Source organism: Pseudomonadota bacterium, from assembly GCA_039024915.1.
Lineage (GTDB): Bacteria > Pseudomonadota > Alphaproteobacteria > Rhizobiales > MH13 > MH13.
The window spans coordinates 1-55,591 of the sequence record JBCCPK010000006.1 but is presented as its reverse complement, the minus strand read 5'-3'; the positions used below and the strand labels follow the sequence as shown (position 1 = coordinate 55,591).

At 58.2% G+C, this 55,591-nt stretch carries 65 protein-coding genes (1 of these 65 cut by a window edge); 23 read left to right on the top strand and 42 right to left on the bottom strand.

Annotation, left to right across the window (positions count from 1 at the left end):
• The 3 genes in view from trpC to AAF739_12700 are tightly spaced (at most 39 nt apart) and all read left to right on the top strand, a layout consistent with a single transcriptional unit that may run on beyond the window.
• Positions 1-560, top strand: the 3' portion of a protein-coding gene (gene trpC, locus AAF739_12710; GenBank protein ID MEM6383530.1) for an indole-3-glycerol phosphate synthase TrpC. Its footprint begins 241 nt before the window's first position; 560 of the gene's 801 nt are visible here — the last part of the coding sequence; its start codon lies beyond the left edge, outside the window; it ends in the stop codon at positions 558-560.
• Positions 557-1,051, top strand: coding sequence for a cyclic pyranopterin monophosphate synthase MoaC (moaC, locus tag AAF739_12705; GenBank protein ID MEM6383529.1), 495 nt, complete (start codon positions 557-559; stop codon positions 1,049-1,051). The genes trpC and moaC overlap by 4 nt, the downstream gene beginning before the upstream one ends.
• A gap of 39 nt (positions 1,052-1,090) precedes the next feature.
• Positions 1,091-2,356 carry a molybdopterin molybdotransferase MoeA gene (locus AAF739_12700; protein ID MEM6383528.1) on the top strand — a complete coding sequence of 422 codons (1,266 nt, stop codon included), beginning with the start codon at positions 1,091-1,093 and terminating at the stop codon, positions 2,354-2,356.
• Positions 2,357-2,360: 4 nt separating this feature from the next.
• On the opposite strand, the gene AAF739_12695 is transcribed toward AAF739_12700, so the two are convergent.
• A complete protein-coding gene (locus AAF739_12695; protein MEM6383527.1) occupies positions 2,361-3,638 on the bottom strand; it encodes an ROK family transcriptional regulator in 1,278 nt (425 codons plus the stop codon).
• A 165-nt stretch (positions 3,639-3,803) separates the two neighbouring features.
• Between AAF739_12695 and AAF739_12690 the strand changes: the two genes are divergently transcribed.
• The 17 genes from AAF739_12690 (at position 3,804) to AAF739_12610 (ending at position 22,643) form a co-directional block, all read left to right on the top strand.
• Positions 3,804-4,838, top strand: a complete 1,035-nt coding sequence (locus AAF739_12690; GenBank protein ID MEM6383526.1) for a sugar ABC transporter substrate-binding protein — start codon at positions 3,804-3,806, stop codon at positions 4,836-4,838.
• Positions 4,839-4,977: 139 nt separating this feature from the next.
• Positions 4,978-6,039, top strand: a complete 1,062-nt coding sequence (locus AAF739_12685) for an ABC transporter permease (protein MEM6383525.1) — start codon at positions 4,978-4,980, stop codon at positions 6,037-6,039.
• The gene (locus tag AAF739_12680; protein MEM6383524.1) at positions 6,039-6,815 is read left to right on the top strand and encodes an ATP-binding cassette domain-containing protein; all 777 of its coding nucleotides are present in this window, start codon (positions 6,039-6,041) and stop codon (positions 6,813-6,815) included. The genes AAF739_12685 and AAF739_12680 overlap by 1 nt, the downstream gene beginning before the upstream one ends.
• A gap of 18 nt (positions 6,816-6,833) precedes the next feature.
• Positions 6,834-7,490: a nucleoside/nucleotide kinase family protein gene (locus AAF739_12675; protein MEM6383523.1), complete on the top strand. Its 657-nt coding sequence runs from the start codon at positions 6,834-6,836 to the stop codon at positions 7,488-7,490.
• A 332-nt stretch (positions 7,491-7,822) separates the two neighbouring features.
• Positions 7,823-8,533 carry a TetR/AcrR family transcriptional regulator gene (locus AAF739_12670; protein ID MEM6383522.1) on the top strand — a complete coding sequence of 237 codons (711 nt, stop codon included), beginning with the start codon at positions 7,823-7,825 and terminating at the stop codon, positions 8,531-8,533.
• Positions 8,534-9,001: 468 nt separating this feature from the next.
• Entirely contained in the window at positions 9,002-9,925 is a 924-nt protein-coding gene (locus AAF739_12665; GenBank protein ID MEM6383521.1) for an iron-siderophore ABC transporter substrate-binding protein, read from the top strand.
• Positions 9,918-10,925 carry an iron ABC transporter permease gene (locus tag AAF739_12660; protein ID MEM6383520.1) on the top strand — a complete coding sequence of 336 codons (1,008 nt, stop codon included), beginning with the start codon at positions 9,918-9,920 and terminating at the stop codon, positions 10,923-10,925. Before AAF739_12665 ends, AAF739_12660 begins: the two co-directional genes overlap by 8 nt.
• A 2-nt stretch (positions 10,926-10,927) precedes the next feature.
• Entirely contained in the window at positions 10,928-11,974 is a 1,047-nt protein-coding gene (locus tag AAF739_12655) for an iron ABC transporter permease (GenBank protein MEM6383519.1), read from the top strand.
• A complete protein-coding gene (locus AAF739_12650; GenBank protein ID MEM6383518.1) occupies positions 11,967-12,794 on the top strand; it encodes an ABC transporter ATP-binding protein in 828 nt (275 codons plus the stop codon). The genes AAF739_12655 and AAF739_12650 overlap by 8 nt, the downstream gene beginning before the upstream one ends.
• Positions 12,794-14,638 carry a serine hydrolase domain-containing protein gene (locus tag AAF739_12645; protein ID MEM6383517.1) on the top strand — a complete coding sequence of 615 codons (1,845 nt, stop codon included), beginning with the start codon at positions 12,794-12,796 and terminating at the stop codon, positions 14,636-14,638. Before AAF739_12650 ends, AAF739_12645 begins: the two co-directional genes overlap by 1 nt.
• A gap of 47 nt (positions 14,639-14,685) precedes the next feature.
• Complete coding sequence (locus AAF739_12640; protein MEM6383516.1) at positions 14,686-15,711, top strand: serine hydrolase domain-containing protein; 1,026 nt, start codon at positions 14,686-14,688, stop codon at positions 15,709-15,711.
• 74 nt (positions 15,712-15,785) lie between these two features.
• A complete protein-coding gene (locus AAF739_12635; GenBank protein ID MEM6383515.1) occupies positions 15,786-17,900 on the top strand; it encodes a TonB-dependent receptor in 2,115 nt (704 codons plus the stop codon).
• A 146-nt stretch (positions 17,901-18,046) separates the two neighbouring features.
• A complete protein-coding gene (locus AAF739_12630; protein ID MEM6383514.1) occupies positions 18,047-18,727 on the top strand; it encodes a MotA/TolQ/ExbB proton channel family protein in 681 nt (226 codons plus the stop codon).
• The gene (locus tag AAF739_12625; GenBank protein ID MEM6383513.1) at positions 18,727-19,110 is read left to right on the top strand and encodes a biopolymer transporter ExbD; all 384 of its coding nucleotides are present in this window, start codon (positions 18,727-18,729) and stop codon (positions 19,108-19,110) included. The genes AAF739_12630 and AAF739_12625 overlap by 1 nt, the downstream gene beginning before the upstream one ends.
• Positions 19,111-19,112: 2 nt before the next feature.
• Entirely contained in the window at positions 19,113-19,496 is a 384-nt protein-coding gene (locus AAF739_12620; protein MEM6383512.1) for a biopolymer transporter ExbD, read from the top strand.
• Positions 19,493-20,353: a TonB family protein gene (locus AAF739_12615; protein MEM6383511.1), complete on the top strand. Its 861-nt coding sequence runs from the start codon at positions 19,493-19,495 to the stop codon at positions 20,351-20,353. The genes AAF739_12620 and AAF739_12615 overlap by 4 nt, the downstream gene beginning before the upstream one ends.
• Before the next feature lie 493 nt (positions 20,354-20,846).
• Positions 20,847-22,643: a hypothetical protein gene (locus AAF739_12610; protein MEM6383510.1), complete on the top strand. Its 1,797-nt coding sequence runs from the start codon at positions 20,847-20,849 to the stop codon at positions 22,641-22,643.
• 423 nt (positions 22,644-23,066) lie between these two features.
• Here AAF739_12610 and AAF739_12605 read toward each other — a convergent pair whose 3' ends face one another.
• The 5 genes from AAF739_12605 to AAF739_12585 form a co-directional block, all read right to left on the bottom strand.
• Positions 23,067-23,921: a sugar phosphate isomerase/epimerase gene (locus AAF739_12605; GenBank protein ID MEM6383509.1), complete on the bottom strand. Its 855-nt coding sequence runs from the start codon at positions 23,919-23,921 to the stop codon at positions 23,067-23,069.
• A gap of 23 nt (positions 23,922-23,944) precedes the next feature.
• Positions 23,945-24,721, bottom strand: a complete 777-nt coding sequence (locus AAF739_12600) for an ATP-binding cassette domain-containing protein (GenBank protein ID MEM6383508.1) — start codon at positions 24,719-24,721, stop codon at positions 23,945-23,947.
• A complete protein-coding gene (locus tag AAF739_12595) occupies positions 24,718-25,731 on the bottom strand; it encodes an ABC transporter permease (protein ID MEM6383507.1) in 1,014 nt (337 codons plus the stop codon). The genes AAF739_12600 and AAF739_12595 overlap by 4 nt, the downstream gene beginning before the upstream one ends.
• A 107-nt stretch (positions 25,732-25,838) precedes the next feature.
• The gene (locus tag AAF739_12590; GenBank protein MEM6383506.1) at positions 25,839-26,828 is read right to left on the bottom strand and encodes a substrate-binding domain-containing protein; all 990 of its coding nucleotides are present in this window, start codon (positions 26,826-26,828) and stop codon (positions 25,839-25,841) included.
• A gap of 77 nt (positions 26,829-26,905) precedes the next feature.
• The gene (locus AAF739_12585; GenBank protein MEM6383505.1) at positions 26,906-27,988 is read right to left on the bottom strand and encodes a LacI family DNA-binding transcriptional regulator; all 1,083 of its coding nucleotides are present in this window, start codon (positions 27,986-27,988) and stop codon (positions 26,906-26,908) included.
• A gap of 96 nt (positions 27,989-28,084) precedes the next feature.
• On the opposite strand from AAF739_12585, the gene AAF739_12580 reads away from it, so the two are divergent.
• Both AAF739_12580 and lexA read left to right on the top strand, forming a co-directional pair.
• Positions 28,085-29,116 carry a hydroxyacid dehydrogenase gene (locus AAF739_12580; protein ID MEM6383504.1) on the top strand — a complete coding sequence of 344 codons (1,032 nt, stop codon included), beginning with the start codon at positions 28,085-28,087 and terminating at the stop codon, positions 29,114-29,116.
• Positions 29,117-29,718: 602 nt separating this feature from the next.
• Positions 29,719-30,429, top strand: coding sequence for a transcriptional repressor LexA (gene lexA / locus AAF739_12575; protein ID MEM6383503.1), 711 nt, complete (start codon positions 29,719-29,721; stop codon positions 30,427-30,429).
• 211 nt (positions 30,430-30,640) lie between these two features.
• Here the strand turns inward: lexA and AAF739_12570 are convergent, their stop codons facing one another.
• A complete protein-coding gene (locus tag AAF739_12570) occupies positions 30,641-32,653 on the bottom strand; it encodes an acetyl/propionyl/methylcrotonyl-CoA carboxylase subunit alpha (protein MEM6383502.1) in 2,013 nt (670 codons plus the stop codon).
• An 80-nt stretch (positions 32,654-32,733) separates the two neighbouring features.
• Here AAF739_12570 and AAF739_12565 point away from each other — a divergent pair, with 80 nt between their 5' ends.
• Positions 32,734-33,528, top strand: a complete 795-nt coding sequence (locus AAF739_12565) for a heparan-alpha-glucosaminide N-acetyltransferase (GenBank protein ID MEM6383501.1) — start codon at positions 32,734-32,736, stop codon at positions 33,526-33,528.
• A 34-nt stretch (positions 33,529-33,562) separates the two neighbouring features.
• On the opposite strand, the gene AAF739_12560 is transcribed toward AAF739_12565, so the two are convergent.
• The 35 genes from AAF739_12560 to tuf form a co-directional block, all read right to left on the bottom strand.
• Positions 33,563-35,092: an acyl-CoA carboxylase subunit beta gene (locus AAF739_12560; protein MEM6383500.1), complete on the bottom strand. Its 1,530-nt coding sequence runs from the start codon at positions 35,090-35,092 to the stop codon at positions 33,563-33,565.
• A gap of 135 nt (positions 35,093-35,227) precedes the next feature.
• Positions 35,228-36,031: an ATP12 family protein gene (locus AAF739_12555; GenBank protein ID MEM6383499.1), complete on the bottom strand. Its 804-nt coding sequence runs from the start codon at positions 36,029-36,031 to the stop codon at positions 35,228-35,230.
• The gene (locus AAF739_12550; protein MEM6383498.1) at positions 36,024-36,263 is read right to left on the bottom strand and encodes a hypothetical protein; all 240 of its coding nucleotides are present in this window, start codon (positions 36,261-36,263) and stop codon (positions 36,024-36,026) included. The genes AAF739_12555 and AAF739_12550 overlap by 8 nt, the downstream gene beginning before the upstream one ends.
• A gap of 24 nt (positions 36,264-36,287) precedes the next feature.
• The gene (locus tag AAF739_12545) at positions 36,288-37,286 is read right to left on the bottom strand and encodes an RluA family pseudouridine synthase (protein ID MEM6383497.1); all 999 of its coding nucleotides are present in this window, start codon (positions 37,284-37,286) and stop codon (positions 36,288-36,290) included.
• Entirely contained in the window at positions 37,283-37,696 is a 414-nt protein-coding gene (locus AAF739_12540; protein MEM6383496.1) for a CrcB family protein, read from the bottom strand. Before AAF739_12540 ends, AAF739_12545 begins: the two co-directional genes overlap by 4 nt.
• Positions 37,696-39,009 (bottom strand): replication-associated recombination protein A, encoded by a 1,314-nt coding sequence (locus tag AAF739_12535; protein ID MEM6383495.1) that lies wholly within the window; start codon positions 39,007-39,009, stop codon positions 37,696-37,698. Before AAF739_12535 ends, AAF739_12540 begins: the two co-directional genes overlap by 1 nt.
• A 66-nt stretch (positions 39,010-39,075) precedes the next feature.
• Positions 39,076-40,626 carry a Do family serine endopeptidase gene (locus tag AAF739_12530; protein MEM6383494.1) on the bottom strand — a complete coding sequence of 517 codons (1,551 nt, stop codon included), beginning with the start codon at positions 40,624-40,626 and terminating at the stop codon, positions 39,076-39,078.
• Between the two features lie 108 nt (positions 40,627-40,734).
• Complete coding sequence (gene rplQ, locus AAF739_12525; GenBank protein MEM6383493.1) at positions 40,735-41,163, bottom strand: 50S ribosomal protein L17; 429 nt, start codon at positions 41,161-41,163, stop codon at positions 40,735-40,737.
• 74 nt (positions 41,164-41,237) lie between these two features.
• A complete protein-coding gene (locus AAF739_12520) occupies positions 41,238-42,254 on the bottom strand; it encodes a DNA-directed RNA polymerase subunit alpha (protein MEM6383492.1) in 1,017 nt (338 codons plus the stop codon).
• A 126-nt stretch (positions 42,255-42,380) separates the two neighbouring features.
• The gene (gene rpsK / locus AAF739_12515; GenBank protein ID MEM6383491.1) at positions 42,381-42,770 is read right to left on the bottom strand and encodes a 30S ribosomal protein S11; all 390 of its coding nucleotides are present in this window, start codon (positions 42,768-42,770) and stop codon (positions 42,381-42,383) included.
• A 96-nt stretch (positions 42,771-42,866) separates the two neighbouring features.
• A complete protein-coding gene (gene rpsM, locus AAF739_12510; GenBank protein ID MEM6383490.1) occupies positions 42,867-43,235 on the bottom strand; it encodes a 30S ribosomal protein S13 in 369 nt (122 codons plus the stop codon).
• Positions 43,236-43,485: 250 nt separating this feature from the next.
• Positions 43,486-44,067, bottom strand: coding sequence for an adenylate kinase (locus AAF739_12505; protein ID MEM6383489.1), 582 nt, complete (start codon positions 44,065-44,067; stop codon positions 43,486-43,488).
• Positions 44,064-45,404: a preprotein translocase subunit SecY gene (secY, locus tag AAF739_12500; GenBank protein ID MEM6383488.1), complete on the bottom strand. Its 1,341-nt coding sequence runs from the start codon at positions 45,402-45,404 to the stop codon at positions 44,064-44,066. The genes AAF739_12505 and secY overlap by 4 nt, the downstream gene beginning before the upstream one ends.
• A gap of 90 nt (positions 45,405-45,494) precedes the next feature.
• Positions 45,495-45,992 carry a 50S ribosomal protein L15 gene (rplO, locus tag AAF739_12495; GenBank protein ID MEM6383487.1) on the bottom strand — a complete coding sequence of 166 codons (498 nt, stop codon included), beginning with the start codon at positions 45,990-45,992 and terminating at the stop codon, positions 45,495-45,497.
• A 64-nt stretch (positions 45,993-46,056) separates the two neighbouring features.
• Positions 46,057-46,248, bottom strand: a complete 192-nt coding sequence (rpmD, locus tag AAF739_12490; GenBank protein MEM6383486.1) for a 50S ribosomal protein L30 — start codon at positions 46,246-46,248, stop codon at positions 46,057-46,059.
• A gap of 26 nt (positions 46,249-46,274) precedes the next feature.
• Positions 46,275-46,826, bottom strand: coding sequence for a 30S ribosomal protein S5 (rpsE, locus tag AAF739_12485; protein MEM6383485.1), 552 nt, complete (start codon positions 46,824-46,826; stop codon positions 46,275-46,277).
• A gap of 115 nt (positions 46,827-46,941) precedes the next feature.
• Positions 46,942-47,301, bottom strand: coding sequence for a 50S ribosomal protein L18 (rplR, locus tag AAF739_12480; protein MEM6383484.1), 360 nt, complete (start codon positions 47,299-47,301; stop codon positions 46,942-46,944).
• Positions 47,302-47,402: 101 nt separating this feature from the next.
• Positions 47,403-47,936: a 50S ribosomal protein L6 gene (rplF, locus tag AAF739_12475; GenBank protein MEM6383483.1), complete on the bottom strand. Its 534-nt coding sequence runs from the start codon at positions 47,934-47,936 to the stop codon at positions 47,403-47,405.
• A gap of 44 nt (positions 47,937-47,980) precedes the next feature.
• Positions 47,981-48,379: a 30S ribosomal protein S8 gene (gene rpsH, locus AAF739_12470; GenBank protein ID MEM6383482.1), complete on the bottom strand. Its 399-nt coding sequence runs from the start codon at positions 48,377-48,379 to the stop codon at positions 47,981-47,983.
• A gap of 12 nt (positions 48,380-48,391) precedes the next feature.
• On the bottom strand, positions 48,392-48,697 hold the full coding sequence (gene rpsN / locus AAF739_12465; GenBank protein ID MEM6383481.1) for a 30S ribosomal protein S14: 306 nt from the start codon (positions 48,695-48,697) through the stop codon (positions 48,392-48,394).
• 29 nt (positions 48,698-48,726) lie between these two features.
• Positions 48,727-49,290 carry a 50S ribosomal protein L5 gene (rplE, locus tag AAF739_12460; GenBank protein ID MEM6383480.1) on the bottom strand — a complete coding sequence of 188 codons (564 nt, stop codon included), beginning with the start codon at positions 49,288-49,290 and terminating at the stop codon, positions 48,727-48,729.
• Positions 49,283-49,597, bottom strand: coding sequence for a 50S ribosomal protein L24 (gene rplX / locus AAF739_12455; protein ID MEM6383479.1), 315 nt, complete (start codon positions 49,595-49,597; stop codon positions 49,283-49,285). The genes rplE and rplX overlap by 8 nt, the downstream gene beginning before the upstream one ends.
• Positions 49,597-49,965: a 50S ribosomal protein L14 gene (gene rplN / locus AAF739_12450; GenBank protein MEM6383478.1), complete on the bottom strand. Its 369-nt coding sequence runs from the start codon at positions 49,963-49,965 to the stop codon at positions 49,597-49,599. Before rplN ends, rplX begins: the two co-directional genes overlap by 1 nt.
• Before the next feature lie 35 nt (positions 49,966-50,000).
• A complete protein-coding gene (gene rpsQ / locus AAF739_12445; GenBank protein MEM6383477.1) occupies positions 50,001-50,261 on the bottom strand; it encodes a 30S ribosomal protein S17 in 261 nt (86 codons plus the stop codon).
• 24 nt (positions 50,262-50,285) lie between these two features.
• Positions 50,286-50,489 (bottom strand): 50S ribosomal protein L29, encoded by a 204-nt coding sequence (rpmC, locus tag AAF739_12440; protein MEM6383476.1) that lies wholly within the window; start codon positions 50,487-50,489, stop codon positions 50,286-50,288.
• A 17-nt stretch (positions 50,490-50,506) separates the two neighbouring features.
• Positions 50,507-50,920 carry a 50S ribosomal protein L16 gene (gene rplP / locus AAF739_12435; GenBank protein ID MEM6383475.1) on the bottom strand — a complete coding sequence of 138 codons (414 nt, stop codon included), beginning with the start codon at positions 50,918-50,920 and terminating at the stop codon, positions 50,507-50,509.
• 104 nt (positions 50,921-51,024) lie between these two features.
• Positions 51,025-51,768, bottom strand: coding sequence for a 30S ribosomal protein S3 (gene rpsC / locus AAF739_12430; protein ID MEM6383474.1), 744 nt, complete (start codon positions 51,766-51,768; stop codon positions 51,025-51,027).
• Positions 51,768-52,148, bottom strand: a complete 381-nt coding sequence (rplV, locus tag AAF739_12425) for a 50S ribosomal protein L22 (protein ID MEM6383473.1) — start codon at positions 52,146-52,148, stop codon at positions 51,768-51,770. Before rplV ends, rpsC begins: the two co-directional genes overlap by 1 nt.
• A gap of 2 nt (positions 52,149-52,150) precedes the next feature.
• Entirely contained in the window at positions 52,151-52,429 is a 279-nt protein-coding gene (gene rpsS / locus AAF739_12420) for a 30S ribosomal protein S19 (protein MEM6383472.1), read from the bottom strand.
• Positions 52,430-52,440: 11 nt separating this feature from the next.
• Complete coding sequence (rplB, locus tag AAF739_12415; GenBank protein ID MEM6383471.1) at positions 52,441-53,277, bottom strand: 50S ribosomal protein L2; 837 nt, start codon at positions 53,275-53,277, stop codon at positions 52,441-52,443.
• A gap of 24 nt (positions 53,278-53,301) precedes the next feature.
• On the bottom strand, positions 53,302-53,598 hold the full coding sequence (locus AAF739_12410) for a 50S ribosomal protein L23 (GenBank protein MEM6383470.1): 297 nt from the start codon (positions 53,596-53,598) through the stop codon (positions 53,302-53,304).
• The gene (gene rplD, locus AAF739_12405; protein MEM6383469.1) at positions 53,595-54,215 is read right to left on the bottom strand and encodes a 50S ribosomal protein L4; all 621 of its coding nucleotides are present in this window, start codon (positions 54,213-54,215) and stop codon (positions 53,595-53,597) included. Before rplD ends, AAF739_12410 begins: the two co-directional genes overlap by 4 nt.
• Positions 54,215-54,931, bottom strand: a complete 717-nt coding sequence (gene rplC / locus AAF739_12400) for a 50S ribosomal protein L3 (protein MEM6383468.1) — start codon at positions 54,929-54,931, stop codon at positions 54,215-54,217. The genes rplD and rplC overlap by 1 nt, the downstream gene beginning before the upstream one ends.
• A gap of 65 nt (positions 54,932-54,996) precedes the next feature.
• A complete protein-coding gene (gene rpsJ, locus AAF739_12395) occupies positions 54,997-55,311 on the bottom strand; it encodes a 30S ribosomal protein S10 (protein ID MEM6383467.1) in 315 nt (104 codons plus the stop codon).
• Positions 55,312-55,458: 147 nt separating this feature from the next.
• The coding region (tuf, locus tag AAF739_12390; protein MEM6383466.1) for an elongation factor Tu at positions 55,459-55,591 on the bottom strand (133 nt) is incomplete at its 5' end.

The following is a 55,591-nucleotide window of genomic DNA, read 5'->3' as shown; positions in this document are numbered from 1 at the left end:
AGGCTTATGAAAACGGTGGCGCTGCCTGCCTTTCCGTTCTCACCGATGCGCCGTCCTTTCAGGGGCACCCGGACTATCTGGTCGCTGCACGCGCGGCGACCGGCCTGCCCTGCTTGCGCAAGGATTTCATGTTGGACACCTATCAGGTCGCCGAAGCGCGCGCCTGGGGCGCTGACTGCATCCTCATCATCATGGCGATGATCGACGATGAGCTGGCAGCTGATCTTGTTGCGGCGGCGGGCCATCATAGAATGGATGCATTGATTGAGGTCCATGACGGCCCGGAGCTTGATCGAGCGCTTAAGCTTGGTGGGCCGCTCATAGGCATCAATAACCGCAATCTTCGGACGTTCGAAACGCGGCTTGAAACATCCGAAGAGCTGGCCAAACTCGTGCCGGAGGATCGGTTGCTTGTCAGTGAGTCCGGGCTCTTTACGCGGAACGATCTCGACCGCATGGCGCGTAGTTCCATCACCACCTTTCTGATCGGTGAGAGCCTGATGCGCGAGGATGATGTGGTTGCTGCGACGCTGGCGCTGCTTGATCCGGTGCATGCATGAGCGGCAAGTCCAAACGCTTGAGCCATGTTGATCAGGCGGGCAAGGCCTCAATGGTCGACGTCTCGAACAAACCGGACACGCAGCGAACCGCCCATGCGCGGGGCCAGATTAAAATGCAGGCGGAAACAGTGAGCGCTATCGAGGGAAATCGGCTCAAGAAGGGCGATGTGCTGGCGACGGCGCGCATCGCAGGTGTGATGGCAGCCAAACGCACCCATGACCTGATACCGCTGTGCCACCCGCTCGCCCTGACCGATGTTCAGGTGGACATAATCAAGACGGACCAGGGCTTTTCAGTGGAGACATCGGTCAGAACGACCGGCAAGACGGGCGTTGAAATGGAAGCTCTGTCGGCATGCACTGTCGCGCTCTTGACGCTTTACGACATGGCCAAGGCGATAGACCGGCGCATGGTTATCGATGGCGTCGCGGTCGTCGAGAAATCGGGCGGCGCATCTGGGGACTGGGTCGCGCCTGTACCTACACCATGAGTGCCGGTGCTCCTGCTCGGAGCGTGCGAGAGCCCTCTTATGGCTGATCTGCTGCCTCTTGAAGAGGCGCTAGCGGTGATGATCGACAGCGTTTCGCCGCTTGATGCCGTCGACTTGCCCCTCCTCCAATGCGACGGGTTGGTGTTGGCGCAGGACGTGATCGCGCAGCGCACGCAGCCGCCGTCGGCCGTTTCAGCGATGGACGGTTATGCGCTGCCCATTGAACCCTCATCCGGTCAGCGGTTTGAGGTACTCGGTGAGGTTCCTGCGGGTGGTCATTGGGCCGGTACAGTCGGCGCAGGTCAAGCGGTCCGTATCTTCACCGGCGCCCCCGTCCCAGCAGGCGCATCTCATGTTCTCATCCAGGAAGACGCGGTGAAAGATGGAGCCTTTATCACCGTCGGTGAACGCGCTGGCTCGGGCGCGAACATCAGGCCGGCGGGCGGAGATTTCTCCGAAGGCGACCGGCTGCTCAGGAAGGGGATGCGTCTGACGCCGCAGAAGCTTGCTTTGGCCGCAAGTGGTGATCATGGATCTCTGAACGTCCAGTCTCGCCCAACTGTCACCATCTTGATGAATGGCGATGAGTTGCGCTGGCCTCAAGGTGGTGGCCCGTTTGTCGCGACAAAAACCCCGTTTGTCGCGACAGAACAGTCTAGTTGTCGCGACAAGTCGGAGGATGGGTCGGCGATCGTTGCATCGAACGGTTTTGGAGTAGCAACGCTCGCTGAGCGTTTCGGCGGCAAGCTGGTTAAGCTCGATTTGATCGCCGATGATCGTGATGCACTTGGAGACGCGATTGCCTGCAGTGGGGCAGACTTGCTGGTGACGATTGGGGGCACGTCGGTTGGCGATTATGATCTTGTCCGCCCTGCCCTGGAGGAAAATGGCTACGCACTAAGCTTTCCAAAGGTGGCGTTAAGGCCAGGCAAACCTACGATTTTCGGCACCCGAAAAAATAGTGGAGGGTCGGCTTATGTTCTTGGTTTGCCTGGCAATCCTGTATCGGCACTGGTGAGTGCGATGATCTTCATGCGCCCTCTGATTGCGGCACTTTCCGGTCGGTCAGAACCTCTATTGCCGCTCGAGGATGCGATCGTTGGTGCACCGGTTCCCTCGAATGGACCGCGGGCCCATTTCATGCGAGCGAGGCGGCTGCCTGACGGTTCTTACGCACCGGTTACGTCGCAAGATTCGTCGCTTCTTCAGCTTTTATCCGACGCGGACGCTTTGCTGTATCGGCCTTCCGGTGCAAACGTACTCGCAGTTGGTACGTCATGTGAGATAATGCCCTTACCGCTTTGATTTTTCAAACAATCAGCGATTCTTCGGGAGTGACATTTGCTGCCAGAATCGTCGGGCTGAATGCACCCAGCTTACTGCCTTCAAGGAAGTGCGCGCCGAGTATTGGCTGATAGGCTGCGCCCATGGCCGCCGAAATGCGGCCCAGTACGCCAGCATGGACCCGAACGGGTCTGATTTCCATCATATCAACGTTTTCCAACGCGACCCTCATCCGGTTGATCACGGCATCTTTTATTGATGCCGGAAAGCCGCCATCCACGACCACCGTGTCAACATCGACCAGAGCTGCGGACGAAACCGCGGCGCTTGCCAGCGCCTGGGCCGTCGCCTGTGTCCAAGCATCGATCCTTGGATCCTCTAGCGTCCATTCAGGAGAATCCATCCGCAAGCGCACGTCACGTCCGGAAGTCTGGGACAGTTCCTGTTCCAGGACATAAATCGACGCTCGATGGACAAGTTGATTAGGTTCTGCGGCAAGCCCGTCAACGAGGACGGTTCCCATGGCGCCGGCGTTCCCGCGTTTGCCGAAGAAGACCTTCCCATCGAGGACCACCCCGCCCCCGACGAAGGCGCCTACATAAAAATAGAGGAAATCCGAGAGCGCCTCACCCGCGCCAAAGATCAGCTCGCCACTGCACCCCATACTGGCATCATTGGCAACGAGGACAGGCAGGCGCGTGAAGCGCGCGAAACTCTCGACAAAATCATGCCCACGCCAAGCATCCATGACGCCCGGTGGTGCGCCAGCAGCTTCGGGTTTGTGCCAAAGACCAAAGGGCATGGCGACGCCGATTCCGACAATCCGGGCGCGCAGCGGCACTGGCAAGACGTCCTCCATCGAGGCCATGCCTTCAGCCACAAAGGCATCAATCGCTTCTGGAACGGGATAATCGTAGCGAACCGAGCGCGTATCAATCACGCTGCCGATGATGTTCATCAGCACCAGATCGGCGCCGCGCCTGCCAACTCTCAGCCCGTAGGCCAGTGATCCCTCAGGGTTCAGATAAACCGGTACAGATGGCTTGCCGACCCGCCCGCGCTGGGGCGTTCCGCGCAACAACATGCCGTCCGCTTCAAGCGATCTGGTGATGTTGGAAGCCGTTTGAGCGGAAAGCGAGGTTAAGCGAGCAATCTGGGCGCTCGCCACCTGCCCCTCATTCTTAATGACCGACAAGACGAGACGTTCATTGTAGTTGCGCACGCCTGCAGGCGTTGCGCCGTTGCTGGCACCCGAACGGAAAGACGGGCGTTTACCCTGGGCGGTTTGGGAGTGCTGTTTCATGATCCCTCAGCGTACCAGCCTACCGCTGAGATTTATTAAATCAAGTTTATTTATTTATTGACGGCGAGAATGGGCTCTGTTTAGTTCCGGACGTGTCGCACAGATTAAGCGACTGAAAACCGTCCGTCAGTGACGGAAACAAGAGAAACCTCCCGGGAGAAGATCATGAAAAGACTGATTGCTAGCACCGCTCTCGTTGCCATCGCGGCGGCTGGCGCGACGACGACGACCATAACGACGTCGCATGCGATGGACACAACCGCCTGCCTGATCACCAAGACCGACACCAACCCCTTTTTTGTGAAGATGCGTGAAGGTGCGACGGCCAAGGCTGAAGAGTTGGGCATCAACCTTCTTACATTCGCCGGCCGCGTCGATGGCGACCATGAGACACAAGTCGCCGCCATCGAAACATGCATCCTCGAAGGCGCATCGGGTATCTTGCTGACAGCGTCAGACACCTCCTCGATCGTTCCCGCCGTCCAACAGGCTCGTGATGCCGGTCTCGTCGTGATCGCTCTCGATACCCCGCTGGAGCCGATCGACTCGGCCGATGCTACGTTTGCGACCGACAATTTCCTTGCTGGCGAGCTGATCGGCCAATGGGCCGCTGCCACACTCGGTGACGACGCTGCCAACGCCAAGATCGCGATGCTAGATCTTGCCGTCAGCCAGCCAACGGTTGGCGTTCTGCGCGATCAGGGCTTCCTTCAGGGTTTCGGCATTGATCTTGGCGACCCAACGCGCTGGGGTGATGAAGATGATCCCCGCATTGTCGGCAACGAAGTTACCGCGGGTAACGAAGAAGGTGGTCGTCAGGCCATGGAAGCGCTTCTTGCTGTCGATCCAGAGATCAACGTCGTTTACACGATCAACGAGCCGGCGGCTGCGGGCGCCTATGAAGCGCTGACCGCAATTGGGCGGCAGGGTGATGTCCTCATCGTGTCTGTTGATGGCGGATGCCCAGGCGTCCAGAACGTTGCGGAAGGCGTTATCGGTGCAACGTCACAGCAGTACCCGCTGCTGATGGCGTCGCTTGGTATCGAAGCGATTGCTGCGTTCGCTGCGGACGGAATTCTGCCCCAGCCCACACCGGGGAAAGACTTTTTTGATACCGGCGTTGCCCTTGTCACCGCTAACCCGGTTGATGGCGTCGACAGCATCGACGTCGAAGAGGGTACCAACCTCTGCTGGGGCTAACGACCAGACCTTGCGTGTTGCTGGGGGCATCCGGGATGCCCCCAGCATCCAATGACCAACGAAACTTCTGGTATCGGGCACCATATGCCAGTCCATTGACCTGTGCCCATCAACCCAAACCCGCGGCAAGGCGCTCCCCATGACAACGTCCGACAACTATGAAGCGGCTACACAAGGCGCTGATCAGCGTGTCGCAGAGTTTGATACTGGCAAGAAAAGTTTTGGCAGCCGGCTTCAGCATCTGCTGCATCAGATTCCTTCTCTCGTTCCGCTGACGGTCTTGATTGCGGCGATCATCATATTCGGCCTTCTGATCGGCCAACGCTTTTTCTCGCCATTTGCGCTCACCCTTATCCTCCAGCAGGTGCAGATCGTCGGCATCGTGGGCGCTGCACAAGCACTGGTGATCCTCACCGCCGGTATCGACCTGTCGGTCGGTGCGATTATGGTGTTGTCCTCCGTGGTGATGGGGCAGTTTGCCTTCCGGTATGGCCTGCCACCGGAAACCGCAGTTGTCTGCGGCCTTGCCGTCGGAACAGGTATCGGTTTCATCAATGGCTGGCTCGTCGCGCATGTTAAGCTGCCACCCTTCATCGTCACGCTTGGCATGTGGCAGATCGTTCTGGCCACAAACTTCCTGTATTCGGCCAATGAAACCATCCGTAGCCAGACCATCGCAGCTGAAGCGCCGATCCTGCAGATATTCGGCACCAGCATAGAGATCGGCGGCGCGCGGCTGACAATTGGCGCAATCTTCATGATCGCGCTTACGCTTGTCCTTGCCTACGTCCTTAAGCACACCGCGTGGGGGCGGCACGTTTACGCCGTTGGCGACGACCCTGAAGCGGCCGAGCTATCCGGAGTCGATGTCAAAAAGACGCTTATCTCGGTCTACATGTTGGCAGGTCTTATCTGCGCTTTCGCTGGATGGGCGCTGATCGGTCGTATCGGCTCTGTGTCGCCCACCTCTGGCCAGCTGGCCAACATCGATTCCATTACGGCTGTGGTTATCGGGGGGATATCCCTATTCGGTGGACGCGGCTCAATTCTGGGCATGCTTTTTGGTGCCATAATCGTCGGCGTTTTCACCTTGGGCCTCCGGCTGCTGGGTGCTGATGCGCAGTGGACCTACCTGCTGATTGGGGTCCTCATCATCGGGGCCGTCGCCGTCGACCAGTGGATCAGAAAGGTGGCCGCCTGATGGAACCGATCCTCAAAGGGACCAATCTGGTCAAACGTTATGGCCGCGTCACAGCGCTCGATCATTGCGACTTCGAGCTGCTGCCCGGCGAGATCCTCGCTGTTATCGGCGACAACGGCGCCGGAAAGTCGACGCTGATCAAGGCGGTTTCCGGTGCGGTCATGCCGGACGAAGGTGATATCTTTCTGGAGGGCCAGAAAGTGCGGTTCCGTAGCCCCATTGAAGCACGGGAAGCGGGCATTGAAACGGTCTATCAGCAGCTGGCGATGTCCCCGGCCCTGTCGATTGCCGATAACATGTTCATGGGTCGTGAACTGCGTAAGCCCGGGCCGCTGGGCAAGTGGTTTCGGAAACTCGACCGGCCTGCCATGGAAAAGTTTGCACGGGACAAGCTGTCGGAGCTCGGTCTGATGACTATTCAGGATATCAACCAGGCGGTTGAGACGCTATCCGGCGGCCAAAGGCAGGGCGTGGCGGTGGCGCGCGCCGCCGCTTTTGGATCGAAGGTCATAATCCTCGATGAGCCAACCGCGGCTTTAGGGGTCAAGGAGAGCCGCAAGGTGCTTGAGCTTATCGTCGATGTGAAGGCACGCGGTATTCCGATCATCCTGATCAGCCACAATATGCCCCATGTCTTCGAGGTAGCCGATAGAATTCATGTGCACCGGCTCGGAAAGCGAATCTGCGTCATCAAACCGACTGACTACTCCATGTCAGAAGCCGTGCAGTTCATGACTGGAGCCAAAGAGCCGCCCGCCATGGCGGTAGCGGCGTAAACACCCGGATTCCCGTTCGTGACCATACAGGCCGAGCCGCAGACTATCGAGCGCTTCGATGTGTTGGTCGCTGCCGTTCAAGCCGCGCCAATGGGTAGCGGTAATCGCCGCATGATTGCGCTGGCAGGCCCGCCGGCGAGCGGAAAATCCACCCTTGCAGAAAGCCTGTGCGAAGCGGTGTTGAGCTCATCGCACGAGACGTGCGCTGTCGTTCCGATGGATGGCTTTCATTATGATGACGCGGTCCTCACGCAACGAGGTCATCAAGACCGGAAAGGCGCCCCCCATACCTTCGATCTGGGAGGCTTGACCTCGTTGCTCCAGAGGCTGAGGACCAATGAGGAGGTCGATGTAGCGGTTCCAGTGTTTGACCGGCACCAGGAGCTGTCGCGCGCAAGTGCACGGATCATCGACCAAGGCGTGAAAACCTTGATCGTTGAAGGAAACTATCTGCTGCTTGACGACGAAGGATGGCGAGACCTTAGACCGCTCTTCGACCTCACCATCATGATCGCCAGTGATCGGGATGAACTCGAACGACGGCTGGTGGATCGTTGGCGCACCCATGGCCGGCCAGACGACGTAGCGCGGGCGTGGATCGACGAAAACGACCTGCCGAATGTGGACTTAGTTCAGCAAGGTTCAGCTGCGACGAATATCATTTACCGGCCGTGATCGCCTAACAAGGACACCGGCGCGTAGTCCTCCCCGCACGTTTTACTCGCAGTCTATGCCGGTCTTCCGCGAGCCTTCCAGCGGATAAATTTGGAGTGGCTGGTCCCACCATGAAACGCGTAATTTGCGTACAAAAGTGCTGAAAAGAAATGCCAGGCAGGTAGTGTTCAAAAAGGCGTTCTCAGTCATCTATCGCGTAGCCAGCGCTCCGTATCAGGGACTAAACGATCAACTTTTCCGCTTGCATCTCCAGCAATTTGCAGGGTAATGATTGGTATCTTAGAATTGTTCTAAGGTTGCAGACCTAATGTGCGGCGCGCGGCAAGGATGCCATGGACTTATCGCAAGACGGCCAGACACGTACGGCTATCGACAGCCCATCTCCCGGCGAGAAGAAGTCGCGGCGCGGTCGCAAGCCGTCCGGAAAACTGTCACGAAAGAAGATTGTTGCGACGGCATTGACCATCGCACGGCGCGATGGGGGCTCGTCCGTCACGATGCGCCGGATCGCGACGGAAGCCGGCGTCGGCACCATGTCGCTCTATCGCTACATCGATGATCGCGATGATCTGCTTTCGGAGATGCTTGGGGTCGCTTTGAAGCGTGTCAAGTTGCGCCGCCTGAAAGACCCGATAGACGAGCTGCTTTCGATCTTCGATGGGTTGTATTCCCTGTTTCGATCTGAGCCTTGGGTCATCACGGTGATGGTCAACTATGCAGGCGGCAATGCGCACGTTCTGGCAATTAACGAGCGCGTGGTCGTCGCGCTGAAGAAGCTTGGCATGTCCGACGATGTCGCCTTCCACACGCTTCATACGCTTATGCACTACACGTATGGCGAAGCCATGTTGATGGAGGCGTGGGACCGGCGCATGCAAAGCCGCGATCCCAGCCCCGTCCATTGGGATCACGAGCAATACCCGACCATTAGCCGGATGGTCGAAAAGGACATGGCATCAGAACCCCCCGAGGTGGAGCCCTATATCTCCAATGTCCGACGTGTCCTGTTGTGGGCGTCGAACAGCACGCAGCCCGCAGTGTAAGCTCCCTTCAAGCTGGCTCAGCCGACACGCGCTATTGCGAACGTCACTCCCACTCAGTTCCGCCGCATTCCTGGACATCATGTACGCCATTAGCATCATGAAATCCGGGCATACTTTCGAACGGTTCTAAAAGACTGTTGTTTTTTGGGCTTTTGCTTGGCTACGCCGTAGCGCGCGGAGTGCTGTAGCTTGACTCGCTCTGTACGCGATAATAACCCCAATTTGATTTCGAACGGTATGAAAAGCCTGGCCATCGAAGCGGAAGGGTGCGCGCCCGACCTCGCTTTTGTGGACCGGTCTTTTCGAGCTCGGCTGGCCCTTACGAAGGCGCAGCGATCGTCGCGGGTTGCAAGCAGAGGTTCGGTACCGTCAGGAACCGTCTGCGCCATGCGGCGGTATGGAAACGTGCAAAAGGTGAATGCGATGCGAAGGGGCCCTTCAGCGTGCGTCTTCTTGGCCATGCTCCTGTTGAGCGTCGCAAATCTATCGGAAGCTCGCTCGAGCTGGGCAAGCGAGGCCTGCAGCGGCCGTCTATTGGAGAGCTCGAACATCGTAGGCGGTGCCGTCTGTGTTCCGGACGTTCCGGCACGCATTGCCGTCCTCGACCCATATTTCAATATGCAAATGGCCCTTTATCTGGACCTGCCAGTTGTTGCCGCGGCTCGCTCGGGTCCCCAGTGGCCAGCTGGCGTGACAGATCTCGCAACTGAGGATCAGCTAAGCTCGATTGTGTATCTCGGGCAGTTCCAGGAGCCCAGCCTTGAAGAGTTGTTGTCTGCACAGCCCGATCTGATTCTCGGCGATGCCTATATGCACGAACGCTTGCTGGAAAACCTGACGCGCATTGCGCCGACGGTTTTGGTCGATACGGCGGACTGGGAAACTTACTTCGAGGTCATCAGCGAAGCGACGAACTCCAGTCGCCAGTTTGAACAAAGCCTCGCCGCCTATAAGGAACGCCTTGCAGAGCTGCAAGATCAGTTGAATGGCGAGGTTACAGCCTCGTTTTTGCGGATCGTTCCGGGAGGCTTTCAGGTCTATCTCGACGGGCCATCTGCCTACGCCCCGATGGCGGTGCTGTCCGATGTCGGCATCGGTCGACCTGCGGCCGAAACAACCGATGGGGATACCGTTTTCATCCGGCCCACTTGGGAAGGTGTGCCTTTGTTGGATGGCGATGTCCTGCTTTACGTTTTTGGGGGCGGGCATCACGTGTCACAAGGGTCCACCCTTCGCAGCGAGACGGTCAACCATCCTCTGTGGGCGGAAATCCCTGCTGTCGCTGACGATCAAGCCCACGAAGTTTCCCCCGATCATTGGACGGCGTTTGGCGGGCTGCACTCGGCTGAAGCGATCCTTGACGATATCGAACGCATCTTCCTCGGTGAGTAGCGCTCGTGCCGAGTTGACTTGGCGATCCCCCGGCCTACTCGCGCTATACGTGCTTGTTTTTTGCGGGATTGCCGTAAGCTTTCTCGCAGGAGCCTACCCGCTAGGACCATCGGCGGTTATGGGCTTTCTGTTTGCACAGGACCTACCGGCAACTGATGCGACCGTTGCGTCGCTACGCGCAGTTCGGATCATCGGCGCGCTGTCCGTTGGCGCGGCGCTCGCGATCAGCGGCTTGTTGCTTCAGTCGCTTACCAGGAACGAGTTGGCGGAGCCGGGCCTTTTGGGGATCTCGTCGGGCGCGGGTCTTGCTGTTGTCCTCTATACGGCGCTCTTCCCCGGCGAGTTGACGCTTCTTTCGAGCACCGGGGCCGCAATTGTCGGCGCGGTCGTTTCCGGGACCATGGCCTTTGCGTTGGCTGGCGGCTTTTCGAGTGTTGGCGCAAGCAAAACCCGGCTCATCTTGTCCGGCGCTGTCCTCGCCCTTCTGTTTGCTGCACTGACCACCACCGTTTTGTCGCTTGATACCAATACGCTTGGCGATACGCGTGTCTGGCTTGCTGGGTCGCTGGCGGATCGGCCACCGAACGTGGTCGTGCCACTAGGTGTCATCATCCTGATCGTTGCCTTGCTCGCCTGGGCATACAGTGGACGCTTCACCATTTTGAGCATGGGCGATGAAACAGCGACAGGGCTTGGCATCGATCCGTTGCAAACGCGGGTGCTGTCACTGCTCTTCGCGCTTTGCTTTGCGGGCCTCGCGGTCGCCATCGCCGGCCCGATAGGCTTTGTCGGGCTAATCGCTCCGCACGTTGCACGAAGCATTGTCGGCGGTCGCTTGACGATGTGCCTGCCGGTCGCCGTATTGGTTGGCGCAGCTCTTCTTCTGTTTTCGGACGCGATTGTTCGGATCCTCGCACCGCCGGCGGAAGCACCGGTTGGCGTGGCAACGCTCCTGATTGGAGCGCCCTTCTTTCTGCTCATTCTTAGGCGCGGAGCGTGAAGATGCGAGCCAAAGCGCCAAAATCGACGTTGAGCCATCGCTTCTGGCCCGTGGTGATCATCGCGCTGTTGGCGTCGATCATGGTGTTTTTTGCCAGTCTTTCAGGGGGAAGGCCTGACTGGCAGGTTCTTGCGCATCTTCTTGGTTTTGCTCCGGCGGGCGCTGGTGACACCACCAACGAGCTTGTTCTGTTGCTGCGCGGACCACGCACCGTTGCGGCACTGGCAATTGGCGCAATGTTAGCCGCATCGGGCCTGATCCTTCAGGCGGTCGTTCGAAACCCCTTAGCGGAGCCAGGCTTGCTGGGGATCAACGCAGGGGCCGCTCTATCAACGGTCAGCATCAGCCTTGGTGCCCTACCCTTCGCCGCCGGCCTGCCTCTCACGCTCGCTGCTTGCATTGGCGGCATGCTGGTCGCGATCATCGTTTACCTGGTCAGCTGGAAGTCAGGAACAAACACCGGCCGCCTGATCCTCGCTGGTGTTGGTGTCGGCGCGTTGTGCTCCGGGTTGATCTCACTGATCACCCTGTTTGCAGAGCCGCAAGCGGTGCAACGCGCTCTTGCGTGGCTCTCCGGCAGCCTTGGTGGCGTCACGGTTGCCCAGGCCCAATTGTTGATGGTCTTCGCCCTGATGGGCTGCGCAGCACTTTTCCTCAGCCACCGCCAGTTGGATGTTCTGAACCTCGACCGCACGTCGATTGTCGGGCTTGGACTTCCTTTCGAGACAACACGGCTCGCCTTGCTGGCGGTGGCGGTTATCCTGGCGTCCGTCGCCACCGCGATCGGTGGGATCATCGCGTTTGTGGGTTTAATTGCCCCACATGCCGCACGCTTGTTGGTGGGCCATCAACATCGAGCTGCGGCGCCGGTCGCGGTTCTGGTGGGCGCCGCCTTATGCGCATTCGCCGATTTGGCGGCACGCACAGTGATCGCCCCCGCGCAGCTGCCAGCAGGTATCGTCACATCTCTGCTTGGAGCACCCTACTTCCTGTTTCTGATGATCCGCTCCACCTCTGGCAGCGCAGCGCAGCGGTCTGCCCATGTCTGATCAAGACGTCGCGCTTTTGGGCCGGTCACTCAGCCTTGGCTATGGCGGAACGACGATCTGTAGTGGGCTTGATTTGCGCATCGCCAAGGGCGATTTCGCAATCATCATTGGACCAAATGGCTGCGGAAAATCGACCCTATTGAAAGCGCTCGGCCGTGTCTTGAAGCCAAAGGCCGGCGAGGTCTTGCTTTCCGGGCAGAACATTCATCAGCTGCCAACGCAAGCGGTTGCCAAACAACTGGGTATCCTGTCCCAGCACCCGGAAGCACCGCCGGGCATGACGGTGCTCGAGTTGCTTGCCCAGGGACGCTATCCGCAACGCTCGCTATTTGCCGGTTGGACGCGAGCGGACCAAGCTGCGCTCGATGATGCCCTCCTGGCCACCGGCATAACGGATTTGGGCAATAGGCCCCTTGCCGAGCTTTCCGGCGGCCAGCGACAGCGGGCGTGGCTCGCTATGGTGCTTGCACAGCAGACGGAGATCATCCTGCTGGACGAGCCGACAACCTATCTCGACGTACATCATCAGTTTGAGATTCTTGAGCTTCTGGCCAAGCTGAACCGTGACAGTGGAACAACCATTGTCGCCGTCATGCACGACCTGCATCAAGCTATGGTGTTCGCCCGGTCCCTGATCGTTATGCAGCATGGCAGAATTGTTGCTCAGGGCGCGCCGGATGAGGTGATTGGGCCGGAAATTCTCTTTGACGTTTTCGGGATTGATGGCGAAATGCTCCACCATGTGGATGGCAGCATACGCGGTTTCGTTCCGCTGCGCCCCGCCCGTTTACCCGAAACGGCAAATGGGGACGCCAACTGATGCGCTGCCTATTTCTGTTTGTCATTTCAGCTGCCTTAATCGCCCAGGCCGTCTCAGACACCCTGGCGGACGATACGTTGGGGGAGCGGATCGATGCCATCCGCGTGGAACACGCAATGGTTGGCGTTGCTTACGCCCTTATCGAAGATGGAGCTGTCCGCGATGTGCGTGCCCTCGGCACCATCGAGCCTGATGGTCGGGCCCTCGCAACGACCGACCTGTTGCGACTTGGCTCGGTCTCAAAGAACGTCACAGCCTTGCTCGCACTGGAGCTCGCAGCCGAAGGCGCCGTCGATCTTGATCAACCAGCAGAGCCATTACTGCCCACCGGATGGGGTGAAAACCCATGGGCGGCAAGCGATCCCTTCACGATACGCATGCTGCTGGAACATACCGCAGGTTTTCCAGGTTCGTCCTATCGCGAATATGCCGACGCTTCTGAACCTTTGTCTGCAACGGACGTCTTGGCGGGTTACGGTGGTAAGGTGCGGTGGCCACCCGGACGCTTCTACTCCTATTCGAACATGGGTATCGCGGCAGCCGCAGCGGCGCTTGAGGCTGCGACCGGCGAGAGCTTCGATGCGCTGGCGTCTCGGCACATCTTTGACCCCTTGGGTCTGTCGACTGCCACCTTTGCTTGGAATGAGAGCGTTGCGTCCCGCCCGGCGACGTTTGATGATGCTGGTAACCGGGCACACTTTTGGGAGCTTTCAGTCCGGCCCGCCGGCTCGCTTGCGATGTCAATGGCAGACTTTGCCATCTATGCCGCTGCACACGCATCCGCCGAAGTACCGTCATCAACAACACCCTTGTCGAGTGATCTCATCCAAATGCGCAGGCCGCAGACCTCGCTGGCTGCGCGCGCAGGCTATGATCTGGCATACGGGCTGGGAACGTTTGGCTTTCTGCAGGCCGATCACGTCTTCTGGGGGCATTGGGGCCGGATAGACGGCGCACAGGCGACATTCGGGATCCTGGATGGATCCACGGACGGCTTCGCGCTCGCGAGCAACACGAGCAACCGCCAAGGCTTCGCGGCTATTCGCCAGGTTCTTGCGGAGCACGTTATCAAAAACGCATCGGTGGTTGGCGAAACTGGAAACCCTTCATCGGCAACTGCGAACGAGCTTGACCTTGCTGGCTGGTATCGACCCTTTACCGATGACATGGAGCTGCGCGCCTGGATCACGCACGCGCTTGGCCTTGTTCGGGTTTCGAACGCCTCGCCCAACCTCACCATCGCATCTGCGTTGCTTCCCATAGGCGAGGCGGAACTGGAGCCGCTGGGCAATGGAATCTTTCGTGCTTTGGGTGCTCCGGTTGGCACCCATGTCTTCACGCCACTGGGCGAAGACCTCTTCTTGCTCGGCGACCAACAGAACAGCTACCGGAAGATAAGCGCGCTCGCCGCCGCCGGACACGTCGCTGGGTTCTGGGTTGCGGTCTTTGCAACCTTCTTGGGCGTTGGGTTGCTCTTGTTCACATCGCTGCAAGGCCTGTTTCGAAAGCGCTTGGGACCTGGCTCATATTGGAGGCTTCTGCTTGGCGGAGCCGCCACCGGCCTGCTAGCTTTGCAGGTGCTTCATGTCCTTTGGGGGATGTTGGCACCGATCGACACCGTGGCCAGCCTTGGAGTCGTTGGTGCCGGATCAGTAACGCTGTTCGCTCTGAGTATCGGCTGGCCCGTTTTGCTGCTGCTTGGCATATGGGCGTCCGTTAAAACGTACCGTCACATGAGCGCTCTAGGTCGCGTCGCAGCCTTGACGTGCATTGCCGGGCTGAGCATCGCAGCAGGGTTTCTTGCGACCCAAAGCTGGCTGCCCCTCATGACGTGGTCCGCTTAGGCCATGTCACTTCAGATACCCTGATGGCTGATGAGAGAACGGCAGCGATGAAAACAGAAGCACCCGGTGTTGAAACCGCCCATGGGGCGGTTGGCTTATCCAGCGTCTTCGAGAAACTCCACGGTCAGGGCCTCCCCGGGCTTATCGTGGGTGTTTCGGGTCCATCAGGTTGTAAGACGGCCACTTTCGGCGTTGCGAACCTTGAGACCCGCGAAACCATGCGCAGTGGTGTGCACTTTCGCATTGGCAGCGTGTCCAAACTGATAATCGGACTGTGCCTGCGAAGGTTTTTGCGTGCGGGAGAGATAGAGCTGAACGCACCAGTGTGCCGCTACCTCAAGGATGTCCCTGACGGCGAGCACATCACAATCGCACAGCTTGCCCAACACCGAACGGGCTTCACCGACGCTCTGTACAACCCCGCCTTTCGTGCGCTCATCAATGCTGACCTCGGTCGGGTGTGGACCCGTGACGAGGCATTGCAGTTCTCTTTTGACGTTACAGAGCGCGCCTATGATCCCTCACAGGTCCGCTATTCAAACACCAATGCGATGATACTGGCCAAGGTGATCGAAGCCAACGCCGCGAAACCTTTTCAAGAAGTCGCCGCCAGCACTCTGGCGGCCCAGATTGGCGACCACTCAATCCATTACGTTCCTGGCCCTGCGCCAAGTGCCGGCTTTGCGCGGGGCTATCGCTACGGTCGTACGGATGGGAACATCGAATATGGATCGGCGTTCTATTCCACCGAGCACTTCAATCCGTCATGGAGTGCGGAAGCAGGCTGTTATGCCGCGACGATCTCCGATCTGCTTGGTTTGGCCAAATCGATTGGCTCAATGGTTGAAGAGTGCAAGGACCTCTTCACCTCGCACGAGCAACATTATGCTCTGCTCACGCACGCTTATTCTCCCTTTTGGGGCCATGACGGAGACGTGCCGGGCTACTCGGCCTGTTGTTATGTCCGGCCTGATGACGGTCTCGCCATCGCCGTCTTGGCAAATCTGTCGAACACGCTCAGCGGTCACAATCCGGCCACCCTCGTTTTTCAGCATCTAATTTGCAAAAAATAGGAAAGCGTACGCCTATCTGGTTGACTTAAGAAATTTCCAACGCCTAAAAGGCCGCATAGCTATTGGGACTTGGGATGCGTTGGGTTTCTTTTTCCGCAAGTACAGTCGCGGTCATTTTAGGTACAATATCGTACGCAAATGGCCAGGAACTTGATGATGCTGACGGGTTCGTTCTCGACGAGATCGTCATCGAAGGCGGCAAGATTGACCGCGCTTATGAGGACACCTTCGGCAGCGTAGGCGTCATCGGAGGCGACGCAATCGAAGCGCAGGGCATCGACGATCTTCGCGAGGGGTTCAGTCTGCTTGGCAATGTGCGCTGGAACGAAGGCAATCGAGGCAATGCCGGCTTCTCTATTCGGGGTGTCAATTCCGACGGCCTAACCGAGCCGCAGAACAACAATCCCGTCACTGCAGTCATCATAGACGGCGCCACGCAATCGCTTGAAGCGACGCGGCGTGGCTCTCGCGGGATCTGGGATGTTGAACAGGTTGAAGTGTTTCGTGGGCCCCAATCCGCAATCCAGGGGCGTGCGGCCCTGGCAGGCGCGGTGATCGTCTCGACACGCGATCCGACGTTTGAGTGGGAGGCAGCCGCCCAAGGCACTCTGGGCACGCTCGACCAGCGTGACGGCGCCTTTTACCTGTCGGGACCGATCATTGATGATCAGGTTGCGTTCCGCGTGAGCGGTGAATGGCGCAACCGCACCAACGGCATCACGTACAACTCGCCCTTTGCGCAAGAGTTCGAGGACGATGAGTTCTACTCGCTTCGCGGCAAGGTCTTGATCGAACCGTCCGAAATCCCCGGGCTGTCTTTGCTGTTCACTGCCGTGCAGACCTTCGACCGACCCGCAGTCAACTCGGTGAACATCAATCCTGCCATTCCAGGCAATGACTCCTTTTTTGATCGCCGCTTTTCGGTAACCGCGTTCTCGACAGTCGAGGTCTATGAGGCGACAAACCGGAACTTCATCCTTGAAGGTAGTTATGAGTTCAGCCCGACGCTAACGCTGCGATCATTGAGCTCTTTTGTCCTTTCGGACACGGAGATTTCAACGCCCCAAAGCCAGCTGTATCAGCGCAGCGAGAACCGCGAGGGGCGCGACTTCACGCAGGATTTACGTGTCGAGATCGGCGAAAGTGAAGACCGTCTATCAGGTGTCATCGGAGCTTATTATGGGCTTTTCACCTTGCCACGAGATTCGGTCGTACGTGCGGGGCCGAACGTGTTGCAAGACCTCGAGTCAGATAACGAGACCGAGCATCTGAGTATCTATGCCGATCTGCGCGTGCGCCCCTTTGAGCAGTATTCTGACGTCAGCTTCATCATCGGCGGGCGTCTGCTTCGTGAGACTGTGGTGAACGATTTTAACGACCGAGGGCCCGCCAACAACGACATTCTCGCCGAAGCCAGCTTTACGGAGTTTCTGCCGAAGCTTGGCCTTGCCTACGACATCAATGAGCTGACCACGATCTCCGCAGTCTATCAGCGCGGCTACCGTTCCGGATTTACGGGAAGCGATGCAGCCAACAACGGCGCGATCTATACGGTTGACCCTGAATACGCCGACTCGTTTGAGCTTGGCTTCAAGACCCGGTCTGACGATGGCCGCTGGAATTTTGGGGCGACGGGTTTCTTCACGCGCTACACCGATCAACAGATCGCGCAGTCGGGCACCAGACTGGTGGCAGGGGCGACCGTTCCCTTCGCGCGCACGCTTAACGCGGGCGAATCCACGAGCATCGGGCTTGAGCTCGAGGGGCAATACGATTTCGGGAACGGTCTATCGGTTTTCGGGTCGGTGGGGCTGCTTCGGACGGAGTTCGATACCCTGGTGGTCAACGGCGTGGATCTGTCCGGTAACGAGTTCCCCGAAGCTCCAAGCCTCACGGCATCGCTTGGCTTTGCCTACAACCATGATAGCGGCTTCTTCGCGACGGCTAACGCAGCCTACACGGACAGCTTTTTTTCGAACGGGTCTATCACCAACGATCCTACCCAGTTCCTGTCCCACTATTGGGTCGTCAACGCCAGCGCTGGCTTTGAACGCGATCACGTCAAAGCGACCGTGTTCGTCGATAACGTCTTTGATGAAGAGTACATCACCGGCATCACGCGCGGTGGTGCAGAAGCGTCCCTTGGGGCTGAGCGCCGCATGGGCGCCGAGGTCCGCGTATCGTTCTAACCCGACGCCATGGCCCGTGCTCATGCCCATGCTCATGGGGCGTCGGCCTTGCGTTCCTCAATCGCAGCGCATGGTCGTGCCTTGCGATCAACTAACCTACGCTTAGGCCGTACACTCAACGGCGTTGGCGATAACGGAGCAGATTGATGGATCAGTCTTCGGGCGGGCCGTTGCAGAACCTTCAGATTTTTCTCGTTCAAGGCGGACCGGCCATTTGGGCGATTGCCGCTCTGTCGGTGTTCAGCCTCGCGCTGATCCTCTGGAAGGTCTGGCAGCTTTGGCGGCTGGGCGCATGGTCAAAGCTTCGTGCGCACCGCGCCGTTCAGGAGTGGACTGACAACGAGATCCGTCAGGCGGCCCAAACAATAATGGCAGGACGCGACATTCGCTCCCGGATTGTTCGCAGCGCAATGTCAGCACGCCTAGATCGCAACGTCTCGGACGAGGCGGCCCGTGAAGAGGTCGAAGTCTTTGCTGCGGCCAGCCTTCAGGAAGCGCGTTCGGGACTGCGCGCCATGGAACTTATCGCCGCCATCGCGCCTCTTCTTGGGCTTCTTGGCACGGTGTTGGGTATGATTTCTGCTTTCCAGGCGCTCCAAGCCGAAGGTGGGCGCGCGGACCCAGCCACTCTGGCGGGCGGTATCTGGGAAGCACTTTTGACGACCGCAGCCGGTATGGCGGTGGCAATACCCGTGTCGGTCGCTCTGACATGGTTTGAAAGCGTGGTTGACCGCGTTCAATCCGATGTTGAAGGGCTGGCAACAAAGGTCTTCACGCGCGGAACAGTGCGCCGCGCGCCGGAACCAGAACGGCAAGCGGCGGAATAATGATCGCACTCGGCAAGCAGAAGCGCCGCCGCGCAATCAGCCTGACCCCCATGATCGATGTGGTGTTCTTGCTGCTTGTGTTTTTTATGCTCGCCTCGCGCTTCGGGCTCGACCACTACATCCCGCTAACCGCAAGTTCCGGAGGCACGGCGGCGTCAGAAAACAACCAGCCACGTATTGTTGATATACTTCCCGATGCGATCCGGCTGAATGGCGAACGCATTGATGAGGCCGAGCTTATCCGTGCGCTGGAAGCTCTCACCGACACGATCAACGACCCTATCGTCATCCGTGCACGGGACGAGGCGAGGCTGCAAAGGCTTGTCGATGTCGCCGAGCAGCTCGGCAGTGCGGGGTTCCAACGTCTTGTGATGGCGCAATAGCTATGAGGTTGCGGGCGCCAGATCGCAAAAGACGCGCTGAGAACTACGTGCCGATGATCAACGTGGTGTTTTTGTTGCTGATCTTCTTTTTGATGACCGCCCAAATCGCGCCACCGGACCCGTTTGAGATTGCACTTCCAGTTTCGCAGTCGGAGGCTGTCGCCGAAGGCAATGAGCCCTTGTACGTCTCAGCGGATGGTCAACTGGCCTTTGGAACAGTCACGGGCGAAGCGGTGTTCGAAGCGATTGCCGCTCGCCAGCCTTCCGGTGACGTTCTTCTGGTCCGTGCGGACGCAAATGCTGACGGCGCAACTGTTGCCGAACTAGTCCAGCGTCTGGCGCGGCTGGATACAGGTGACATCGTGCTGGTTACAGGTTCGCGATGAGGCAAACCATTGAGAAGGTCGTTTTTCTCGCACTTGCGCTCGCGATTCACGTTGCCGTATGGCTGCAATGGCCTGCAGAGGGCGTCGAAAGCGGCGGGTCTGGCGGGGACGTGTTTGTCTCCGTTGCTGCCGCCGATGGAGCCATGCAAGCCGTGATCGAGGAATGGGAGGCCGCACAAGAGGCGGCCAACGATCCCGATCCACAGCTTGAGCAAACAGTCGCCGAGCCGGAGCCGCCAGTAGAAGAGGCTGTGCAGCCGACAACTGAAGCAGAACCTCCAATCGAACCCGAGCCCGTGATCACGGACCAGCAGACAGATGTCGAGACCCCGATCGAGGAGATCGCAACCAAGTTACCATCTCAGCCAGAGGTGCGACCAAGATTGGAAAGCGTGCCGGCTCCGGTCCCTCCCCCGCCCCCTTCGGAGCGACCGCGACCGACGCCGCCAGAGCGCGCTCAACCAAGTCCGCAGCCGTCGGCGCCCGCGGTCCGGGAACAAAGAGCGGCTGGGACCGGAGGTGGAACAATTGCAGGAACTGCACAACCGCAAGAAGTGGCATCCATTGACCCCGGACAGCAGCGATCCCTGATGGCAAGTTGGGGTGGTCAGATACAGGCGCAGATCGCACGGCGCGCGAGGAGCGCTCGCGCCCAGTCCGGTCGGGTGATCGTCCAGATTGTCCTCAACCGAAACGGCCAGGTTCAACAGACCCGTGTGCTGCAGTCTTCCGGCAGCCCCGATACCGATAACGCAGCCCTCGAGGCGGTCGCTCGTGCCGGGCGATTCCCCGCAGCGCCCAACGAACTGCCTGGCGAGACCCATCGTTTTCAGCTGCCAATCAGTATCGGCGGCTAGAGCTGCTCGGATAAGTCTAAGACCTTTGCAGAAGCCCGGTACACCATCGCAGGGCGCTCTGTGGGGCGTATGGTAATTCAGCGGCATGCAGTCGTTTGCCGAGCCAAGTGTTTGACCGATTACCACAATTATATACGTCAAAGTCGTACGCTATTGTTTTCTCATATCCATCGATGGTCGCACAAATATTTGTTTGTAGGCAAAATAAATACGATTTTATCGGGCTTGATTTAGAATCTCTCCAATTCAGGCAAATAGTTGAAAAAGAAATTCAACTTCTCTTGACGATAATTATGTACGCAAATAATGTCGCAACGCTTGGGTAGGCATGCGCCATGCCCGTTTGGTTGAATGCGCAGCAATGCCCTGTTCGTGTACGCAGTTTTGAGATTTCGCAGCATGCGAGAAAATTGGCGAAGCGCCGGCCTTTTGGCCGTCGAACGGGCACAAGAACCGACGCATTCCGTCACTTGATCAGTAGGACAGTCCAACTATGGCCAACGTAACATTCTCCATCGATCCGCCGTTCGTTGTCGAAGACCCGGCGTCGACCACCTTCTTCCGGTTTTCGCTTGATGAGGCCCCTGCAGAGGGCGAGTTTGTCTCGCTGTACCTCTATGCGACTCCCAACCAGAACGGCACGATCGATGACGCCCTTACGGGGGTCGATTCAGAACTTAATCAGTTCAATCTGCTTCCCTTTTTCTTCGGCGGGGCTGACTTTGAAGGGATCGTCGATCCGACCAGCTACAACTTCGACGTTTCCGACGGACTAGATTTTTCGGTCATTGAGATACGTGTCACCGAGCAAGAGGGCTACATTGCCTTCGATGGCTTTGCCGAATTCCCGGCCATCGACGATGGCCCGAGGCAAGTTTTCTGGAACGTTATCGATAATCCTGATGATGAGCAGGCCAATACCGTCACGAACAGCTCGATAGCGTTCACCGAATTTGACAGCGACGATGAACTGCCGGTCGTCAGCATCTCGGTCGATCAGACCGTGGCCACCGAAGACGAAGGCACGATCCTCACCTTTACATTTACCACAGAGAACCTGCCCGAGGATGGGTTGCGTGTGGGTCTTGCGCTTTATCGTCCAGGCGATGACGGCGAGGACACCTATAAGTTTGGTCTGGGCGATTGGAGCTTCTTCAGTCCCGTCGTTTTCGGCAGCCTTGATGGCATCCAAGCGCCATCGGGTGGTGCACTTAATGACTCCATCGCTTTCACGATTACGAAAGAAACGGCCAGCTTCAGCATCCCGATCTTTGATGATCCGGATCGAACTGCAGATGGTTCACTGACCGACCCGGCAGGTCCCTTGCGGAACGACGACCAAGGTACGGAACAGCAGATCTGGCGGCTGGTCGACTTTGGTCAGGGTGTCATCGGCGATTTTCAGATCAAAGACGGCCAAGGTGATGTGACGATTACGCTTCAGGATACCGCACCGCTGCCGCCGAACACGACCGTTCGCGAGGACGTCGACGGCGATAAGATTTGGGACAAGATTACCGACACCACGGACGATGAAGGCGTTCTTGTGAGCCGTGTCATCGATTATGACGATGGCCGCGTTCGCGAGGAAACTTATGAAGAGGGCGTAATCGCGAGCGCCACGCTAAGTGGCCCTGACGAGGACAGCATCACGACGACCTTTGACTACGTCGAAGGCGTTCTGACGAAGACCACGCGCACAGACGTCGGTGATGACAAAATATGGTCATCCGTCGAAACCGAGTTTCAAGAAGATGGCTCAACGGTCGCCAAGAGGACGACGATATACGACGACGGCCGCGAGACCGAAGAAACCTTCACAGATGGCGTGCTGAGCGAACGCACCCGGACGGACAGCGAAACGGCCGATCTGTTTCAGTGGGATGTCTTCAGCCAATCCTTCGATGAGGCCGGAAACGTAACCGCACAAACGGTGATCCGCGATGACGGTCAGCAAACCGAGACCAGTTTCGACAATGGTGCGGTCACAACCATAAAACGTTTTGATACGGCCGACACCTTCCTTTGGGCGACTGTCGATGAGACCTTCAATGAAGATGGCAGCCGGGATACGCGGACTTTCACATTTGATGATGGGCGCATTCTCACCGAAGGGTTCGAGAACGGTATCACAACATCAGGTTCGCAGACGGATCCCCTGGATGCCTTCAGTTGGGCAAGCATCGAGTACAACTATGATGCGAGCGGCGCGGTGATTGGGCGCACAGTCACCACAGACGATGGAGACATTCGAACGTTTGGTATCGTTGACGATCTGTCGATGGTCTGAACAACCGACCTATCCGCATGACATAAGGCCACGATCCGAAGGGACCGTGGCCTTTTCCGTTGATGCGACGCAAACACATATCGAGGTTTTCCGCGCTAGGGTCTGTGTCGACCGACCATCCGCTGACCCTCCGGCGATCCCGCAAACTCAAACTTCATCGACGTGCACAACCCGCTGACCTGGGGGCCTTCCGCTCGATGACAAAGGAGCTGGTGTTGGTTATCTAGGCGAGATCGGCCCGAGCGCTTTAGATTGCCTGTTAGCGACACGCGGTCTGGCGGCATCCTTCCCAGGTGAAAGAGGTCCGGCTAGTCGCTGGAGTACGCTTTAGACATGCCATGATTGACGTCGGCCCGCACTTGGCGGTGAAGTTGTGAATTCAGCCTAGCGAGTCATTCCAACCCGACCCACCCATTCGTCTACTCAGGCGTTTATCAGCCGATATTGCTGCGCCTTGTTGCGCAAGAACGGCATGCCCTTTGACATAACCTCATCATGACTCTTGGCCACTGGGCGCCAAACGGACAGACCGTAAGCGATCTCCGGTGGCATGTTGATGAAGCTCTCCATTGCGAGGCCACCTGAGAAGCCTATGGCAGCAAGGGTCGCGAAAATCTCGTCCCAATCACAAGTACCTTCACCGGGCGTGCCGCGATCACTCTCACTGAGGTGGATGTACCGCAGGTGCTCACGCGTATCGAGAATGCCGTTGGCCGCCCCCTTCTCCTCGATGTTCATGTGATAGGTATCGAGGTGGATGAAGATGTTGTCCGAGCCCACCTTTTCGATCATGTCGCGGGCTTGCCAACCCGTGTTGATGAGGTGGTTCTCGTAGCGGTTCACCGGCTCGACGCCGAACAGAAGACCGATGCTCTTCGCATAGGCCGCCACCGGCTCGAGCGTACGGGCTACGGCGTCAAGCTCCGCCTCTGTTGGTGGCAGACCCGAGCGTTGACCGATCCCGCCATAGGTGACGCCTGAAAGCGCTTCGGCGCCGAGCGCTTTGGTCTTGTCGAGAGCCAGCTTCAAATAGACAATCGCACCATTAACGTCGTTGGTCGGCCATTGCGCCTCGGGCAAACCCAGTGAGCAAATCGCACGAAGATTGTTGGCTTCAAGCAAGGCACGGGTGTGTTGCGTATCGATTTGCTCGGGTTGCAGCATTGGAATTTCGATGAAATCGACCCCGTAGTGAGACGCCCCGGCCACCGCGCGCTCTGCGCCCTCACGGTCCCAGTTCATGGTCCACATGCTGGTATGAACGCCAAAACCTTCCATGGTGGTTCTCCTCCAAAAGCGGCTCAGCCAGCCGCTTCGTGCTCAGCAGCGTGCGCCATATCATTGCCGCCAACAATCGCGCTGACGACCTCTGCCATGCTGGTTTCGCTGGTTTTCAGGTTTGCCGTCGCAACCCCTTGCCGCAAGACGACGATGCGGTCCGTTACCCCCAGCACATCGTTGAGACGGTGCGAAATCAAGATCACCGAGATACCTTGTGTTTTGAGGCGCCGGATCAGGTCAAGGACGCTCTGCACCTCACGCACCGCCAGCGCGGCCGTCGGTTCATCCATGATCACCAGTTTGGGATCGAAGGTCAGAGCGCGTGCGATGGCAACCGTTTGCTGCTGTCCCCCTGAGAACGAGCCCACAGGTCGGTTGATCGATGGCAAGTGCGCGCCCAGCCGATCGATCATATCCTGAGCTTTTTTGTCCATCGTCCTTTTATCGACCATACCAGGGATGACGCCTAGGAAGCGCCGAACCGGCTCTCGACCGAGGAAGATGTTGCTGGCCACGTCCTGCTGCTTGGCGAGCGCAAGGTCCTGGTAAATCATCTCGATCCCCAACGCACGGCGCTGGCCGGGGTCCAGATGCAGGATCGACTGACCATCGAGTTCGATATCGCCATCATCGGCGCGGTACATGCCAGTGATCGTTTTCATGAGCGTGGATTTACCCGCTCCATTATCGCCGACCAAACCGATCACTTCGCCTTCCCCGACGGTGAGGTCGACGCCATGCAGCACGTCAACAGCACCAAAACTCTTGCGGATCGCCTTCAAAGTCAGAACGCTCATACGCGCGTCTCCCGGCGGGACTGATACTGGTCGATAAACACCGCCAGGATGAGCACCGCGCCGATGGCCATCTGCTGATAGTAAGACTGTACGGCCAGCAGATTCAGCCCGTTTTGCAAGACACCCATGATCAAGGCACCGACCAGCGTGCCGAGGATCGATCCCCTGCCACCGAACAGATTGGTGCCGCCGATAATTGCGGCGGTGATCGCGGTCAGCTCATACGTCAGGCCAGCGGTTGGATCACCGGCATTGATCCGGGCCATGAACAGCATGCCTGCAAGACCTGCCAGCGCACCCGATAGCGTGTACAGGATCACCCGGTGGCGCTCGACCTTAATGCCAGCAGTGCGTACGGCCGTTTCATTGTCACCGATCGCCAGCGTGTAGCGGCCGAAGCGCGTGTAAGCGAGGATGTAGTGGCAAGCGAGGGCCGTTGCGATGAGAATGAACACCGGCATGGGAACACCGAAAGGTCGCCCCTGACCGAGGTATACCAACTCGGCGGGCAATCCGTAGATCACTCGGCCATCGGAGATCACCAAGGCGAGCCCGCGGGCCAGCCCTAACATGCCCAGTGTTACGATGAAGGCGGGTACACCGGCGCGTGTGACAAGCCAGCCATTGACGAAGCCTGCAGCAGCGCCTGCGGCAAGGCAACCCAACACACCGAAACCCGCAGGCGCGCCTATGGTAACGGCAACATAGGCACCGACAACGCCTGATAAGCCCATGACCGAGCCAAGCGACAGGTCGAGGCCACCTGAGCTGATGACAAAGGTCGCAGCGATGGCCAGAACGCCGATGGTTGCTGTGGCGAGCAGGATGTTCAGGAAGTTGCTGACCGACAGAAAAAACGGCGACAACACCGTCATGATGACGCACAAACCAACCAACACGACAAGTGACTCAAGTCGCAAATGCAAACGCTCTTGTGAAGCCGCTTGCGCCCGTCTCCATAGGCCAGGCTGCGCCGCCGCACGCTTCGTGTTTGCCGCTTCAACTGACATCAGGCCCTCATGGGAAAGCTATGTGTGATGGGGAGATTGATGCGGCACGCCCACACGGGGCGCGCCGCAACAAGCCGGCGCCGCCAGAAGGAACCGCGCGCTAGTGTTTATTTCACGAACTCGAGCATCGGCTCAGTGCCCGCTTCCAGCACCTCTTGGGTCAACACCATGGTTGGCACCTGAATGAAGCCCGGCACCTCCTCGCCAGCAAGCACCTTGGCGACGTTCTCAACCGCTTGCAGGCCTACCAGATAAGGCAACTGTGCCACCGAGGCGGTCAGACGACCGTCATTGATCGACCGGACCGCATCTGAGTTTCCATCAACACCAACGATGACAACCTCGCCACCCCGGCCGCCTGCAAAGACGCTTTCAACGGCGCCAAGTGCCATGCCGTCGTTCGCAGCAAAAATGCCGACCAGATCAGGGTGACGGATGAGAATATCGTTGGTGATCGTGGCGGCCTTGCCGCGATCCCAGTCGCCGGGCAGCGATGCCACGATTTCAAGGCCCGGTGCCAACTCTGCCAGGCGCTCACCGAACCCGGTGACGCGCGCTTGGCCGGTAACGTTGCCGGACAGCCCTTCAATAATCAGCACCGGCCCCGTTGCGTCTGAGCCAAGTTGCTCGGCCATGTATTCCGCACCCTGAGCGCCTGCGGCCAAATTGTCGGAACCGATCCGGAAGGCGATTTCAATGCCCTCGGCTTCAAGGATGGACGGATCAAGATTACCATCAAGATCGACCACCGGAATGCCGGAGTCCTGCGCCGCGCTGAGGCAAGGGAGCAGGTTGGTCGAGTTTATAGCGGCTGTGATCATCGCGACCGGCTCGCGCTGAAGCATGGTGTTGCAGACATTCAGCTGCTGCTCGGCGGCCTGATCGCTTTCCACTGCCTGTATAAAGTACTCCACTCCTGCGGATTGCGCACCGTCTTCAACGCCGGTGCCCATTGCGCCCCAGAAGGGGTTGGCCAGCGTTTTCATCAAAACGCCGTACTCTCCGTCTTGGGCCATCGCAGCCGGCGCAGCCAGTACACCGATTGCGGCGACCGTGCCGATCAGGGCGCGCTTGAGAGTTCCTGTCATGGTGACCATTGGTTTCCTCCTTGTGGTCTTGCCCGCTTTTTTGCGGGCTTATTGGACTGGTAGATTGTTAGTTGAGACTAGGCCGGTCAGCTGATCCTCCGCGCTCGGCGAGGGCCAGCCGCTTGCACTGCAATCAACGATTCACGCGCTGTCAGAGCACACGGTTCCAGCCGAGAGATAGACGCGCCCGTTTGTCCTTCCACGCGGGCAAGAAGTCGTTCAAACGCGATGTCAGCTAGCCGGTCTAAGGGTTGAACCACCGCCGTCACCGATGGGTAGGTAACGCGCATCCATTCGGCATCATCGAACCCGACCAGTGAAACATCGTCTGGGCAGCGGATGCCGCGCCGTCGAAACTCCGCCAGTGCCAAAAGCGTGCCCTTTTGAAACAAGGAGAAGACAGCCGTCGGCTGTTGCCGATCGAGATAGTCCGACAGACGCCCGCGCGAACTGTCGGTCCGCTCATCGATCATCAGTGAGTCGACACGCATGTCCGGCGCGAGGGACCCAGCTTCCTTGGTAAAGGCACCGGCGCGGGCGCGTACATTGCGGGAGACTTCATTGAGGCCGATCAGCAGCACATGCCTATGGCCTTTTTCAGCGAGGAGCCTGGCGACTTGCGCGCTAGCGCCCGCATTGTCGACGCCAATGGTGTCATAGACGTCATCCGAAATGACGCGGTCGACGAGGGCACCGGTCAGGCCGAGCGCTTTCATCCGCTGAACCCCGGCCCCACGTTCGCTGCGCACCGGCGCAAGCAGGGTTCCCGAGACTTTCAGGACGTGCATGCGTTCGACAAGCTGCGCCTCACGCTCTTCGGATTCATGGCTGGATGCAATCGATAGGCTGTAGCCAGCCCTTTCAGCGAGAAGCTCGACGCGCGCGGCGATCCGGCCAAAAAACTCACTCTCAAGATCTGGAACGATCAGCCCAAGAATACGGCGGCGTGATTGGCGCAAGCCGGCAGCGAGTGGGTCCATCTGATAGCCAAGGGCTTCGACTGCAGCCTTCACCTTTTCGACATTGGCGGATTTGACGGTGGAAGCGCCGCGCAAGACCTTAGAGACCGTCGCAGCTGACACACTGGCGGTGCGCGCAACGTCATGAATGGAGGCTCGTTTCGGCTCGTTTATGGACACAGTCCTGGCCCTTTGGCTCTTCTTGTCCATCAAAATGAACCGATTTACTTTTGTTTGTAAACCGATTTATTCTGCACAGCCGTAACGAGAGGCGCCTCACAGAGTGGCGCACAAGGTGATCAGCTGATGACGCAAACCGAAAGACCGCTGGTGATCGCCGCGCCCGAGCCGCGCACCTTGGAACTGATTTTCAGCACCGAGTACCTGGCCTCGCTTCACGACCGATATGAGGTGGTTGAGGTATCTGAGACCGAGATTGTCTCGCTCGACCCTCAAGTGCTTGCGAAAGCACGCTATATCATCGGGCAGCCGCCGCTTAGCAAACAAACGCTAGCGCGTATGGAAGCACTGCGCTGCGTCTTCAATGTTGAATCCAACCTGTTGGACAACATGCCCTACGATGATGCTTTCGCGCGTGGCATACACGTGGTGACAACAGGTGCCGTGTTTGCCGAACCAGTCGCGGAGATGGGCTTGGCGCTTGCGCTCAACCTCGCCCGTACAGTGATCGACGCAGACAATGCCTTCCGTGCGGGCACCGAGCTTTGGGGCGGCGATGGCAACGCATCTGCGCGGCTGATGAGTGGTTCCACCATTGGCATCATCGGCTTCGGCGATCTGGGACGCGCGCTGGCCCGTCTGCTGGGAGGATTCCGTGCCGATATCGCCGTTTACGACCCGTGGTTGCCTGACGCCGTATTGGCGGACGCGGGGGTCCGCGCGGCGAGCTTGGAGGCGGTGCTGACGCGAAGTGATACCGTATTTGTGGTCGCCGCGGTGACAACCCAAAACCGTGGCTTTCTTGACGCAAGCAGCTTTGCCAGCATGCGGCGTGGTGCGGCGTTCATCCTTCTCAGCCGAGCGGATGTGGTAGACTTTGATGCCCTGATGGATGCGGTAGCATCGGGCCACATTGTTGCCGCCAGCGATGTTTTTCCCCAGGAGCCCCTCCCAGCGAACCATCGCGTGCGGTCTTTGCCGGGTTTCATTCGCTCAGCCCATCGCGCAGGCGCCCTCGACCTCGCGTTCAAGCGCATGGGTGAGATGGTGCTGGACGATATGGAACTGATCGACAAGAATTTACCACCGATCCGCTGCAAGCGCGCTGAACGCGAGACGGTCTCGCGGATGCGCTCCGCACCCGTCACCCATAATTGAGGTGCTTCGGGTATCGATTAGCTCAAACTAGTGAAGCGGTTGGCTGTTTGCGCTCAAACACAACTGTCCGGCCTGGACAAATAAGCCTACGCGCTCAGCCCGCGTGAAAAGATCTGGCTTGTGGGCAGAAATGAAGACGAACCGGAAGTGGTAGTTTCGCGGCTGCTAGTCCCAGCCCGTATCGTTGCTGTTGCCGATCTTGAGAGTATGGAATGGCGTTTGATGCTCTGGCATAATCTGGGGCGGCTTGCCTCCCCTGCCCCAAACCTCAAGATAAAGAGTTCACAAAACGCCCATTCGCGTATCCCAACAGCTGCCGATATATCAACAACTCTGGCAAAACGACCGCCAATCACGGCAGCTCGGATTTGAACGTCCAGTTCGTCAACGCAGCCTGGGTATCGCTGTGCACTTGGAACCACGCACGAATGCAGACCCGTACGCGACCAGTAAGTGCGGACGCCACAGCTGACCCCGCTGACTATTTCATTCAGCACACCCGCTTGAAGAACACATCAAGAACATGTATCTTGTTCTGGATTTGTACCAGTGAGTCGGTTTTGGGGCTGATCACTGCCTAATTTGCAAAAAGGGTCTTTGCGATGCTGACGCCAAAGCAATACGAATTGCTCATGTTCATTCATGAGCGCCTTCGCGAAAGCGGTGTTCCACCATCTTTCGACGAGATGAAAGACGCTTTGGACCTTAAGTCAAAGTCGGGCATTCACCGATTGATCACGGCGCTGGAGGAACGTGGCTTTATCCGTCGCTTGCCAAACCGTGCGCGCGCAATGGAAGTCATTCGGTTGCCTGAATTGCACAATCCCAGCATCGGTGGGCGCACGCGCGGGTTCACGCCGAGCGTTATTCAGGGTTCTGGCGGTCAGGCCTCCGAAAAGCCAGCCGTCGCCAAGGATGTTCAAGGTGGCGAAAGCGTGTCGATTCCGGTTATGGGCCGGATCGCGGCTGGTACGCCGATATCAGCAATCCAGAACCATAGCCATTCGGTTTCGATTCCTGCGGAACTCATAGCGGGCGGCGAGCATTTTGCCCTTGAAGTGCGGGGCGATTCGATGATCGAGGCTGGTATTTTCGACGGCGATACCGTGTTGATTAGACGCTCTGACAATGCCGACAATGGCGAGATCGTAGTGGCGTTGGTCGACGAGGAAGAGGCAACTCTCAAGAGGTTGCGCAAACGTGGGGCGTCGGTCGCGCTTGAGGCAGCTAACCCGAGCTATGAGACCCGGATATTCGGTCCAGATCGCGTCAAGATTCAGGGTAAGTTGGTGGCGCTGTTCCGCCGATATTAGGCTGTTTTAGCGCACGTTTTCGCAGCCTGCCCGCAGCACTTGTCAGGTGCCTACGTCCGCTGTACTTGCGGCCTTAACGTCCGCAAGCACTCTGGCGTAGTCAGAATATTCAACCCGGTTGTTACGCCGAGCTAGTACCTGTTACCTGGTGCTTCGGACATTTTTGCACGCGTGCCAGACGCGACCCATGCGGAAGGCCGCCAGCGTCTCTCTACTGCTCGAACTCAACCATGATCTCGTCGACCGCGAGGCTTTGACCGGCCTCGACATGAACAGCTTTGACGATTGCGTCGCGCTCGGCCCGCAAGACGTTTTCCATCTTCATGGCTTCTACGACGGCGAGCTGTTGCCCGGCCTGGACCTGATCACCTTCGCTAACACTCATAGAGACAACAAGCCCCGGCATGGGACACAAAAGATACTGCGAGGTGTCCGGGGCGACCTTCTCTGGCATGAGGGCGGCCAGAGGCGCTAAATGTGGCCGCACCACCTGTACATCCAAGCGAACACCGCGCCGTTCGATAGTCAGCTTGTGCCCGTGACGCTTGACCCGCGCGGCCACAGTCTTTCCAGAGACAGTCCCGAGCCACAAACCATCATCGGGTTTCCAGTCCGATTCAATGGAGGTGGCGATGCCGTTAATGTTGGCCGTGATTTTAAGCGGCGGCAGGGCATCTCCCTCTACGGCGCTGACATCCACGGCGTCGCCTTGCAACAAGACCCGCCAATTGGCGTCCACGGGAGCAAGGTTGGGGCGTAGTCTCCCGGTGAGATGATCGAGGCGCCTCTGGTGCACAAGTTCTATCGCAAGCGCGACGGCTGCAAATGTCGATCGCTCTTCGGCTCCGGGCTCCGGTGTAAGGAAGCCGTCGGGAAATTCTTCGGCGATAAAGTTGGTGGTCAGCTCGCCCGCTTTCCACCGCGGGTGCGCCATCAGGGCTGAAAGGAAACCGAGATTGTGTTCAATTCCCTTGATTTCGAAGCGGTCAAGGGCATCCTCCATTGCGGCAATGGCGGACGAACGATCGCTAGCATGTGTCACAAGTTTTGCGATCATCGGGTCATAGAACATCGAGATTTCCGAGCCTTCGACCACACCGGTGTCGACACGGACCATCTCGCCACCGTGCATGCCTTCGGGCGGCGGACGGTAGCGGGTCAGACGGCCTATTGAGGGAAGAAAGCCGCGTGCCGGGTCTTCGGCGTACACACGCGACTCAACCGACCAACCGTTGATGGAAATATCATCTTGTTTGAGTTCAAGCTGCTGCCCGGCTGCAGATCGGATCATTTGCTCCACCAGATCGACGCCGGTGATCAATTCCGTTACCGGATGCTCGACTTGCAGCCTGGTGTTCATCTCCAGAAAGTAGAAGCTCTTGTCCTGACCAACAACAAACTCGACAGTGCCAGCGGAATCGTAATCGACCGCCTTGGCCAAAGCCACAGCCTGCTCCCCCATCTTGGCGCGCGTTTGGGGGTCCAAAAGCGGCGACGGCGCTTCTTCAATAACCTTCTGGTTTCGCCGCTGGATGGAGCACTCACGTTCAGCGAGATAAACGCAGTTGCCGTGTTTGTCGCCGAGAACCTGGATCTCGATGTGACGTGGGTTCTCGATAAACTTCTCAACAAAGAGCCGATCGTCTCCAAATGACGACGCCGCCTCAGACTTCGAACGCTCAAACCCTTCGCGTACCTCATCGTCCGAATAGGCGATGCGCATGCCCTTGCCGCCACCGCCGGCCGATGCCTTGATCATGACCGGATAGCCGATTTCACCGGCAATGCGCACAGCCTCATCGGGGCTCTCAAGAATGCCTAGATAACCGGGCACAGTCGAAACGCCGGCATCGGATGCGACCTTCTTGGAGGTTATTTTATCGCCCATTGCCTCAATCGCCCCAACATTAGGGCCAACAAAAGCGATACCTGCCTCCTTCAGTTTACCCGCAAAACTTGGCCGCTCGGACAGGAAGCCATAGCCGGGATGTACGGCATCGGCACCGGTCTTGCGGCAAGCCTCGATGATGACATCTTCAAGCAAGTAGGACTGTGCAGCGGGCGGCGGGCCAATCAACACCGCTTCATCAGCCATGCGCACATGCAGTGCATAGCTATCTGCTTCAGAATGGACCGCAACGGTTCGAATTCCCATCGCACGTGCGGTCTTGATGACGCGGCAGGCGATTTCGCCGCGGTTGGCAATCAAAAGAGCGTTGAACAAGTAAGCCCACCCCAGCTAGATGAATCGTCCTTTCCTACGGCAGTGCACAAAAGCCGGCAACTTGACCGAAAGGTGATGGCATGGCGCTCGATCTACGAGCTTTTAAACGCCCGCCCAAGTTGACGCGCGAGCGGCTTGTTTGGATCGATCGCGCACGTGGCGCTGCGCTGGTTGCCATGATCATCTATCACGCTTTCTGGGATGCCCTCTTTCTGGGTGTTTGGGCCTGGTCTCCCCAGCGAGATGCGCTCCTTGGCGTGATCGCTCCGTTCATCGCCGGCTCGTTTCTCGCCATCAGCGGCCTGTCGATTGCCCTCGCCGATCGTGCCTGTGACGGACCACTGATCACCAATCATCGCTTTCTTCGGCGCATGGTGTTTCTGGCGAGCGCTGCTGCCTTGATCACAATCGTCACGCTGTTTGCGCTGCCCCAAGCACCGATCTATTTCGGTGTTCTGCATCATATCTTCGTCGCCAGTATTCTGCTGGCTCTGCTTGTTGGGGCTCATCCCTTTTTTACTTTGAGCGTCGGTGCGGTCGTTCTGATCGTTCACGAGGCGGTTGCGCTTGAAGCGTTTAACACCCCCGCCCTTATCTGGATCGGGCTCGGAACCCGCGCGCCAGTGACAGCGGATTGGGTACCGATGATGCCGTGGCTCGCCGTTGGGTGCATCGCGTGCGCTCTGGGCCGGGCTTGGCTTTTGCCGTGGCTGGCAAGCCGGCCAACTGCCACCGCCGATATTTCAAGCTGGCCCACTTACGATGTGCTCAGTTGGATGGGTAGGCATAGTCTGGCGATCTATCTCATCCACCAACCCATCCTGATCGGACTTCTGACCCTCGTCGGTCAGCTGCATCCCGCCCCGCTAGCATGACGCGAGACATGGCCACGTCGCTTCTGATGGTGGCCTAGAGTGGAATGTTGTCGTGCTTCTTCCAGGGGATGTCGACAGCTTTCGACTTCAGGAGGCGCAAACCACGCGCAACCCTGCGTCTGGTCGAGTGCGGCAGAATCACGTCATCGATAAAGCCGCGCTCGGCAGCCACAAACGGGTTCGCAAAGCGATCTTCATAGTCCGCGATGCGCCCCGCGACTTTTTCAGGATCGTCCAATTCATGCCGGTAGAGAATCTCGGCGGCACCCTTGGAGCCCATCACCGCGATTTCAGCCGAAGGCCATGCGTACGTTATATCGCCACCGATGTGCTTCGACGACATAACCACGTAGGCGCCGCCGTAGGATTTGCGGGTGATGACCGTGATCTTCGGCACTGTCGCTTCGGCAAAAGCGTAGAGCAGTTTGGCACCATGCTTGATGAGACCGCCATATTCCTGCGCGGTGCCGGGCAGGAAACCCGGAACGTCGACGAACGTCACAAGCGGGATGTTGAAACAGTCGCAGAACCGAACAAAGCGGCCAGCCTTTCGGGAGGCGTCTGAATCGAGGACACCTGCCAACACCATGGGCTGATTGGCGACAATACCGACCGGTGCGCCTTCGATGCGTCCGAAACCAGTAATGATATTCTGCGCGAACGCCCCTTGAATCTCGTAAAAATCGCCGTCGTCGAGCGTTTTAAGGACCAGCTCGCGCATGTCATAGGGCTGGTTCGGATTGGCAGGCACAAGCGTATCGAGGCTATCGTCCTGGCTTTGCACACTATCGAAGCACGGAATTTCCGGAAGCTCTGCGCTGTTCGAAGCGGGCAAGAAGTCGATCAGCCTTCGGACTTCAAGTAACGCTTCAAGGTCATTGTCAAATGCCTTGTCTGCAATGGATGATTTTGTTGTATGAATCTTAGCACCACCGAGCTCTTCAGCGGTGACCGTCTCGTTTGTCACAGTCTTCACAACATCCGGTCCGGTCACGAACATGTAGCTGGTGTCGCGAACCATGAAGATGAAATCGGTCATCGCCGGCGAATAGACATCGCCACCCGCGCACGGTCCCATAATTACGGAGATTTGTGGGATCACACCGGACGCCCGAACATTACGGTGAAACACTTCACCATAGCCCGCAAGCGCAGCCACCCCTTCCTGTATTCGCGCGCCACCCGCGTCGAACAGGCCGATAATCGGCGCGCGATTGCGCAGCGCCATATCCTGGATCTTTATCATCTTCTCGGCGTGCGCTTCCGACAACGACCCACCGAATACGGTGAAGTCTTTGGCAAAAACATAAACGACCCGGCCGTTGATCGTACCCCAACCGGTCACGACCCCGTCGCCCGAATAGCGTGTCTCGTCCATGCCGAACTCTTTGCAGCGATGCTGCACGAACATGTCGTACTCTTCGAAGGAGCCATCATCGAGTAAGGCCCCCAGTCGCTCGCGTGCGGTGAGCTTGCCCTTCTTGTGCTGGGCGTTGATCCGCCGTTCACCACCGCCGGCTCTCGCCTCTGCGCGGCGTGTCTCCAACTCTTCGAGAACGGTCATGGGCGGTAAGCCTCCAAATGGCGAAACAACGCCTTCGCTTACCAGTTGCTGCAACGCACTCCAACCATCCGAAGGGCGGACATCACTGAGTCCGGTGGCAGGACGAGCAACAGGCCAACCCACGGTCTTCCAATTCTAGGATGCTTCGGGCGCATGGGCCGCGAGCACAAACGCCGCACAATGGAAGTCCCGCTTCCGGCCCTCGCGCAGACGTGTTGCCTCGTCGTCTTCACCCCACTGTCGTCGGTTCCAGTCCTCATCGACGTGCGCGGCGGCCCACGCCTCATCGGAGGTGATAGTTCCACTGGCCAAGCGTAGGCCTAACACCGCAGAACCGGTAAGCGTGGTCGCCAGGCTCAGCGCTGCAAGGACTTCAGCAGTTGCGGCAATTGTCCGAACGGCACTGCCGTAGGCATCCAGCGCCCCGGGAGACTGCTCGGCGGGCATGACACCTTGGGCTAAGTTCAGTTGAACGCCGTACACCTTATCGATCCAAGTGAGATGCGGGTCCCAGTGCTCGGCCTGGATAGCGACAAGCCCCTCAGGCCGGTCAGCACGATAGCACAGCAGGTCAGAGCCGGCATAGGAGACAAGGTCATCTACGATCTCGTCACGGCGTGCCTCGACCCGGTCAATTGCCACGTTGATCAGGCGGGTCAGCGGCAACGTCAGCGGATCAAGCCGCTCTCCAACGTTGCGCCACTCGATGGCGAGCTGCTCGGCCACGGCGAGATTGGCCGATCCCAGCGGTTTACGTCCGGGAGTGCGCGCGGGACGGCCATCTAGCTGAATTTCATAAAAACCGCCGGACTCTGAGAGCGCAACATCCGACCAGAACCGCTTCGGCAGCTCTGGCCGCATTCCGCGTTGCGCAGAACGCATAGGTTCCTCTGCATGGCCGTCGAAGATCGCATCGAACGGGGAAGTCGTATCACTCATTGTCGGCCTTCGAACTGCGCTGACTGTTTGCCTCAACAACTGCTTCAAGATTTGCGTTGAGCCTGCGCAGCTCGATAATCAACTCGTCCATTTGCCGCGCTTGTGCCGTCGGTCGCTGACCTGGTCCAACAACGCCCAGCGCGTGCAACCCGCGACGCCCTGCCCAAACAGCGAGCGCCAACAGCGCAATCAGAGCGCCCAGAGCAGCCCAAAGGATCAGTTCATTGTCCACACATCTATCCTAGCAGCCAACGCCCTAGCTGTCCCAATCGTCATCCTGACCGTTGTCGTCCGCCGAAAGCCCGAGAAGATTCCAGCTTTGCTGCATATGCGGCGGCAGAGGCGCTGTGACGTCCAACAGTCCGCCCTTCGGATGCGGGATAACAAGGCGACGCGCGTGTAAATGCAACCGCTTTTGAATGCCACCTGGTATTTCCCAGTTCTCAACGTCAAAGTATTTGGGATCACCAATAATCGGGTGGCCGATGTGATTGCAGTGAGCACGCAACTGGTGCGTTCGTCCGGTGATCGGACGTAAGCTCAGCCATGTGAGCCGTTGTCCCGCTGTTTCAATAACGTTGTAAAGGGTGAGCGCGTGGTCCGCGCCGGCCTCGCCGTGCCGCGCAATCCGCATCCGATCATTGCCGTCGTCGCCGCTTCCCTTAACAAGATGATTTGAGATGCGTCCTTGCCTCGGCTTCGGCACGCCTCGAACCAAAGCCCAGTAGATCTTACGCGTTGCCCGGCCACGGAAGGATGCGGCCATCGCAGTCGCTGCCGCCTTCGTTTTCGCGATGGCCAGCACTCCACTGGTATCGCGATCGAGGCGATGGACCAGCCGCGGCTTGCGCCCTAGCCTGTCCCTTAAGGCCTCAAGCATACCGTCCACATGCCGGTTCAAGCCCGAGCCTCCCTGAACGGCCAGGCCAAATGGCTTGTTCAAGATCAGACAGGCGTCATCTTCAAACAGCGTCAATCGTTTTAGTTCGGACAGGGTGTCGGTCTGTTGCGGCGCTATTGAATTCGAAGGACGCTCCACCATCGCATCTGCGCCCAGAGGAGGAACCCGGATCAGTTGCCCTGCTGCCAGCCGACTGTTCGATTTGGCGCGGCCGCCATCAATGCGGATAGAGCCTTTGCGCAAAAGCTTGTTCAACGCTCCGAAGGCAAGGCCAGGATAGTGCTCACGGAACCAGCGGTCGAGCCGCATACCCGCTTCGTCCTGGCTTACCTGCCGCTGCTCGACGCCGCTCATGCCCACACCTGGCGAGCGATTGTCAACCCCACGATGAGTGCCCCAATAGCAAGGCCCACACTAAGCGCAACATAAGCGACCGCTGAGCCTATTGCTCCGTTCTCCCATAGCCGGACCGCATCAAGCGAGAACGCAGAAAAGGTTGTGAAGCCGCCTAGGAGGCCCGTCGCAAGCGCAGCCCTGGCGGCTTCATGACCTTCAAGGTCAAGAAACCCTTGCAAGCCGCCAGCGCGTGCGATTAGCCAACCCGTCAGCATGCCCATCGCGAATGAACCCATAATGTTGGCCAAAAGAACGCCATAGGGGAATGCGGCGCCGAACGCGGTTTCCGACCAACGGACCAGACCATAACGCAGCAATGCGCCTGTACCGCCTCCAACAAACACCAAAAGACCAGCACCCAACGCCATCACTTGGCACCCCGTGCTTTCCCACGGGCCTCACGAAGGCCCTGCCAATAACGCAGTCTCTTGGTTATCTCACGTTCAAAACCGCGCTCTGGTGGATCGTAGAAGGACCGTCGTCCCAACTGTTCAGGAAAATAATTCTGACCGGAGAAACCCTCAGGTTGATCATGGTCGTAAAGATAGCCCGCACCACGGCCGATATCCTTCATCAGCCCAGTCGGCGCATTCAAGATCTCAGGGGGCGGCGTCAGCGACCCACCCTCGCGAGCTGCAACGCGCGCAGCCTTATAGGCGACATAGACGGCGTTTGATTTAGGAGCCGTTGCGACGTGCACCACCGCCTGCGCCAATGCCAACTCTCCCTCCGGGGTGCCCAAAGTCCTGAAGGCGTCGCGCGCCGCTACACAGACTGTAAGCGCCTGTGGGTCAGCCATGCCGATATCTTCGCTTGCCATCCGGATCAGTCGTCGAGCGAGAAACAACGGGTCTTCGCCGCCCTCCAACATGCGGGCAAACCAATAAAGCGCGGCATCAGGGTCAGAGCCGCGTACCGATTTATGCAAGGCAGAAATCAGGTCATAGTGGCCGTCACGATCCTTATCGTAACGCGCCAAGACCGTTCCCAGACGCGCTGCGACGGCTTCGGCTGTGAAAGACTTCTTCTCTGGGGGTTGGCCAGCAGCGACTGCCTCAACAAGGGCGATTGCGCGGCGGCCATCACCATCGGCGCGCGCGGCAATCAGTCGGCGAGCTTCCTCGCCGACAAGGCTTGCAAGCTCAAAAATGTCGAGCGCCCGCTGGATCAACACCAACAGACTATCCGCGCCCAATGGCTCGAGTATCAGCACCTCACAGCGGGATAAAAGCGCGGGGTTCAGCTCAAACGATGGATTTTCGGTCGTAGCGCCAATCAAGGTGATTGTGCCGTCTTCCATGACAGGCAAAAAACTGTCGAGCTGCGCCTTGTTGAAGCGGTGGATCTCATCGACGAACAGAACCGTCCGGCGACCCGTGCTGGCTGCCACGCGCGCCGCCTCGAACTCTGACTTCAGGTCTTTGACCCCGCTCGTCAAAGCCGAGAGCTGGCGAAAGCGAGGTTTCTCGCCCATGAGGTCCGTGATCAACCGTGACAGGGTTGTTTTGCCCGTGCCTGGGGGTCCCCAAAAGATGAGTGAAGGTAAGCCCGCACCAGCCTCAATCGCTGCGGCCAAGCGGCGAAGCGCTCCGTCCTTGGCGAGCAAATGGTCTTGGCCGACGACGGCCTCAAGGGTCTTGGGGCGCAAGCGTTCGGCGAGTGGCACGGTTGTGCCACGCACGGCAGGGTCCTCTTCGGTCCTAGAAGTCGGATCCTCGGCGAATAAGTCTGTCTCTGCCACCATGCATCAAAACCGCAAGTTCGCCGACCTGATCCGACCATCGCGCTCAAAGACGATATCCCAACGTCTGACACGCGCGGCGGCAAGCGTCTCAAGCATTTCTGTATCGCTCACTTGTACGCCATTCACTTGCAGAACGAGATCGCCCTGACGCCAGCCGAGCTGCTCGGCGGGGCTGCCCCGACGAACGTCCGTGATCATAACACCGTTTGATTGGTCGATCCCTAGCTCCTGGGCAACTGCAGGGGAGAGGTTGACGACCTGCAGCCCCGTGAAAGGCGAGCCGCCGTCGATCAGGCGAATGTCTCGTGGGGTGGTCTCCGGTGGGCCTTCAAGCGCGATGACAGTCTCGCGTTCCCGGCCGTTTCGCAGGTAAACCAAATCCAGAGATCCACCAATGCCGCCAAGCGAAAAACGAAAGGCAAAGGCGTCGGGATCGTTGACCGGGTTACCGCCGACCGAAACGACGATGTCACCCCTTCTCAGGCCTGCTCGATCCGCAGGTCCATTTGCTATCACATCCGCAAGCAAGACACCGCGCGGGCGTCGAAGCCCCAACCCTTCGGCTATCGCCGGTGTAACGCTTTGGACCTGAGCGCCAAGGTAGGGCCGGGTAACGAAATCTGCGCCGGAGGCGGACTGATCAAGCACAACGCGAACCATCTCCGTGGGGATGGCAAAGCCGATACCGTTTGAGCCACCGGACCGAGAGAAGATGGCTGTGTTGATACCCACCAGGTTGCCCGACAAATCAACAAGTGCGCCGCCCGAATTGCCTGGGTTGATGGCTGCGTCGGTCTGGATGAAGAACTGAAAGTCGGTCACACCAACTTGAGTGCGCGCCAGCGCCGACACGATGCCCTGGGTTACCGTCTGTCCAACGCCGAACGGATTGCCGATCGCGAGCACAACGTCACCAACCAATAGGTCATCCGAGGCGCCGATGCGGATTGAAGGCAATGTCCCATCAAGGTCCAACACTTCGAGAACTGCGAGATCGGTCCGCTCATCTCGGATAAGGACCTCAGCGGCAAATTCCCGACGATCAGCCAGAGCAACGCGAACCTCATCCGCGCCATCGATAACATGGTTGTTCGTTACGATGATGCCTGAGGGATCAACAATAACACCGGAACCCAGCGAGGACGCCATGCGCTCGCGCGGACGACGCGGCATCTGGTCGCCAAAGAACCGCCTGAAAAAGGGATCCATCGTTGCAAACGGATCGCGCAAGCGCTCGCGGCGCGTCGCAAAGACGTTAACGACCGCCGGGGCTGCCAGGTCAACCACCGGTGCGAACGAGAGCTGCAGCTGGCCCATGCTGCCAGGTGTTTGCCGGTGTACGCCCTCGTTATTGAGCCCCTCCACGATTTCCGGGCCTTGCTCGAACAGAAAGTCGAGAATGCGTCCGGGAACATCATCAGTAGCTTGGGCGTACGCCGGCACCGAAAGCAGGCTGGAAACTGCCAAGACGGCCAGTGCCGCAAGGGCCTTCACACAAGCGGAAACAGCCATGAGCAAGCGATTGGAAAATCGGAGAAATGTTCCGCTGATCATGGGCGAATCCGTTTGCTTACAAAAAAGCCCTCACTGCGGACGCTAGACAAAAAGAAGGGCAGCTCCAAGGCCGCCCTCTTTCCTATTCTCACAGGGTGCCGGGCCAAATTAGGCCGCGACTTCCTCCGCCGCTTCTTCTGCTTCAACGCGCGCGCGATCGGCCGCGCCCTTCGCTTCGACATCACGACCAACAAGCTCGATAACACCCACTGGTGCATTATCGCCAAACCTGAAGCCAGCTTTGAGGACGCGCGTATACCCACCCTGGCGATCCGAGTACCGCTCACCAAGAACACCAAACAGCTTGCGAACCGCTGCCTCGTCGCGGACCCGCGACAAAGCTTGACGACGCGCATGCAGATCGCCGCGCTTTGCCAGCGTGATGAGCTTGTCCATGATCGGCTTCATCTCTTTAGCCTTGGGCAAGGTGGTCTTGATCTGCTCATGTGTGATTAGCGACGCCGCCATGTTGGCGAACATCGCCTTGCGATGGCTTGCGGTGCGATTGAGCTTGCGGCCTGATTTACCGTGGCGCATGGCCCTTCTCCTTTATTGCGCAGCCTTCCAAGCACTTGCTTGTTCAGCCGATGCATGTTGCTCCTGCCAGGTGGTCAAACCTGGTGTTCTTCATACCGTTTGGAAAGCTCATCAATGTTCTCAGGCGGCCAATTCGGGACATCCATACCCAGATGGAGCCCCATCGACGCGAGCACTTCCTTGATCTCATTGAGCGATTTACGGCCAAAGTTCGGGGTACGGAGCATTTCCGCTTCCGTCTTTTGGATCAGGTCGCCAATGTAGACAATGTTGTCGTTCTTCAAGCAGTTTGCCGAACGGACCGAAAGCTCCAACTCGTCAACCTTCTTGAGAAGCTCTGGCGAGAATGGGAAGTCTGGCAAGTCCTCTTCGACCTGCTCTTTCTCCGGCTCTTCGAAATTGACGAAAATCTGAAGCTGGTCCTGCAGAATACGCGCCGCAAACGCGATTGCGTCTTCGGCGGTAACGGCACCGTTGGTTTCGACGTCCAGTGTCAGCTTATCGTAATCGAGAATCTGGCCCTCGCGCGTGTTCTGTACGTTGTAGGCAACGCGCTTGACTGGCGAGAAAAGCGAGTCGATCGGCACCATCCCGATCGGCGCGTCGTCTGGCCGGTTGCGCTCAGCTTCGATGTATCCCTTGCCCGTATTTACGGTGAACTCAATGCGGATTTCCGAATCCTCATCAAGCGTGCACAGCACATGTTGAGGGTTGAGGATTTCCACATCACCGACTGTCTGGATATCGCCAGCGGTTACGATACCAGGACCCTGCTTGCGCACGATCATGCGCTTGGGTCCCTCGCCTTCCATGCGCAAAGCAATCTCTTTGACGTTCAGCACGATGTCGGTAACGTCTTCGCGAACGCCTGGGATCGAGGAAAACTCGTGAAGAACGCCGTCAATCTGCATCGCGGTGACCGAAGCACCTTGGATAGATGACAGCAGGATGCGGCGCAGCGCGTTGCCCAGCGTCAAGCCGTAACCGCGCTCAAGCGGCTCAGCAACAATCTGCGCGATACGTCCGTCGTCACTTGATTTTACTTCAAGCTTGGACGGTTTAATGAGGTTCTGCCAGTTCTTGTGAATCACGTTTTAGCACCCCTTTGGGTTTGACGGTGCGCGGGTGACTGCTAGCGGGTCCGGCACGCGTCTACAGGGAAAAGGCTTCAAAGCGCTACGAGCGCTACGCGAAGCCGCAGAAACAAGTCAGCAGCGCTAAACGCGCCGACGCTTGGGCGGGCGGCACCCATTGTGCGGGATCGGTGTCACATCACGGATCGAGGTGATCGTGAAACCGGCTGCCTGCAGAGCGCGCAAAGCCGATTCGCGACCCGAGCCCGGTCCCGATACTTCGACCTCAAGCGTTTTCACGCCGTGCTCCTGCGCCTTTTTCGCGGCGTCTTCAGCTGCGACCTGCGCAGCGTAGGGCGTTGATTTGCGCGAACCCTTGAACCCCATCGTGCCGCATGATGACCAGGAAATAGCATTTCCCTGAACATCGGTGATGGTGATCATGGTGTTGTTGAAGGACGAGCGCACATGCGCAACGCCTGATGTTATGTTCTTGCGCTCACGGCGCCGAACACGGGAGGTATCTTTGGCCATTTTGGTCCTTTGTCGATCTCATAGCCAGCCGTTGCCATCGCCTTGCGAGGGGCCCAGCCGGCTCCACCGAAAACCGCGCCAGCAGGCGCGGCTCACTTACTTCTTTTTGCCTGCAATTGCTTTTGCAGGGCCTTTGCGGGTCCGAGCGTTCGTATGTGTGCGCTGACCGCGCACGGGCAGACCGCGCCGGTGACGCAATCCACGGTAGCACCCCAAATCCATCAACCGCTTCACGTTCATCGACGTTTGCCGACGAAGATCACCTTCAACGGTGTAATCACGATCAATGATCTCACGGATTTGGATTATTTCAGAATCGGACAGCTCATTAACCCGCCGCGCCTCATCGACGTTCGCTTTGGTCATGATGTCCTTGGCATTGGCAGCGCCGATGCCGTGGATGTACTGCAACGCAATGATTGCGCGCTTATTGGTCGGGATGTTTACGCCTGCAATGCGGGCCATCGATAATCTCCATGTGGGGGTCTGCGCAAAGCGCGTACCCGCGTGACTATTGAACCGCGTCCGGTGGAGGCCGGCCCTTGCGGTCACCCATTGACGAACGAATGCACAAAAGGTGCCAGCGCTGACATGTTTGGGAAGATAGGGTCGCCTATGCCCTGATCCCGCGTTTGTCAAGCGTGCCGTTTCATTTCTACGTAAGGATGCCGTCAAAGCAGCTTAAACGCTGAAACCAAACCTGGTGTCGGGCTTCTCAGCTGCCCAGCACACCGTTGATTTCGTCGGTCACGCCGTCAATCGAAAGCATGCCATCGACCGTCTTCAGATAACCCTTAGCATAGTAGTACCCAGTCAACGGCGCGGTGCTCTTGTAATAGGCACGCAGTCGCTCATCGAAGACTTCCGGCGTATCGTCTTTACGGACGGGTTGACCTGCCGCTGCTGCGTCCTCAGCACGCTTGACGATCCGGCCGACAAGCGCGCGGTCATCGACCACCAATTCAACGACCGCATCAAGCGTAAGACCCTTTTCCGCCATCATCGTCTCGACCGCATCCGCCTGAGCCAAGGTGCGCGGATAGCCATCAAGTATGAAGCCGGGGGCGCAGTCAGGCTCGGAAATCCGATCGGCAACAATCTGATTGACGATATCGTCGGATACGAGATCGCCAGCTTCCATAACGGCTTTTGCTTTCAGCCCCGTCGGTGTGCCTGCTGCGACGGCTGCTCGCAGCATGTCCCCGGTGGACAGCTGCGGTATGCCATGTCGTTCAACCAAACGTGCTGCCTGCGTTCCCTTTCCCGCCCCTGGCGGTCCAAGAAGTATAAGTCTCATCTGCGTTTCCCCCGGAGCTTCGCTTTTTTCACCAACCCCTCATACTGGTGCGCCAAGAGGTGACCTTGCACCTGTTGGACGGTGTCCATCGTCACCGTGACCGCAATGAGAAGCGATGTCCCTCCGAAATAGAAGGGAACTCCGGAGTAGGAAATCAGGAATTCGGGTATGAGACAGACGATGGTGAGGTACAACGCACCAGCAACGGTCACACGCGTTAAGACATAGTCGATATACGTCGCGGTCCGCTCGCCTGGGCGTATGCCCGGGATGAACCCGCCATGTTTGCGCAGATTGTCCGCTGTGTCGGACGGATTGAACACGATAGCCGTGTAGAAGAACGCAAAGAAAATGATCAGCGCAGCATACAGTAGCATGTAGAGCGGTTGGCCATGGCCGAGCAGCGCTGTGACGGTCGCCACCCATCCGCTGGCTGCCTGCCCTTCGCCGCCGGAAAAGCCGGCGAGCGTCGCTGGAAGCAAAAGAAGCGAAGACGCGAAAATCGGAGGGATCACGCCCGCTGTGTTCAGCTTCAGCGGCAAATGCGAGCTTTCACCCTGCGTCATCCGATTGCCGACCTGGCGCTTCGGATACTGGATCAACAGGCGGCGTTGCGCCCGTTCCACGAACACGATGAAGGCGATGACAACGATCGCGAGGATGATAATGGTCAGGATCAGGCCGGTGCTGATGGCACCTTGGCGACCCAGCTCCAGCGTCTGCGCAATGGCGCGCGGAAGTTCTGCAACGATGCCAGCAAAGATGATCAGCGAGATACCGTTGCCAACGCCGCGCGAGGTGATCTGCTCACCCAGCCACATCAGGAACATGGTGCCGCCAACCAGCGTGATGACCGTCGTCAGTCGGAAAAACCAGCCTGGGTCAGTAACGATCGTGCCCGCCGATTCAAGACCGACAGAAATGCCATAGGCCTGGACAGCCGCCAGTAACACCGTGCCATATCGGGTGTACTGGTTGATGACCTTACGGCCCGCCTCGCCCTCTTTCTTAAGCTGCTCTAGCTTCGGCGAAACGGTGGTCATCAGCTGGATGATAATCGATGCCGTGATGTACGGCATGATGCCCAGCGCAAAGACGGCCATGCGCTCGACGGCCCCGCCAGTGAACATGTTGAACAGGCCGACAACGCCCTGCGCAGCCTGATCGAACGCGTTGGCAAAGGCATCCGGGTTGATGCCGGGCATGGGGATATAGGTGCCAAGTCGATAGACCAGAAGCGCACCTAGGGTAAACCAGATGCGCTTCTTGAGCTCCTCGGCCTTGGAAAAGGCCTTAAAGGAAAAATTTGATGCTAGCTGCTCTGCTGCTGACGCCATGCGATCTCTCGTCTTGCCGGCCCCGACAGATCCGTCAAAGCCTCTTAGATAAGCGCGACCCGCATTTTAACGCGAGCCAACGCCGCGCGCTTAGCCCGCGGCTTTGTCGCCGCCCTCGGCAGCCTTTGTTTCGGCGATGTGGACCTTGCCGCCAGCTTTTTCAACCGCAGCCGTCGCACCCTTGGAGGCGCCCGCAACAGTAATGTCGACCTTAGCAGTCAATTCGCCGTTGCCAAGCAATCGAACACCGTCTTTACCCAGCTTGGTGATGACGCCGCTTGCGACGAGCGCGGTGGCATCGATCGGGGCCTTGCCATCGAGCTTACCGGCATCGAGAGCCGCTTGGATGCGCCCGACATTAACCTCGGAATAGTCCTTGGCAAAGATGTTGGTGAAGCCACGCTTAGGCAGGCGGCGATACATTGGCATCTGCCCGCCTTCGAAGCCCTTGATGGCCACACCTGAACGCGACTTCTGACCCTTCACGCCCCGGCCAGAGGTTTTACCCTTGCCGGAGCCGATGCCACGACCGACGCGCTTCTTGGCTTTAACCGCACCAGGCTTGTCTGACAGTTCGTTGAGTTTCATTTTCATTGTCTCCACTTGCGCGGAACGCTGCCATGCACGTCCGCTCGCTTTAGACGATCGCCGGTTAAGCGTCTTCGACGATCCGCACCAAGTGCTGGACCTTGTTGATCATGCCACGGACCGCTGGGGTATCTTCCAACGTTTTGCGCCGCCGCATTTTGTTCAGCCCGAGACCTTTGAGGGTCGCCCGTTGATCCGGCTGGCGCCCAATCGGGCTTCCGATCTGTTCGATCGTGATGGTTTTGCTCTCAGCCATTGTCAGCTTTTCCTTCGCTCAGACCCTTAGCCTTCGGCGGCAACAGCGTCACCGCGACGCGCCTGCAACGTAGAGACCTTCAAGCCACGGCGCGCGGCAACCGAGCGTGGGCTATCTTCTTCTCGCAGCGCATCGAATGTGGCGCGGATCATGTTGTAGGGGTTCGAGGTGCCCTGGGATTTCGCAACGATATCCTGAATACCCAGTGTCTCGAAAACGGCACGCATCGGACCGCCAGCAATGATACCAGTGCCCGGAGGCGCGGCACGCAGAAGCACCTTACCGGCGCCATGGCGGCCCTTGATGTCGTGATGCAGCGTCCGACCCTCACGCAGCGGCACGCGGATCATGGTGCGCTTTGCCGACTCGGTCGCCTTACGGATCGCTTCAGGAACCTCACGGGCCTTACCGTGACCAAAGCCGACCCGACCCTTCTGGTCGCCAACAACAACAAGGGCGGCGAAACCGAAGCGCTTACCGCCCTTAACCGTTTTTGAAACGCGATTGATGTGGACGAGCTTGTCGACGAACTCGCTTTTTTCTTCGTCGCGATCGCGATTGCGTTCACGCGGTGCCATGGGCAATTTCCTTATGTGTCTCGCAGGGGCAAATCAATCCGACAAGCCTGCTGCCAAGTGCGGCCTCAATCATTCGAGACCGGAGGGAACCATCGGGCACATGCCCAAATGGCGGTTAAAACGATAGGCCACCTTCACGGGCGGCATCGGCAAGCGCTTTCACGCGTCCATGGTATCGATAGGATCCACGGTCGAACACCACAGCATCCACGCCCGCTTCCTTAGCGCGTGACGCCACCAGTTTACCAACCTCAGCGGCGGCAGTGGCATCAGCGCCGGTCTTCAAGCTCTCGCGCATGCTCTTTTCTAGTGAGGAAGCGGCGGCGAGCGTACGACCGGCATCATCATCTATGATTTGAGCATAGATGTGCTTGCCTGAACGGTGCACTGACAGGCGAGGACGACCGTTGGCGATCTTTTTGAGTTGGCGACGAACGCGCGCGCGGCGGCGCTCAGTGGTTGTGGTTTTGGGCATTGTTCTGGCCTTTTTTGCTGACAACCCTGTGTCCCACGTTGAGCGCGGGATGCGGCCGCAGGCTTTCGACTTGGTGATCGCTCAAATGAGCTTCATGCCACCTACTTCTTCTTACCTTCCTTACGGAAAATGTACTCATCGGCATACTTGATGCCCTTACCCTTGTAGGGCTCGGGCGGCCGGAACTTGCGGATCTCCGCTGCGGCTTGACCAAGGCGCTGTTTGTCGATGCCTGACAACACGATCTCAGTCGGCTTCGGCACAGCAACGGAAACCCCGTCAGGGACGTCATAGATGACGTCATTCGAATAACCGAGCGCCAACGTCAGCTTCGACCCCTGTGCCTGCGCGCGATAGCCGACACCGTTGAGCTCAAGCTTCTTTTCGAAGCCGTCCGATACACCGACGACAATGTTGTTCACGAGCGTCCGCGACATACCCCACATCGAGCGGGACCGCTTGTCCTTGCCGCGTGGATTAACTTCAATGCCGCTGTCGCCAAGTGCAACTGTGCACTCGTCAACGACCGTGACGGATAATTCGCCCTTTGGCCCTTTGACGGAAACCGTCTGGCCATCGACGTTGGCGGTGACGCCACTGGGAAGCGCGACAGGCTTCTTTCCGATACGTGACATGTGATGTGTCCTTCTAATGAGCCGGTTTCTTCAGACGCAAAACGCTAGAAGACCTGGCACAAAACCTCGCCACCGACGTTTTCTTCGCGCGCCTGATGATCCGCCATGACACCTTTAGGCGTGGACAGAATAGATACACCCAGCCCGTTGTTGACGGTCGGAATGTTCCGCACGGATGCGTAAACGCGACGCCCGGGCTTCGAAACGCGCTCCAATCGACGGATGACCGGCGCACCATCGAAGTATTTCAATTCGATGCTGATTTCCGAGCGTCCGTCACCCAAATCGGTGCGCGAATAGCCGCGAATGTAGCCCTCATCAACCAGAACCTGCAGAACGCGCTCACGAAGTTTCGAAGCTGGCGCGACGACGGTCGTCTTGTTGCGCATGTGCGCGTTACGAATGCGTGTCAGCATGTCGCCAATTGGATCGGTCATAGCCATACCAAAGACCTCCTACCAGCTCGACTTCACAAGGCCCGGCACATCGCCGGAAAGCCCCAGTTCGCGCAATGCAACGCGTGACATGCCGAGCTTGCGATAATAGGCGCGCGGACGCCCTGTAACGTTGCAGCGATTGCGTATACGTGTCTTCGAGCCATTGCGTGGCAACTCAGCGAGCTTCAACGTCGCATTAAACCGCTCTTCAGGGCTCGCATTCTTGTCGCGTACGACAGCGTTCAGCTCAGCGCGCTTGGCGGCATACTGGTCAACCATGCGGCGGCGACGGGCATTTTTTTCGATGGCGCTTTTCTTAGCCATTGTCTGTTCGATCCTCTTTGAAAAACGCGTTAGTTGCCGCGGAACGGGAAATTGAAGTTCTTGAGCAATGCCCGCGCTTCATCATCGTTCCGTGTGGTCGTGCATATGATCACATCGAAACCCCACATCTGGTCGACCTTGTCGTAATCGATCTCGGGGAAGACGATGTGTTCTTTGATGCCCATCGCATAATTGCCGTTGCCATCAAAACTCTTGGGGTTCAGCCCACGAAAGTCACGAACACGCGGAAGGGCAATCGTCACCAGACGGTCGAGAAACTCGTACATGCGCGTCTTGCGGAGTGTGACCTTGACACCAAGCGGCATCTCTTCGCGCACCTTGAAGCCGGCGATCGAATTGCGAGCATGGGTGATCACCGCACGCTGGCCAGCAATTGCTGACAGGTCTTCGGCAGCTGTACGAACCTTCTTGCTGTCTCCAACCGCTTCGCCGACACCCATGTTCAGCACGATCTTATCGAGTGCCGGAATCTGCATAGGGTTCGCAAAGTTGAACTCTTCCTGCAGCTTCGCGCGGATCGTGTCCTCATAAAGCGTCTTCATGCGCGGGGTGTATGTCATTGCATCAGCCATCGATCGTCTCTCCCGAGCGAACCGCAACGCGGACTTTGGAGCCGTCTTTCGTCTCGAAGCGAACCCGGGTCGGCTTGCCGTCCTTCGGGTCGCGCAAAGCGATGTTCGAAATCTGAATGGGCGCTTCCTTGGATATGATACCCGCCTCTTTGCCCGGCGCTGCGCGCTGGTGCTTTTTGACGAGGTTCACACCCTGGACCAAAGCCCGATTTTCCTTCGGCAGGACCTGCAGCACTTGCCCTGATCGACCCTTGTCGCGGCCGGCAAGCACTACAACGGTATCGCCCTTCTTGATCCGTGCAGCCATCACAGCACCTCCGGTGCGAGCGAGATGATCTTCATGTGGCTCTTGCCGCGCAGCTCGCGCGGGACGGGCCCGAAGATACGAGTACCGATCGGTTCCTTGTTGTTGTTGACCAGCACGGCCGCATTGCGGTCGAAGCGGATCACCGAACCGTCGGGACGGCGGATATCCTTGGCGGTGCGCACGACAACCGCCTTCATGACATCGCCCTTTTTGACGCGACCCCGGGGAATGGCTTCCTTGACGGAGACGACGATGATGTCGCCCACGCCCGCATATTTGCGCTTGGAGCCACCCAGAACCTTGATGCACATAACACGGCGTGCACCGGAATTGTCGGCGACGTCGAGGTTCGTCTGCATCTGAATCATGGCACTAAGCCTCTCTTAAATCTCAACCTGTTCGATCAACCGTTCGACGCCATAAGCGCGCGCGATTCATCGCCCAGAACCATGAATGTCTTGGATTTGGAAAGCGGACGGCATTCTTCGATCAGAACGGTGTCACCGTTCTTGAAAGCGTTGTCCGCATCGTGTGCGTGGTACCGCTTGGTGCGGCGCACGGTCTTCTTAAGCAAAGGATGCGTAAATCGACGCTCGACGAGAACGGTAACCGTCTTGTCGGTCTTGTCGCTTACGACCGTACCTTGCAGGACGCGTTTTGGCATATCTGTCTCCTGGCCTCGCGCCGCTTACGCGGCCGCCGCTTCGCGCCGCTTGGCGTTCAGCACGGTGTTGATGCGCGCGATATCGCGGCGAACTTGCCGGAAGCGCGCTGTGTTTTCGAGTTGCCCGGTGGCGCGCTGAAAACGCAGGTTGAACTGCTCTTTCTTCAGCTTGACCAGCTCATCAACGAGCTGATCGGCCGTCATCACTTGAGCGTCTTGTGCTTTCATCGTTGCGTACTCCTGCCCTAATCGCCGATGCGCTGAACGAAACGGGTCTTCACCGGCAACTTCATTGCTGCAAGACGAAGGGCCTCACGCGCCACGTCTTCGGGCACCCCATCGATTTCAAACATGATGCGGCCAGGCTTGACCTTGGCTGCCCAATACTCGACCGAGCCCTTGCCCTTACCCATGCGAACTTCGGTCGGTTTCTTGGTCACTGGCACGTCTGGGAAGATGCGAATCCAAACGCGACCTGCACGCTTCATATGACGCGTCATGGCACGGCGAGCAGCTTCAATCTGCCGAGCCGTTACACGCTCAGGCTCCTGTGCTTTCAGGCCAAATGCGCCAAAGGTCAGCTCCGTGCCACCTTTTGCAACGCCCTTGATGCGGCCCTTATGCTGTTTGCGAAACTTTGTCCGTTTCGGCTGTAGCATCGTCTTCGTTCCTACGTTTTCGTGCCAGGTCTCCGCTGAAAACTGGTTTAAGCGGACGCACAACACGGTTTCAATTCAATCGTCTTACCAGACCGCGCCGAAGCTTAGTCCCGGCGACGCCCTCCACCGCCGCCACCGGCACTTTCCATGGCGCGCTTTTCGGACGCGAGCGGATCATGCTCCATGATCTCGCCCTTATAGATCCAGACTTTGATGCCGATGATCCCGTAAGCCGTTTTTGCTTCCGCCGTCCCGTAGTCGACATCAGCCCGCAATGTGTGCAGCGGCACCTGGCCTTCGCGATACCACTCGGTCCGCGCAATCTCTGCACCACCCAAGCGACCGCCGGAGTTGATGCGGATGCCCAGGGCACCAGCCTTCATCGCGTTCTGCACAGCGCGTTTCATCGCTCGCCGGAAGGCAACACGACGTTCCAACTGTGACGCGATCGACTGAGCAACGAGGGTTGCGTTTGTATCGGGCTTGCGCACCTCAACAATGTTCAGATGTACCTCTGAATCCGTCATCTTCGATACGACGCGGCGCAAACGCTCGATATTCTCACCCTTCGGACCAATGATGAAACCGGGCCGAGCGGTGTGAATTGAGATACGGCACTTTTTCAGTGGGCGTTCGATAACGATCTTCGAAATTGCAGGGTCAGCACCGCCGCGGCGATCCTCCTTGCCACCCTTCTTGACCAGCTTTGGCAACTCCTCGGAAATGAACCGGCGGATCTTGAGGTCTTCATGCAGCAAGCGCGCATAATCATTGTCTGCAAACCAGCGGGAGTTCCAGGTCTGGTTGATACCCAGACGCAGGCCGGTCGGATTGACTTTCTGGCCCATCAGGCGGCCTCCTCAACTTCGCGGACGATGATCGTCAAATTGGAAAAAGGCTTGTGAATACGTCCCACACGGCCCCGCGCCCTGGGTTGCCAACGCTTCATCACCAAAGCCTTGCCGACATACGCCTGCGCGACAATCAAACTGTCAACGTCAAGGTCATGATTGTTTTCGGCGTTAGCGATGGCCGACTCCAATGCCTTCTTGACGTCCACGGCGATCCGCTTGCGGGAAAAAGTCAGGTCGGCCAGAGCCTTTTCAACCTTCTTTCCGCGGATCATGGATGCAACCAAATTGAGTTTCTGCGGACTTACACGCAGGCGGCGTGCAACCGCCTGGGCCTCATTATCGGCAAGCGCCCGTTCACGAGATGCTTTGCCCATCGTTACTTCCTCTTCGCCTTCTTATCGGCAGCGTGGCCATAATAGGTTCGTGTCGGGGCAAACTCGCCAAACTTGTGCCCGATCATGTCTTCAGAGATCGACACCGGGATATGCTTCTGGCCGTTGTAAACCCCAAAAGTCAGGCCGACGAACTGCGGCAGGATCGTTGAGCGGCGCGACCAGACTTTGATCACGTCATTACGACCGCTTTCGCGCGCCTTATCAGCCTTCTTCAAGATGTACCCGTCTACAAACGGGCCCTTCCAAACCGAACGTGCCACGTTGGTCTCCGTTATTTCTTGCGCTGATGGCGCGAGCGAATGATGAATTTGTCGGTCGACTTGTTCGACCGGGTCCGTTTGCCCTTGGTGGGTTTACCCCAAGGTGTCACCGGGTGACGACCGCCTGAGGTCCGGCCTTCGCCACCACCATGGGGGTGATCAACCGGGTTCATAACAACACCGCGAACCGATGGGCGACGACCCAGCCAGCGCGAACGGCCAGCCTTACCGAGGTTGGTGTTCATGTGATCGGGGTTAGACACGGCGCCGACCGACGCGAAGCACTGGCCATGGATCAGGCGCTGCTCCCCGGACTGGAGCCGAACAATCGCATAGGCACCGTCACGACCAACGAGCTGCGCATAGGCTCCCGCCGACCGCGCGATCTGCCCACCCTTGCCAATCTTCATCTCAACATTGTGAATGATGGTGCCAACCGGCATAGAGGCCAGCGGCATTGCGTTGCCCGGCTTCACATCAACCTTGTTGCCCGCGACGACAGTGTCACCCTCTTTGAGACGCTGCGGCGCCAAAATGTAAGCAAGGTCGCCATCGCTGTATTTCAAAAGCGCGATGAATGCGGTGCGGTTGGGATCGTATTCCAGGCGCTCAACAGTCGCAGGTACGTCGAGCTTTGCGCGGCGCTTGAAGTCAATGATGCGATAGGTGCGTTTCACACCACCACCGCGCCGACGAACCGTAATCCGGCCCGTGTTGTTCCGGCCGCCCTTGGAGGTGAGACCCTCGGTTAGCGTCTTGACCGGCTTACCTTTATGGAGCGCCGATCGATCAACCGTTACCAGTTGTCGGCGGCCCGGCGAAGTTGGATTGAACGTCTTCAAAGCCATTGTATTGGTTCCCTGCCCCGCGCCTTAGAGACCAGTTGTAACGTCGATGGATTCACCATCCGCAAGCGTCACAATGGCCTTCTTTTGGTCGGACTGCTTACCGATGACGCCGCGAAAGCGCTTCACTTTACCTTTGCGCACCAGCGTATTCACCGCCTTCACCTTGACTGAGAACAACGCTTCAACCGCTTGCTTGATCTCGGTCTTGGTCGCGGTAGGTGCCACATTGAACATGACCTGGCCGTCTTCGGAGGCCATGGTCGATTTTTCCGTGATCACCGGCGAGACGATCACATCATAGAGTTTAGGGTTGGTGCTCATTGAAAGCGCGCCTCCAACGCCTCAACCGCATCCTTGGACAGGACGAGAGTGTTGCGGCGCAAAATATCGTAAACATTGATGCCCTGGACCGGCAGCACATCCACGTTTGGGATGTTGCGAGCCGCCTTGGCGAAGTTGTCATTTACCGACGCACCATCGATGAAGAGCGCATTGGTCAGCCCGCGAGCGCTCAACGCCGTCGCGACAGCTTTCGTCTTGGCCTCGACACCGTCAAAGCTGTCAATGACCACCAGGCTTTCACTCTTCAGCTTTGCCGAAAGGGCATGCTTGAGCGCGAGCGAACGCACCTTCTTCGGCAAATCGATGGCGTGACTACGAACCACCGGTCCGTGAGCCTTGCCACCACCGATGAATGAGCCGACGCGGCGCGAACCGTGACGGGCACGACCGCCGCCCTTCTGCTTGCCGAACTTCGCACCTGTGCGGGAAATCTCAGCGCGCTGCTTGGTTTTGTGGGTACCGGCCTGCCGCTTGGCGAGCTGGTAACGAACCATGCGCTGAAGAATATCAGCGCGCGGCTCGAGCCCGAACACATCATCCGACACAGCCAATTTACCAGCTGATTTGCCGTCAAATTTCGTGACACTCAGGTCCATCAGGCCGTCTCCTCAACTTGGGTAGCGGTTTCGGCCGCAGCTGCTGCGCGGAAAGCGCCTGGCATCGGGACACCATCTGGAAGAGACTTCTTGACAGCATCGCGTACCATGACCCAGCCGCCCTTGGAGCCTGGCACCGAACCCTCAATCATGATGAGGCCACGTTCAACGTCGGTCTTGACCACCTTGAGGTTCTGCGTCGTGACGCGCTCATTGCCCATCTGGCCGGCCATCTTCTTACCCTTGAAGACCTTTCCAGGATCCTGGCACTGACCGGTCGAGCCATGCGCACGGTGGGAAATCGAGACACCGTGCGAAGCGCGCAGGCCACCAAAATTGTGGCGCTTCATTGCGCCAGCGAAGCCCTTACCAATCGATGTTCCGGAAACATCGACAAACTGGCCCGCAACAAAATGGTCCGCGGTGAATTCTGCGCCGACATCCACGAGATTGTCTTCGGAAACCCGAAACTCCGCGAGCTTCCGCTTCGGCTCTACATTGGCTTTCGCAAACGCTCCGCGGTCTGCCTTATTCGTGTTTTTCACCTTGGCCAGACCGGCGCCAAGCTGCACGGCCGTGTAGCCGTTCTTTTCCATGGTCCGTTGACCAACAACCTGACAGTTGTCGATTTTCAGCACGGTGACGGGAATATGTCGCCCATCCTCGGCGAAAATCCGGGTCATTCCGACCTTCTGTGCAATAAGTCCTGACCGCATGGGTCCTGTCCTTGTTGTGAGCATCCAAACGGATGCAATGTGTTCTTAGAGCAAACGGGGGCGCATTAACCGCCCAGCTTGATCTCCACGTCTACGCCAGCCGAAAGATCGAGTTTCATCAGCGCGTCGACCGTTTGCGGAGACGGGTCAATGATATCGAGCAGGCGCTTATGCGTCCGGATCTCGAACTGTTCGCGGCTCTTCTTGTCGATATGCGGCGAGCGGTTCACTGTGAACTTTTCGATCCGCGTCGGCAGTGGGATCGGTCCGCGCACTTGCGCACCGGTCCGCTTAGCAGTGGACACGATTTCAACCGTCGATGAATCGAGCACACGGTGGTCGAATGCCTTAAGCCGGATACGTATGTTCGTGCTTTGCATTGTATCTTGTCTTTCAAGAGCCACGGCTCACAAAGGAGGGACTGTAACCCACCTCATGAAACCTTCTTTCCGAAGCAGCAGCGCCATCTTCACCCGCTGCGGGCCCGCGACCGGCATGTGCCGGCCGCCCGCCAGTTTTGTTTACAATCAATCGGTAATTTTGGAGACGACGCCTGCGCCGACGGTGCGGCCGCCTTCGCGGATAGCGAAGCGCAGCTTCTCTTCCATCGCGATCGGCACGATCAGCTCGACATTGATCTCAACATTATCGCCCGGCATC

Excerpts from the sequence above, each read along its gene's own strand:
- AAF739_12545 (MEM6383497.1), bottom strand. The coding sequence starts at position 37,286 with ATGAGCGGCGTCGAGCAGCGGCAGGTAAGCCAGGACGAAGCGGGTATG.
- rplE (MEM6383480.1), bottom strand. The coding sequence starts at position 49,290 with ATGGCTGATGCAATGACATACACCCCGCGCATGAAGACGCTTTATGAG.
- AAF739_12605 (MEM6383509.1), bottom strand. The coding sequence starts at position 23,921 with ATGGAAGGTTTTGGCGTTCATACCAGCATGTGGACCATGAACTGGGAC.
- AAF739_12620 (MEM6383512.1), top strand. The coding sequence starts at position 19,113 with ATGAGGTTGCGGGCGCCAGATCGCAAAAGACGCGCTGAGAACTACGTG.
- rpsK (MEM6383491.1), bottom strand. The coding sequence starts at position 42,770 with ATGGCCAAAGATACCTCCCGTGTTCGGCGCCGTGAGCGCAAGAACATA.
- AAF739_12630 (MEM6383514.1), top strand. The coding sequence starts at position 18,047 with ATGGATCAGTCTTCGGGCGGGCCGTTGCAGAACCTTCAGATTTTTCTC.
- rpsC (MEM6383474.1), bottom strand. The coding sequence starts at position 51,768 with ATGGGCCAGAAAGTCAATCCGACCGGCCTGCGTCTGGGTATCAACCAG.
- rplV (MEM6383473.1), bottom strand. The coding sequence starts at position 52,148 with ATGGGCAAAGCATCTCGTGAACGGGCGCTTGCCGATAATGAGGCCCAG.
- AAF739_12540 (MEM6383496.1), bottom strand. The coding sequence starts at position 37,696 with ATGGCGTTGGGTGCTGGTCTTTTGGTGTTTGTTGGAGGCGGTACAGGC.
- rplB (MEM6383471.1), bottom strand. The coding sequence starts at position 53,277 with ATGGCTTTGAAGACGTTCAATCCAACTTCGCCGGGCCGCCGACAACTG.
- AAF739_12610 (MEM6383510.1), top strand. The coding sequence starts at position 20,847 with ATGGCCAACGTAACATTCTCCATCGATCCGCCGTTCGTTGTCGAAGAC.
- lexA (MEM6383503.1), top strand. The coding sequence starts at position 29,719 with ATGCTGACGCCAAAGCAATACGAATTGCTCATGTTCATTCATGAGCGC.
- AAF739_12695 (MEM6383527.1), bottom strand. The coding sequence starts at position 3,638 with ATGAAACAGCACTCCCAAACCGCCCAGGGTAAACGCCCGTCTTTCCGT.
- AAF739_12650 (MEM6383518.1), top strand. The coding sequence starts at position 11,967 with ATGTCTGATCAAGACGTCGCGCTTTTGGGCCGGTCACTCAGCCTTGGC.
- rplO (MEM6383487.1), bottom strand. The coding sequence starts at position 45,992 with ATGAAACTCAACGAACTGTCAGACAAGCCTGGTGCGGTTAAAGCCAAG.
- AAF739_12580 (MEM6383504.1), top strand. The coding sequence starts at position 28,085 with ATGACGCAAACCGAAAGACCGCTGGTGATCGCCGCGCCCGAGCCGCGC.
- rpsH (MEM6383482.1), bottom strand. The coding sequence starts at position 48,379 with ATGGCTATGACCGATCCAATTGGCGACATGCTGACACGCATTCGTAAC.
- rplF (MEM6383483.1), bottom strand. The coding sequence starts at position 47,936 with ATGTCACGTATCGGAAAGAAGCCTGTCGCGCTTCCCAGTGGCGTCACC.
- AAF739_12595 (MEM6383507.1), bottom strand. The coding sequence starts at position 25,731 with ATGTCAGTTGAAGCGGCAAACACGAAGCGTGCGGCGGCGCAGCCTGGC.
- rplC (MEM6383468.1), bottom strand. The coding sequence starts at position 54,931 with ATGCGGTCAGGACTTATTGCACAGAAGGTCGGAATGACCCGGATTTTC.
- AAF739_12505 (MEM6383489.1), bottom strand. The coding sequence starts at position 44,067 with ATGAGACTTATACTTCTTGGACCGCCAGGGGCGGGAAAGGGAACGCAG.
- rplR (MEM6383484.1), bottom strand. The coding sequence starts at position 47,301 with ATGCCCAAAACCACAACCACTGAGCGCCGCCGCGCGCGCGTTCGTCGC.
- rplQ (MEM6383493.1), bottom strand. The coding sequence starts at position 41,163 with ATGCGCCACGGTAAATCAGGCCGCAAGCTCAATCGCACCGCAAGCCAT.
- AAF739_12690 (MEM6383526.1), top strand. The coding sequence starts at position 3,804 with ATGAAAAGACTGATTGCTAGCACCGCTCTCGTTGCCATCGCGGCGGCT.
- rpmD (MEM6383486.1), bottom strand. The coding sequence starts at position 46,248 with ATGGCTGAGAGCAAAACCATCACGATCGAACAGATCGGAAGCCCGATT.
- AAF739_12555 (MEM6383499.1), bottom strand. The coding sequence starts at position 36,031 with ATGAGTGATACGACTTCCCCGTTCGATGCGATCTTCGACGGCCATGCA.
- AAF739_12585 (MEM6383505.1), bottom strand. The coding sequence starts at position 27,988 with ATGGACAAGAAGAGCCAAAGGGCCAGGACTGTGTCCATAAACGAGCCG.
- AAF739_12410 (MEM6383470.1), bottom strand. The coding sequence starts at position 53,598 with ATGAGCACCAACCCTAAACTCTATGATGTGATCGTCTCGCCGGTGATC.
- rpsQ (MEM6383477.1), bottom strand. The coding sequence starts at position 50,261 with ATGCCAAAACGCGTCCTGCAAGGTACGGTCGTAAGCGACAAGACCGAC.
- AAF739_12600 (MEM6383508.1), bottom strand. The coding sequence starts at position 24,721 with ATGAGCGTTCTGACTTTGAAGGCGATCCGCAAGAGTTTTGGTGCTGTT.
- rpmC (MEM6383476.1), bottom strand. The coding sequence starts at position 50,489 with ATGAAAGCACAAGACGCTCAAGTGATGACGGCCGATCAGCTCGTTGAT.
- AAF739_12530 (MEM6383494.1), bottom strand. The coding sequence starts at position 40,626 with ATGATCAGCGGAACATTTCTCCGATTTTCCAATCGCTTGCTCATGGCT.
- AAF739_12625 (MEM6383513.1), top strand. The coding sequence starts at position 18,727 with ATGATCGCACTCGGCAAGCAGAAGCGCCGCCGCGCAATCAGCCTGACC.
- secY (MEM6383488.1), bottom strand. The coding sequence starts at position 45,404 with ATGGCGTCAGCAGCAGAGCAGCTAGCATCAAATTTTTCCTTTAAGGCC.
- AAF739_12655 (MEM6383519.1), top strand. The coding sequence starts at position 10,928 with ATGCGAGCCAAAGCGCCAAAATCGACGTTGAGCCATCGCTTCTGGCCC.
- rpsE (MEM6383485.1), bottom strand. The coding sequence starts at position 46,826 with ATGGCACCGCGTGAACGCAATCGCGATCGCGACGAAGAAAAAAGCGAG.
- AAF739_12685 (MEM6383525.1), top strand. The coding sequence starts at position 4,978 with ATGACAACGTCCGACAACTATGAAGCGGCTACACAAGGCGCTGATCAG.
- AAF739_12565 (MEM6383501.1), top strand. The coding sequence starts at position 32,734 with ATGGCGCTCGATCTACGAGCTTTTAAACGCCCGCCCAAGTTGACGCGC.
- AAF739_12590 (MEM6383506.1), bottom strand. The coding sequence starts at position 26,828 with ATGGTCACCATGACAGGAACTCTCAAGCGCGCCCTGATCGGCACGGTC.
- AAF739_12700 (MEM6383528.1), top strand. The coding sequence starts at position 1,091 with ATGGCTGATCTGCTGCCTCTTGAAGAGGCGCTAGCGGTGATGATCGAC.
- AAF739_12680 (MEM6383524.1), top strand. The coding sequence starts at position 6,039 with ATGGAACCGATCCTCAAAGGGACCAATCTGGTCAAACGTTATGGCCGC.
- rplD (MEM6383469.1), bottom strand. The coding sequence starts at position 54,215 with ATGGACCTGAGTGTCACGAAATTTGACGGCAAATCAGCTGGTAAATTG.
- rpsN (MEM6383481.1), bottom strand. The coding sequence starts at position 48,697 with ATGGCTAAGAAAAGCGCCATCGAAAAAAATGCCCGTCGCCGCCGCATG.
- AAF739_12645 (MEM6383517.1), top strand. The coding sequence starts at position 12,794 with ATGCGCTGCCTATTTCTGTTTGTCATTTCAGCTGCCTTAATCGCCCAG.
- rplX (MEM6383479.1), bottom strand. The coding sequence starts at position 49,597 with ATGGCTGCACGGATCAAGAAGGGCGATACCGTTGTAGTGCTTGCCGGC.
- rpsM (MEM6383490.1), bottom strand. The coding sequence starts at position 43,235 with ATGGCCCGCATTGCAGGCGTAAACATCCCGACCAATAAGCGCGCAATC.
- AAF739_12670 (MEM6383522.1), top strand. The coding sequence starts at position 7,823 with ATGGACTTATCGCAAGACGGCCAGACACGTACGGCTATCGACAGCCCA.
- AAF739_12560 (MEM6383500.1), bottom strand. The coding sequence starts at position 35,092 with ATGACCGTTCTCGAAGAGTTGGAGACACGCCGCGCAGAGGCGAGAGCC.
- rplN (MEM6383478.1), bottom strand. The coding sequence starts at position 49,965 with ATGATTCAGATGCAGACGAACCTCGACGTCGCCGACAATTCCGGTGCA.
- moaC (MEM6383529.1), top strand. The coding sequence starts at position 557 with ATGAGCGGCAAGTCCAAACGCTTGAGCCATGTTGATCAGGCGGGCAAG.
- rplP (MEM6383475.1), bottom strand. The coding sequence starts at position 50,920 with ATGCTACAGCCGAAACGGACAAAGTTTCGCAAACAGCATAAGGGCCGC.
- AAF739_12615 (MEM6383511.1), top strand. The coding sequence starts at position 19,493 with ATGAGGCAAACCATTGAGAAGGTCGTTTTTCTCGCACTTGCGCTCGCG.
- rpsJ (MEM6383467.1), bottom strand. The coding sequence starts at position 55,311 with ATGCAAAGCACGAACATACGTATCCGGCTTAAGGCATTCGACCACCGT.
- AAF739_12635 (MEM6383515.1), top strand. The coding sequence starts at position 15,786 with ATGCGTTGGGTTTCTTTTTCCGCAAGTACAGTCGCGGTCATTTTAGGT.
- AAF739_12640 (MEM6383516.1), top strand. The coding sequence starts at position 14,686 with ATGAAAACAGAAGCACCCGGTGTTGAAACCGCCCATGGGGCGGTTGGC.